The 51915-nt window shown below is 68.7% G+C and carries 53 protein-coding genes, 4 tRNA genes, 1 other RNA gene and 2 pseudogenes (1 of these 60 cut by a window edge); 20 read left to right on the plus strand and 40 right to left on the minus strand.

The features are described from left to right. Both PV396_RS39720 and PV396_RS39725 read left to right on the plus strand, forming a co-directional pair. Positions 1–108, plus strand: the 3' portion of a protein-coding gene (locus PV396_RS39720; RefSeq protein WP_319213194.1) for a Leu/Phe/Val dehydrogenase. It extends 987 nt beyond the left edge of the window; 108 of the gene's 1095 nt are visible here — the last part of the coding sequence; its start codon lies beyond the left edge, outside the window; it ends in the stop codon at positions 106–108. A gap of 299 nt (positions 109–407) precedes the next feature. Next, positions 408–674: a DUF3073 domain-containing protein gene (locus PV396_RS39725; protein ID WP_319213195.1), complete on the plus strand. Its 267-nt coding sequence runs from the start codon at positions 408–410 to the stop codon at positions 672–674. Positions 675–922: 248 nt separating this feature from the next. Here the strand turns inward: PV396_RS39725 and purM are convergent, their stop codons facing one another. The 6 genes from purM to PV396_RS39755 all read right to left on the minus strand — a co-directional run bounded on the left by purM (position 923) and on the right by PV396_RS39755 (position 6561). Continuing rightward, positions 923–2002 (minus strand): phosphoribosylformylglycinamidine cyclo-ligase, encoded by a 1080-nt coding sequence (gene purM, locus PV396_RS39730; RefSeq protein WP_319213196.1) that lies wholly within the window; start codon positions 2000–2002, stop codon positions 923–925. 53 nt (positions 2003–2055) lie between these two features. After that, positions 2056–3585, minus strand: a complete 1530-nt coding sequence (gene purF, locus PV396_RS39735; RefSeq protein WP_319213197.1) for an amidophosphoribosyltransferase — start codon at positions 3583–3585, stop codon at positions 2056–2058. Positions 3586–3679: 94 nt separating this feature from the next. After that, on the minus strand, positions 3680–4528 hold the full coding sequence (locus tag PV396_RS39740) for an META domain-containing protein (RefSeq protein ID WP_319213198.1): 849 nt from the start codon (positions 4526–4528) through the stop codon (positions 3680–3682). 84 nt (positions 4529–4612) lie between these two features. Further along, complete coding sequence (locus tag PV396_RS39745; protein ID WP_319213199.1) at positions 4613–5437, minus strand: maleylpyruvate isomerase family mycothiol-dependent enzyme; 825 nt, start codon at positions 5435–5437, stop codon at positions 4613–4615. 6 nt (positions 5438–5443) lie between these two features. Further along, complete coding sequence (locus tag PV396_RS39750) at positions 5444–5644, minus strand: DUF397 domain-containing protein (RefSeq protein ID WP_319213200.1); 201 nt, start codon at positions 5642–5644, stop codon at positions 5444–5446. Beyond that, positions 5641–6561 (minus strand): helix-turn-helix domain-containing protein, encoded by a 921-nt coding sequence (locus PV396_RS39755; protein WP_319213201.1) that lies wholly within the window; start codon positions 6559–6561, stop codon positions 5641–5643. The genes PV396_RS39750 and PV396_RS39755 overlap by 4 nt, the downstream gene beginning before the upstream one ends. A gap of 188 nt (positions 6562–6749) precedes the next feature. Here PV396_RS39755 and PV396_RS39760 point away from each other — a divergent pair, with 188 nt between their 5' ends. Together PV396_RS39760 and PV396_RS39765 are read left to right on the plus strand one after the other, a co-directional pair. Beyond that, positions 6750–7253: a hypothetical protein gene (locus tag PV396_RS39760; protein WP_319213202.1), complete on the plus strand. Its 504-nt coding sequence runs from the start codon at positions 6750–6752 to the stop codon at positions 7251–7253. Further along, positions 7250–7834 (plus strand): Uma2 family endonuclease, encoded by a 585-nt coding sequence (locus PV396_RS39765; RefSeq protein ID WP_319213203.1) that lies wholly within the window; start codon positions 7250–7252, stop codon positions 7832–7834. The genes PV396_RS39760 and PV396_RS39765 overlap by 4 nt, the downstream gene beginning before the upstream one ends. Before the next feature lie 28 nt (positions 7835–7862). Here PV396_RS39765 and PV396_RS39770 read toward each other — a convergent pair whose 3' ends face one another. Next, a complete protein-coding gene (locus tag PV396_RS39770; RefSeq protein WP_319213204.1) occupies positions 7863–8117 on the minus strand; it encodes a hypothetical protein in 255 nt (84 codons plus the stop codon). 113 nt (positions 8118–8230) lie between these two features. Further along, positions 8231–8449 (minus strand): annotated as a pseudogene (locus PV396_RS39775) (AIR synthase-related protein); the annotation flags it as partial. A gap of 144 nt (positions 8450–8593) precedes the next feature. Between PV396_RS39775 and PV396_RS39780 the strand changes: the two are divergent. Next, positions 8594–9151, plus strand: a complete 558-nt coding sequence (locus PV396_RS39780; protein ID WP_319213205.1) for a DUF4232 domain-containing protein — start codon at positions 8594–8596, stop codon at positions 9149–9151. A 76-nt stretch (positions 9152–9227) separates the two neighbouring features. Here PV396_RS39780 and purL read toward each other — a convergent pair whose 3' ends face one another. From purL to purS, 3 genes are read right to left on the minus strand one after another with little or no spacing between them, the layout of a single operon-like run. Next, positions 9228–11486: a phosphoribosylformylglycinamidine synthase subunit PurL gene (gene purL / locus PV396_RS39785; protein ID WP_319213206.1), complete on the minus strand. Its 2259-nt coding sequence runs from the start codon at positions 11484–11486 to the stop codon at positions 9228–9230. After that, entirely contained in the window at positions 11483–12187 is a 705-nt protein-coding gene (gene purQ / locus PV396_RS39790) for a phosphoribosylformylglycinamidine synthase subunit PurQ (RefSeq protein WP_319213207.1), read from the minus strand. Before purQ ends, purL begins: the two co-directional genes overlap by 4 nt. Beyond that, the gene (gene purS, locus PV396_RS39795) at positions 12184–12447 is read right to left on the minus strand and encodes a phosphoribosylformylglycinamidine synthase subunit PurS (RefSeq protein WP_006377276.1); all 264 of its coding nucleotides are present in this window, start codon (positions 12445–12447) and stop codon (positions 12184–12186) included. Before purS ends, purQ begins: the two co-directional genes overlap by 4 nt. A gap of 359 nt (positions 12448–12806) precedes the next feature. Here purS and PV396_RS39800 point away from each other — a divergent pair, with 359 nt between their 5' ends. The 8 genes from PV396_RS39800 to PV396_RS39835 all read left to right on the plus strand — a co-directional run bounded on the left by PV396_RS39800 (position 12807) and on the right by PV396_RS39835 (position 17549). Continuing rightward, a complete protein-coding gene (locus PV396_RS39800; RefSeq protein WP_319213208.1) occupies positions 12807–13124 on the plus strand; it encodes a histone-like nucleoid-structuring protein Lsr2 in 318 nt (105 codons plus the stop codon). A 142-nt stretch (positions 13125–13266) separates the two neighbouring features. Beyond that, a tRNA-Gly gene (locus PV396_RS39805) sits at positions 13267–13338 on the plus strand. Positions 13339–13418: 80 nt separating this feature from the next. Further along, positions 13419–13494, plus strand: a tRNA-Gly gene (locus tag PV396_RS39810). Between the two features lie 126 nt (positions 13495–13620). Then, positions 13621–14700, plus strand: coding sequence for an ABC transporter ATP-binding protein (locus PV396_RS39815; protein ID WP_319213209.1), 1080 nt, complete (start codon positions 13621–13623; stop codon positions 14698–14700). Positions 14701–14744: 44 nt separating this feature from the next. Beyond that, the gene (locus tag PV396_RS39820) at positions 14745–15488 is read left to right on the plus strand and encodes an ABC transporter permease (RefSeq protein ID WP_319213246.1); all 744 of its coding nucleotides are present in this window, start codon (positions 14745–14747) and stop codon (positions 15486–15488) included. A gap of 35 nt (positions 15489–15523) precedes the next feature. Beyond that, on the plus strand, positions 15524–16831 hold the full coding sequence (locus tag PV396_RS39825; protein WP_319213210.1) for a histidine kinase: 1308 nt from the start codon (positions 15524–15526) through the stop codon (positions 16829–16831). Next, positions 16828–17439, plus strand: coding sequence for a response regulator transcription factor (locus tag PV396_RS39830; RefSeq protein ID WP_319213211.1), 612 nt, complete (start codon positions 16828–16830; stop codon positions 17437–17439). The genes PV396_RS39825 and PV396_RS39830 overlap by 4 nt, the downstream gene beginning before the upstream one ends. A 34-nt stretch (positions 17440–17473) precedes the next feature. Continuing rightward, a tRNA-Gly gene (locus PV396_RS39835) sits at positions 17474–17549 on the plus strand. 66 nt (positions 17550–17615) lie between these two features. On the opposite strand, the gene PV396_RS39840 is transcribed toward PV396_RS39835, so the two are convergent. From PV396_RS39840 to ffs, 6 genes are all read right to left on the minus strand, one after another. Next, positions 17616–18527 (minus strand): phosphoribosylaminoimidazolesuccinocarboxamide synthase, encoded by a 912-nt coding sequence (locus PV396_RS39840; RefSeq protein WP_319213212.1) that lies wholly within the window; start codon positions 18525–18527, stop codon positions 17616–17618. A gap of 94 nt (positions 18528–18621) precedes the next feature. Continuing rightward, positions 18622–20148 (minus strand): N,N-dimethylformamidase beta subunit family domain-containing protein, encoded by a 1527-nt coding sequence (locus tag PV396_RS39845; protein ID WP_319213213.1) that lies wholly within the window; start codon positions 20146–20148, stop codon positions 18622–18624. A 256-nt stretch (positions 20149–20404) separates the two neighbouring features. Beyond that, positions 20405–22159 (minus strand): hypothetical protein, encoded by a 1755-nt coding sequence (locus PV396_RS39850; protein WP_319213247.1) that lies wholly within the window; start codon positions 22157–22159, stop codon positions 20405–20407. A 367-nt stretch (positions 22160–22526) separates the two neighbouring features. Then, complete coding sequence (gene purD, locus PV396_RS39855) at positions 22527–23789, minus strand: phosphoribosylamine--glycine ligase (RefSeq protein ID WP_319213214.1); 1263 nt, start codon at positions 23787–23789, stop codon at positions 22527–22529. A gap of 240 nt (positions 23790–24029) precedes the next feature. Beyond that, positions 24030–26432: a DNA polymerase III subunit gamma and tau gene (locus tag PV396_RS39860; RefSeq protein ID WP_319213215.1), complete on the minus strand. Its 2403-nt coding sequence runs from the start codon at positions 26430–26432 to the stop codon at positions 24030–24032. Between the two features lie 82 nt (positions 26433–26514). Continuing rightward, positions 26515–26611, minus strand: an RNA gene (gene ffs / locus PV396_RS39865) — signal recognition particle sRNA small type. A gap of 72 nt (positions 26612–26683) precedes the next feature. On the opposite strand from ffs, the gene PV396_RS39870 reads away from it, so the two are divergent. Continuing rightward, a tRNA-Ser gene (locus PV396_RS39870) sits at positions 26684–26771 on the plus strand. Positions 26772–26952: 181 nt separating this feature from the next. Here PV396_RS39870 and PV396_RS39875 read toward each other — a convergent pair. The 16 genes and pseudogenes from PV396_RS39875 to PV396_RS39950 all read right to left on the minus strand — a co-directional run bounded on the left by PV396_RS39875 (position 26953) and on the right by PV396_RS39950 (position 39268). Beyond that, positions 26953–28203 (minus strand): site-specific integrase, encoded by a 1251-nt coding sequence (locus PV396_RS39875; RefSeq protein WP_319213216.1) that lies wholly within the window; start codon positions 28201–28203, stop codon positions 26953–26955. A gap of 83 nt (positions 28204–28286) precedes the next feature. Then, positions 28287–28514 carry a helix-turn-helix domain-containing protein gene (locus PV396_RS39880; RefSeq protein WP_319213217.1) on the minus strand — a complete coding sequence of 76 codons (228 nt, stop codon included), beginning with the start codon at positions 28512–28514 and terminating at the stop codon, positions 28287–28289. Positions 28515–28854: 340 nt separating this feature from the next. After that, on the minus strand, positions 28855–30402 hold the full coding sequence (locus PV396_RS39885) for a YfjI family protein (protein ID WP_319213248.1): 1548 nt from the start codon (positions 30400–30402) through the stop codon (positions 28855–28857). Positions 30403–30413: 11 nt separating this feature from the next. Next, on the minus strand, positions 30414–30737 hold the full coding sequence (locus PV396_RS39890) for a hypothetical protein (protein ID WP_319213218.1): 324 nt from the start codon (positions 30735–30737) through the stop codon (positions 30414–30416). Then, positions 30734–31612: a bifunctional DNA primase/polymerase gene (locus tag PV396_RS39895; RefSeq protein ID WP_319213219.1), complete on the minus strand. Its 879-nt coding sequence runs from the start codon at positions 31610–31612 to the stop codon at positions 30734–30736. The genes PV396_RS39890 and PV396_RS39895 overlap by 4 nt, the downstream gene beginning before the upstream one ends. 185 nt (positions 31613–31797) lie before the next feature. Beyond that, positions 31798–32088 carry a hypothetical protein gene (locus tag PV396_RS39900; RefSeq protein ID WP_319213220.1) on the minus strand — a complete coding sequence of 97 codons (291 nt, stop codon included), beginning with the start codon at positions 32086–32088 and terminating at the stop codon, positions 31798–31800. Next, a complete protein-coding gene (locus PV396_RS39905) occupies positions 32085–32531 on the minus strand; it encodes a hypothetical protein (protein WP_319213221.1) in 447 nt (148 codons plus the stop codon). The genes PV396_RS39900 and PV396_RS39905 overlap by 4 nt, the downstream gene beginning before the upstream one ends. 11 nt (positions 32532–32542) lie before the next feature. Next, on the minus strand, positions 32543–33013 hold the full coding sequence (locus PV396_RS39910) for a hypothetical protein (protein WP_319213222.1): 471 nt from the start codon (positions 33011–33013) through the stop codon (positions 32543–32545). Between the two features lie 20 nt (positions 33014–33033). Then, the gene (locus PV396_RS39915; protein WP_319213223.1) at positions 33034–33228 is read right to left on the minus strand and encodes a hypothetical protein; all 195 of its coding nucleotides are present in this window, start codon (positions 33226–33228) and stop codon (positions 33034–33036) included. A gap of 19 nt (positions 33229–33247) precedes the next feature. After that, positions 33248–33499, minus strand: coding sequence for a hypothetical protein (locus tag PV396_RS39920; RefSeq protein ID WP_319213224.1), 252 nt, complete (start codon positions 33497–33499; stop codon positions 33248–33250). 142 nt (positions 33500–33641) lie between these two features. Beyond that, on the minus strand, positions 33642–35867 hold the full coding sequence (locus tag PV396_RS39925) for a cell division protein FtsK (protein ID WP_319213225.1): 2226 nt from the start codon (positions 35865–35867) through the stop codon (positions 33642–33644). 341 nt (positions 35868–36208) lie between these two features. After that, positions 36209–36583, minus strand: a pseudogene (locus PV396_RS39930) (RRQRL motif-containing zinc-binding protein); the annotation flags it as partial. Further along, a complete protein-coding gene (locus PV396_RS39935; RefSeq protein WP_319213226.1) occupies positions 36580–37719 on the minus strand; it encodes a conjugal transfer protein in 1140 nt (379 codons plus the stop codon). The gene PV396_RS39935 and the pseudogene PV396_RS39930, both read right to left, overlap by 4 nt. Further along, positions 37716–38006: a hypothetical protein gene (locus tag PV396_RS39940; RefSeq protein ID WP_319213249.1), complete on the minus strand. Its 291-nt coding sequence runs from the start codon at positions 38004–38006 to the stop codon at positions 37716–37718. Before PV396_RS39940 ends, PV396_RS39935 begins: the two co-directional genes overlap by 4 nt. A 127-nt stretch (positions 38007–38133) precedes the next feature. Next, the gene (locus PV396_RS39945; RefSeq protein ID WP_319213227.1) at positions 38134–38946 is read right to left on the minus strand and encodes a DUF4097 family beta strand repeat-containing protein; all 813 of its coding nucleotides are present in this window, start codon (positions 38944–38946) and stop codon (positions 38134–38136) included. Positions 38947–39121: 175 nt separating this feature from the next. Continuing rightward, positions 39122–39268, minus strand: coding sequence for a hypothetical protein (locus PV396_RS39950; protein WP_319213228.1), 147 nt, complete (start codon positions 39266–39268; stop codon positions 39122–39124). 414 nt (positions 39269–39682) lie between these two features. Between PV396_RS39950 and PV396_RS39955 the strand changes: the two genes are divergently transcribed. Both PV396_RS39955 and PV396_RS39960 read left to right on the plus strand, forming a co-directional pair. After that, positions 39683–40456, plus strand: coding sequence for a helix-turn-helix transcriptional regulator (locus PV396_RS39955; protein ID WP_319213229.1), 774 nt, complete (start codon positions 39683–39685; stop codon positions 40454–40456). 2 nt (positions 40457–40458) lie between these two features. After that, a complete protein-coding gene (locus tag PV396_RS39960; protein WP_319213230.1) occupies positions 40459–40932 on the plus strand; it encodes an NUDIX domain-containing protein in 474 nt (157 codons plus the stop codon). Here the strand turns inward: PV396_RS39960 and PV396_RS39965 are convergent. The 3 genes from PV396_RS39965 to PV396_RS39975 form a co-directional block, all read right to left on the minus strand. After that, positions 40920–41486, minus strand: a complete 567-nt coding sequence (locus PV396_RS39965; protein WP_319213231.1) for an HD domain-containing protein — start codon at positions 41484–41486, stop codon at positions 40920–40922. The genes PV396_RS39960 and PV396_RS39965 overlap by 13 nt on opposite strands. Continuing rightward, on the minus strand, positions 41483–41869 hold the full coding sequence (locus PV396_RS39970; RefSeq protein WP_319213250.1) for a GntR family transcriptional regulator: 387 nt from the start codon (positions 41867–41869) through the stop codon (positions 41483–41485). The genes PV396_RS39965 and PV396_RS39970 overlap by 4 nt, the downstream gene beginning before the upstream one ends. Before the next feature lie 242 nt (positions 41870–42111). Further along, a complete protein-coding gene (locus PV396_RS39975; protein ID WP_319213232.1) occupies positions 42112–43893 on the minus strand; it encodes an AAA family ATPase in 1782 nt (593 codons plus the stop codon). Positions 43894–44406: 513 nt separating this feature from the next. On the opposite strand from PV396_RS39975, the gene PV396_RS39980 reads away from it, so the two are divergent. From PV396_RS39980 to PV396_RS39990, 3 genes are all read left to right on the plus strand, one after another. Next, entirely contained in the window at positions 44407–44529 is a 123-nt protein-coding gene (locus tag PV396_RS39980) for a hypothetical protein (RefSeq protein ID WP_319213233.1), read from the plus strand. Further along, positions 44513–45085, plus strand: a complete 573-nt coding sequence (locus tag PV396_RS39985; protein WP_319213234.1) for a hypothetical protein — start codon at positions 44513–44515, stop codon at positions 45083–45085. The genes PV396_RS39980 and PV396_RS39985 overlap by 17 nt, the downstream gene beginning before the upstream one ends. A 147-nt stretch (positions 45086–45232) precedes the next feature. Continuing rightward, the gene (locus PV396_RS39990; protein WP_319213235.1) at positions 45233–45373 is read left to right on the plus strand and encodes a hypothetical protein; all 141 of its coding nucleotides are present in this window, start codon (positions 45233–45235) and stop codon (positions 45371–45373) included. A 75-nt stretch (positions 45374–45448) separates the two neighbouring features. Here the strand turns inward: PV396_RS39990 and PV396_RS39995 are convergent, their stop codons facing one another. From PV396_RS39995 to PV396_RS40010, 4 genes are all read right to left on the minus strand, one after another. Continuing rightward, positions 45449–46174 (minus strand): restriction endonuclease, encoded by a 726-nt coding sequence (locus PV396_RS39995; RefSeq protein ID WP_319213236.1) that lies wholly within the window; start codon positions 46172–46174, stop codon positions 45449–45451. A gap of 151 nt (positions 46175–46325) precedes the next feature. Then, positions 46326–47369: a hypothetical protein gene (locus PV396_RS40000; RefSeq protein ID WP_319213237.1), complete on the minus strand. Its 1044-nt coding sequence runs from the start codon at positions 47367–47369 to the stop codon at positions 46326–46328. A 40-nt stretch (positions 47370–47409) separates the two neighbouring features. Continuing rightward, positions 47410–49377, minus strand: coding sequence for a DNA/RNA non-specific endonuclease (locus tag PV396_RS40005; RefSeq protein ID WP_319213238.1), 1968 nt, complete (start codon positions 49375–49377; stop codon positions 47410–47412). 85 nt (positions 49378–49462) lie between these two features. Further along, positions 49463–51667: an ALF repeat-containing protein gene (locus PV396_RS40010; protein WP_319213251.1), complete on the minus strand. Its 2205-nt coding sequence runs from the start codon at positions 51665–51667 to the stop codon at positions 49463–49465. Between PV396_RS40010 and PV396_RS40015 the strand changes: the two genes are divergently transcribed. Further along, on the plus strand, positions 51666–51915 hold a 250-nt coding region (locus PV396_RS40015; protein WP_319213239.1), incomplete at its 3' end, for a DUF445 family protein. The two genes, PV396_RS40010 and PV396_RS40015, sit on opposite strands and share 2 nt — an antisense overlap.

Genomic DNA, 51915 nt, shown 5'->3' on the forward strand with positions numbered 1-51915 from the left:
ACCACGCTGGCCATCTTCGCACGTGCGAAGACGGACGGTATCCCGCCGGCCGCCGCGGCCGACCGGATCGCCGAGCAGCGGATGTCCGAGGCCCGCCGGAGCCGGTAGTCCGGGGCCCTCCTCGAGGGCCCGCGAGGTACCTGCCGACGGGGTGTTGGAGAGAACTCTCACTCCCGTCGGCGGGTCGGCCGCCAAGAAGTGGTTAAAATCGCGGTTGACCAGCGAGTACAGGGCACCTCGCGGGTTCTGGGCACCGCCACGTCCTGTGGGCGACGTACCGTATGTGCGTGGGCTCAGGTACCGTGGAAGCCCTACGGACCGGTCTCTCCACGGAGAGCCCGTTCCAGATCATGAACGCGTGTCAAGACTCTGGGGCCACCGAGCCCCGTATCCGAGGGGGTCGAGCCATGGGGCGCGGCCGGGCAAAGGCCAAGCAGACGAAGGTCGCCCGCCAGCTGAAGTACAGCAGCGGCGGGACTGACCTCTCGCGTCTGGCCAATGAGCTGGGCGCTTCGACTTCGAGCCAGCCGCCGAATGGCGAGCCGTTCGAGGACGACGACGAGGAAGAAGACGACCCGTACGCTCAGTACGCGGATCTCTACAACGACGACGATGAGGACGAGGACGACCAATCCTCAGGTCCCGCGTCGTCTCAGCAACGCCGTGGGGCTTGAGTGACGCCTGCGGCGCGCTGAGCAGGTTGTTCTCTTCCTGTTGGTTATCAGCCGCACCTCTCCCGGTTCGGGGCCTCGGGCCCTGGACCGGGTTTCGTGCGTTGCCGCTCCGCTGGGGTGGGCGGGGCGCCTTCTAGCTCGGGGGGTGCTGTGGATTGGCGACTGCGGGTGCGTTGGGGTTGGTCGCGCAGTTCCCCGCGCCCCTGGAGGGGGGCGGCTGCGCCAGCCCCCCTCCGGGCACCCCGGGGCTAGTTGGTTGCGTAGGTGCCGGTTAGGGCTGCGCCTGTGTTGTGGTCGCCTCGGGGGGTGATTTCGCCTGCTACCCAGGCTTCTACGCCTCGGTCTGCCAGGGTGGTCAGGGCCGCGTCTGTGGCGTCCTCGGGGACGATGGCGATCATGCCTACGCCCATGTTCAGGGTTTTTTCCAGCTCCAGGCGTTCCACCGAGCCCGTCTTGCCGACCAGGTCGAAGACCGGGGCCGGGGTCCAGGTGGAGCGGTCGACGATCGCGTGCAGGTCGTCCGGGATCACCCGGGCCAGGTTGGCCGCCAGGCCGCCGCCGGTGATGTGCGAGTAGGCGTGCACGTCCGTGGTGCGGGTGAGGGCCAGGCAGTCCAGGGAGTAGATCTTGGTGGGGACGAGGAGTTCCTCGCCGAGGGTGTGGCCGAACTCCTCGATGTGCGCGTCCAGGGAGAGGCCGGCCTGGTTCAGGAGGACGTGGCGGACGAGCGAGTACCCGTTCGAGTGAAGCCCGGAGGCCGCCATGGCGATCACCGCGTCACCCGTACGGATGCGGTCCGCGCCGAGCAGCCGGTCGGCCTCCACGACGCCCGTACCGGCGCCGGCGACGTCGAAGTCGTCCGGGCCGAGCAGACCCGGGTGTTCGGCGGTCTCGCCGCCGACCAGGGCGCAGCCGGCCAGTACGCAGCCCTCGGCGATGCCCTTGACGATCGCGGCGACGCGCTCGGGGTGGACCTTGCCGACGCAGATGTAGTCGGTCATGAACAGTGGTTCGGCGCCGCACACCACGATGTCGTCCATGACCATGGCGACCAGGTCGTGGCCGATCGTGTCGTACACGCCGAGCTGGCGGGCGATGTCGACCTTCGTGCCCACGCCGTCGGTCGCGGAGGCGAGCAGCGGGCGCTCGTAGCGCTTGAGGGCGGAGGCGTCGAAGAGGCCGGCGAAGCCGCCCAGGCCGCCGAGGACCTCGGGGCGCTGGGTCTTCTTCACCCACTCCTTCATCAGCTCGACGGCGCGGTCGCCTGCTTCGATGTCGACGCCGGCGGCTGCGTAGCTGGCACCAGTGGTCCCAGTGGTCTCAGACATGAGGGTGAGAACTTTCGTGTTCGTACGGCTCGTGAAGCAGGTTCTACGGCTGCTTACGGGCGGCGGATCGCGTCGGACGCGGCCGTGGCGGCGGGCCCTGCGGCCAGCTCGGTCTCCAGGAGCTGCTTGCCGAGCAGTTCGGGGTCCGGGAGGTCCATCGGGTACTCGCCGTCGAAGCAGGCGCGGCACAGGTTCGGCTTGGCGATGGTGGTCGCCTCGATCATGCCGTCGATGGAGATGTACGAGAGGGAGTCGGCGCCCAGCGAGGTGCCGATCTCGTCGATCGTCATGCCGTTGGCGATGAGCTCGGCGCGGGTGGCGAAGTCGATGCCGAAGAAGCAGGGCCACTTCACGGGGGGAGAGGAGATCCGGATGTGGACCTCCGCCGCGCCCGCCTCGCGGAGCATCCGCACGAGCGCCCGCTGGGTGTTGCCGCGCACGATCGAGTCGTCGACGACGACCAGGCGCTTGCCCTTGATGACTTCCTTCAGCGGGTTCAGCTTCAGCCGGATCCCGAGCTGCCGGATGGTCTGGGAGGGCTGGATGAACGTACGTCCGACATAGGCGTTCTTGACCAGGCCGGCCCCGAAGGGGATTCCGGAGGCCTCGGCGTAGCCGATCGCGGCCGGGGTGCCGGATTCCGGGGTCGCTATCACCAGGTCGGCCTCGACCGGAGCTTCTTTGGCCAGTTTCCGACCCATCTCCACGCGGGAGAGGTACACGTTCCGGCCGGCGATGTCGGTGTCCGGGCGGGCCAGGTACACGTACTCGAAGACACAGCCCTTGGGCTTCGCTTCCGCGAATCGGGAGGTGCGCAGACCGTTCTCGTCGATGGCGACGAACTCGCCCGGTTCTATCTCGCGGACGTAGGCCGCGCCGCAGATGTCCAGGGCGGCGGACTCGGACGCGACCACCCAGCCGCGCTCCAGCCGGCCCAGGACCAGGGGGCGGATGCCCTGCGGGTCGCGGGCGGCGTACAGCGTGTGCTCGTCCATGAAGACGAGGGAGAAGGCGCCCTTGACCTGCGGAAGGATCCGCGCGGACGCGTCCTCGATGGTCAGCGGGTTGCCGTCGTCGTCGGTCTGGGCGGCCAGCAGGGCCGTCAGCAGATCGGTGTCGTTGGTCGCCGCGACGCGCGGGGTGCGGCCGTCGTGCTGCTTGGGCAGGTCGGCGACCATCTCGGCGAGCTGCGCCGTGTTGACGAGGTTTCCGTTGTGGCCGAGCGCGATGGAGCCGTGGCCGGTCGCCCGGAAGGTGGGCTGGGCGTTCTCCCAGGTGGAGGCGCCAGTGGTCGAGTAGCGGGCGTGACCGACCGCGATATGCCCCTTGAGGGCGCCGAGCGAGGTCTCGTCGAAGACCTGGGAGACCAGTCCCATGTCCTTGAAAACGAGGATCTTCGAGCCGTTGCTTACCGCGATACCCGCGGATTCCTGGCCTCGATGCTGCAGGGCGTAGAGCCCGAAGTAAGTGAGCTTGGCGACCTCTTCACCGGGGGCCCAGACCCCGAAGACGCCGCAAGCGTCCTGGGGGCCTTTCTCGCCGGGGAGCAGATCATGACTGAGTCGACCGTCACCACGTGGCACGCCACCGAGTGTAGGCGAGATCGACCACTGGTCCGAATTTGGGAATGCGACTGTGACACACGGGCGCTGCGGGGGTGTGAACTGCGGTAGAGGGTCAGTCGGCGACGGTCGCGGCGACGGTCGTCCCGTTTTCGCTGGTCAGGGACAGGCTACGGTGATCGATCTTGTACGCGGCCTTGCCGTCGAAGAGTTTCAGGAAGGCCCTCTCGGCCTTCATGAGTGAGGCGTCGCACATCCTTCGGGTGGTCGCCGGGCTGCCGAAAGTGATAGCGCCGTCGCTGACCGTCGCCTCGGCAGAAACGTTGTTGCAACCAGCCTTGCCGCGGACGGTCCCCTTCTTCTGGTCGAACACGAGATAGGTGTCGGCGGCGGACGGAAGCGGGCTGACGCCGGAGTCGGCTCCGGCGTCACCGACCGTCGTGACCGTCCACTTGGTGCCGTAGAGGGAAGACGCCTTCTCCTCGGTGAGGTGGATGGTGGCGCCGGCCTTGGTGGTGAGGGTGAGCTGCTGCTCGCCGTCGCCCTTGACCTGGGCGGTGAGGGCGCCGCCGGTGAGGGCCTTGGAGAAGGCGCTCTCGAAGGTCATCCGATCGTTTCCGCAGGCCATGTCGGTCGAGCGGGCCGTTCCGAGAGCGATGTCGTCGCCGTCCACCTTGGCGGTGGCGCCGAAGCTGTTGCAGCCGTAGTTGCCGCTGACCTCGCCGTCCTTGCCGATCTGGAGGTAGGCGCTGGCGGGGGCAGCACTCTTCTTCCCGTCGACGGTCAGGTCCTCGACCCTCCAGTGGATGCCGGTGACATCGGGTGACCCCGATTTCGTCGTTCCGGTTCCCGACCCGACGGTCTGGCTGTCGCCGCTCTTCTCGCTGCCGCAGGCTGCGGCGAAGGGGAGTACGGCCAGGGTGAGGAGGCTGAGGCTGACGCTCGTCAGTCGCTGCGTGTTCATGCCGATGGGACGGAAGGGGTGGGTGGGCGGTTCCCGCCCGGCTGCTGTTGGGAGGGGGCTGCGGATTCTCCGTACGGAGTGCCGTCAGCCCATGAGGGGCAGCAGCTCTCCGAGGTCGGCGCGTTCGCCGCTCGCGCTGACCTGGGCTTTGTCGAGGGCGTCGGCCCACTGGACCCGGCCGGTGGCCAGGCGGATCCAGGTCAGCGGGTCGGTCTCGACGACGTTGGGCGGGGTGCCACGGGTGTGCCTCGGGCCCTCGACGCACTGCACCACGGCGTACGGCGGGATCCGGACCTCCGTCGAGCCGCCGGGCGCCTTCGCGGCGAGGGCGTCGGCGAGGAGGCGGGTGGAGGTGGCCAGGGCCTGGCGGTCGTACGGGATGTCGAGGCCGGGGACGGCGTCGTTCAGGTCGTCGGTGTGGACGACCAGCTCGACGGTACGGGTGACCAGGTAGTCGGCGAGGGTCATGGCGCCGGTACGGGTGGCGAGTCGGCGGGTGCCGGGGGCTTCGCCGATGGTGGCCAGGCGTTGGGTGAGGCGTTCTTCGGTGCGGGCGTAGAGGGCGTTGAGGGAGTCGGGGTCGGGGTGGGCTGCGGCCAGCTCTCGGGTGCCCTCGGCGATGTCGGCGGCTCGGGCGGCCGTGGCGAACGGCCAGTCGAGGAGCGTGAGGTCTGCCACCGGTGGCTCGTCCCGGTCCAGGTTTCGGCTGACGGTCTCCATGGCCATCGTGACGTGCGCGGCCAGGTCGTGGACGGTCCAGTCGCCGAGGCGGGTGGGGAGGGTGAGCTGGTCGGGGGTGAGAGTGCGGACGGCGGTACGGATGTTGTCGTACTGGGTGAGGATCGCTGCGCGGGTCTTGGCTGGGTCGTAGCTGCGGGTGCGGGACTTCGGCTTTTTGGCCGGGGGCATCGGGGGTCAGCTCCGGAGGTGGTCGAGCAGGGCGGTGAAGGCTTGGCGGGGGAGGAGGAGGGCGGGGCCTTGGGGGTGCTTGGAGTCTCGGAGGGCTATGTGGGCGGGGGTTGGGGTGGGATGGGCGACTTCTACGCAGTTGCCGCCCGAGTCGTTGCTGTACGTGGACTTCTGCCAGGTGGCTTCCGACGTGGGGTCAGTGGTCATGGTTGTTCCATCTCTCGTGCCAGTCGTTGCAGGAGGTCGGAGGTCTCCCGGGGGCTCGGCGCCCCGGCCCGCATGGCGTCGAACCGGCGCGAGAAGCGCCACAGTTCCGTGTCCTTGTCCGTCAGGTTGACGGTGTCCTGACCGTCCTTGCTGACCACAGTGGGCAGCGGTGGCTCGAACTCCATGAGGACGAAACTCTCGGGCGCCCGGTACACCGGTTGCGACAGCGGGAGGATCTGCACGGTCACATGATCCAACGCGCAGAGTTCCGCGAGGTGCGCGTACTGCTCGCGCATGACGTCCGGGCCGCCGTAGACGCGTCGCACAGCGGCCTCTTCGAGGATCGCGTGCACCTCCACCGGGCGGTCGGACCGGGTGATGATCTGCTTGCGCCTCATCCTGATCTCGATGTTCCGCTCGACGAACTCGGTCGTCCGTTCGTCGATGGGCTTGGCGATCTCGAACTGGGCCCGGGCGTACGCCTCGGTCTGGAACAGGCCGTACAGCACGCATGGTTCGTACACGCGGAGGATCTTGGCGTCGCCTTCGAGGCCGACGCTCATGCCGAATCCCGACGGCATCAGGCTCCGGTAGACCGACCACCATCCCCGGTTCAGTGAGTTCTTGTGGATCTCCAGGAGGAACTCCACGTCGTCGGAGTCCATGACCCCGTAGCGGTCCAGCAGTTCCTTGAGGTCCTGCACCTTGGGGAGGCTGGTCAAGCCGTTCTCGACTCGGTACAGCTTCGACTCGGTGAACCCCAGACCTCGTACCGCCTGAGCCAAGGTCAGCCCCTGACCGTCTCCGTCATCGCGAGCTGCTTGCTGTCGCAGCCTCCGCAGCTCCTGACCGAGTTGCATCCGCCGGATCGTCGGCCCCGTCTTCGTTGCCACCGTGCCCGCCCCTTCTGCGGTCATGCCCGCCAACAGTACGACTATGCCCGTCACTTGACGCCCTGTGCCCACCAAGTCACGGCCTGTGCATCGAGTGTGGCAGCCTGCGTCCACTTTGCGCAGCAGCATCCCAACCTTCCGGCATTTGCCAGTTCTCGTGGAATTTCTACGTTCGATTGTTTTGCCCTTGGAACGACGGAACCGTTGTCCCCATGACCACACCCCCTCCCCACCCCCAGCGCCTCCCCCTCACCGACGGCCCCTTCCTCGTTGGGGACCGGGTCCGCGGAACCACCTACGTCCCGCCCGCCCTCCGCAAGCGCGAGGCGTCCGAGCCAGTCGAGGGCGTCGTCGTGCAGGTCGGATCCGGTTACGAGAACGCCGACGCCGAGGACGGCGACCTTCTCTGGGTACGGATCGCCGACTGCACCGAGCGTCAGTGCCGCGTGGGTGACGTCGTCACCGCCGGCGTCGAAACTGAGCCGCTCTGCGACATCTGCAAGGTCGGCCGCGCCCCCTTCCTGCGCTACGGCACCCTGGAGAACACCGGCCGCATGTGCTCGGCGTGCCTGCACAGGACCCGTCTGTGCGCCATCTGCCAGCAGCCCACCAGCACGGCAATGGTCGCCCTACCCACGGTCGACCAGGGAACGGGGCCGGGCTGGACCTCGTACGCGTGCCTGGACTGCACGGAACGGAAGGGCATGGGAACGTGACCGACATGGCCGAGCGCGTATCTGAGATGTCGGTGGCGGAGTTCGAGACGCTCGCCTCCGCCGCCCCAGAAACCGTGACACTGGAGTTCCTCGGGGGACGCCTCGGCGTCAAGAGGGCACCGGACGGTGACCGCAGTACCGTCGTCGCCTGGCTGGCCCGGCGCTGTATGCAGTCCAGGCCCGAGCTGGACCTGTACCAGGGCACGGGGCTCCGGGTGGAGGCCCATCAAGAGGGCAGGGCGAAACCGGACGCGGTACTCGCACCCGAGGCCCACTTCGCGGGGTGCGGCGAATGGGCCGACCCGGCCGGGGCTCTGCTGGTCGTCGAGGTCACCTCGTACGACGCGGACACGGACCGGCGGAGCCGCCACGAGAAGCCGGCCGCGTACGGCCAGTCCGGCATCCCTCTGTACCTGCTCATCGACCGGGACTCGTGCACCCTCACCGTGCACAGCTCTCCGGACCGGGCGGTCGGCGGCTACCGCGCCATCCACACCGCGAAGTTCGGCGAGAAGGTGCTCCTCCCCGACCCGGTCGGCATCGAACTCGACACGGAGATCCTCAAGAACTACGTGCGTTGAACCCGTACGCGCGGCCCCAACTGCCCACTCACCGCTGGGACTTCACGGCGTAGCCCAGCGCGACCAGCCCGACGCCGACCGCGAAGAGTGACGGCGACCCGCCGTTGAACAACATCAGAAGGGCACCCGCTCCCCACAGCCTGGGCTGCCTCACTCGCCACGGCAGCCGCTTGCCCGGCACCCGGCCGAGGAGCAGGGCGTGCACCCCGACGACGACCCAGGCGACGGCAAGCCCCAGCACCACCAAGCCCAGCAGGATGAACCCGAAACCCCCATAACCCATATGTCCCCCTGACCAGCAAGCGACGAGGTCCCGCCCTACCCGGATGGGACGGACGGGACCTCAACCTCGTACAACCAAAGGCGACTACGCCAGCAGCGCCGGAATCGTCCCCTCGTGCGCGGAACAGCGACCACCGCGCGGCCGGCCGACTCCGAGAACAGGAGCGTGAACGCGTCGAGCCCGTCCGGTACGACGAGACGCGCGCCCTTTCCGCCCAGCAGCGCCGACTCCACGACCGCCTGGATCAGGCCGCCGTCCGGCAGATCGTGCGCGGAGTCAATCATGCCGTCACGGGACGCGGAGATCAGGACTTCCGCCAGGATGGCGGGCGCACGAAGCGGTGACATCGGTTACCCGACTGTCGAGAAAAGGATCGACGGCCCGCCCAACCTCCCCCGGACCCCGCACCTCTTCAGGTGCGTAGACGCGCACTGACCCCGCGCGCCGATCCGTACACGAGGGGAACCAGAGACTCCATGAACAACAAGCTCGCCGCCGTCGCCCTGGCCGCTGTCGTCGTCGGCGGCTACGCCGTCGCCACCGTCCCGGCCTCGGCCGCCACCACCTCCGGCGCCACCGCCAAGGCCGCTCCGACCCGCTGCCACACCGCCGACCTGAAGGCCGGTTTCGCCACGGGCGGCGACGCGGCGCCGGAGATGGGGCAGACCACGAAGCAGACGCAGGCGTACATCTGGTTCACCAACAAGAGCTCGCGCACCTGCACACTGTCCGGTTTCCCCGGTGTCGACATGGTCGGCGCCCAGTCGACCGACGGGACGTGGTCGCTGGCGCGCTCCTCCAAGAAGCCCGTGAAGATCACCCTGGAGAAGGGCGACACGGTGGACTTCAGCATCAACCTGCTCCCGGTGGCCAAGTCCACGCCGAAGACGGAGAAGTTCGTCCCGAAGCAGTTCCTGGTCACCCCGCCGAACGAGACGAAGCACTTCACCCTGACCTGGCCCTTCGGCGGCCAGATCCTCAAGCAGGACGGCGCCACCCACCCGGGCACTTACGCCAACCCGATCGGCTTCTGACCCCCCACGTCGACCGAACAGGGCCCCGCCTGCCAACCGGCAGACGGGGCCCTCACCGTCGTACAGCCAGAACCGACTACGCCAGCAGCGCCGGGATCGTCGCCTCGTGCGCCTCGCGCAGTTCCGTCAAGGGCAGGGTGAACTCACCCTGGAGTTCCACCGCGTCGCCGTCGACGACGCCGATTCGCGTCACCGGCAGACCCCGCGCACCGCACATGTCGTTGAAGCGGAGCTCCTCCGAGCGCGGGACCGCGACCACCGCGCGGCCCGCCGACTCCGAGAACAGGAGGGTGAACGCGTCCAGCCCGTCCGGTACGACGAGACGCGCGCCCTTTCCGCCAAGGAGAGCCGACTCCACGACCGCCTGGATCAGGCCGCCGTCCGACAGGTCGTGCGCGGAGTCGATCATGCCGTCACGGGAGGCGGAGATCAGGATCTCGGCCAGGAGACGCTCACGTTCCAGGTCGACCTTGGGCGGCAGGCCACCCAGGTGGTCGTGCACGACCTGCGACCACGCCGACCCACTGAGCTCCTCGCGCGTGTCGCCGAGGAGGTACAGCAGCTGGCCCTCCTCCTGGAAGGCGACCGGGGTGCGACGCGCTACGTCGTCGATGACGCCCAGGACCGCGACGACGGGCGTCGGGTGGATGGCCGCCTCGCCGGTCTGGTTGTAGAGCGAGACGTTGCCGCCGGTCACCGGGGTGCCCAACTGCAGGCAGGCGTCCGCGAGTCCACGTACCGCCTCCGCGAACTGCCACATCACTGCCGGGTCTTCGGGCGAGCCGAAGTTCAGGCAGTCGGAGACCGCGAGGGGCTTCGCGCCCGTTGTCGCCACGTTCCGGTAGGCCTCCGAGAGCGCCAACTGCGCGCCCGCGTACGGGTCGAGCTTCGCGAAGCGGCCGTTGCCGTCCGTCGCGATGGCGACGCCGAGGCCGGTCGTCTCGTCGATGCGGATCATCCCGGAGTCCTCGGGCTGGGCCAACACCGTGTTGCCCTGCACGAAGTGGTCGTACTGGGAGGTGATCCAGGACTTGGAGGCCTGGTTGGGGGACGAGACGAGTTGGAGGACTTGCGCCTTCAGCTCCTCCGAAGTCGCCGGGCGGGGAAGCTTGTTGGCGTCGTCCGCCTGGAGGGCGTCCTGCCAGTCCGGGCGGGCGTACGGGCGCTCGTAGACCGGGCCGTCGTGCGCGACCGTGCGCGGGTCGACGTCGACGATCTTGCCGCCGTGCCAGAAGATCTCGAGACGGTCGCCGTCGGTGACCTCACCGATCACTGTGGCGATGACGTCCCACTTGTCGCAGATGGCGAGGAACCGGTCGACCTTCTCCGGCTCGACCACCGCGCACATGCGTTCCTGCGACTCGCTCATGAGGATTTCCTCGGGAGAGAGCGTCGAGTCGCGGAGCGGGACGTCGTCGAGGGTGACGCGCATGCCGCCGGAGCCGTTGGACGCCAGCTCGGACGTGGCGCAGGACAGGCCCGCCGCGCCGAGGTCCTGGATGCCGACGACCAGCTTCTCCTTGAAGGCCTCCAGGGTGCACTCGATGAGGAGCTTCTCCTGGAAGGGGTCACCGACCTGGACTGCGGGGCGCTTCGACGGCTTCGCGTCGTCGAAGGTCTCCGAGGCGAGGATCGACGCGCCGCCGATGCCGTCGCCGCCCGTGCGGGCCCCGTACAGGATGACCTTGTTGCCCGTGCCCGACGCCTTCGCCAGGTGGATGTCCTCGTGCCGCATCACACCGATCGCACCGGCGTTGACCAGCGGGTTCCCCTGGTAGCAGGCGTCGAAGACGACCTCGCCGCCGATGTTGGGGAGCCCGAGGCAGTTGCCGTAGCCCCCGATGCCCGCCACCACACCCGGCAGCACGCGCTTGGTGTCGGGGTGGTCCGCCGCACCGAAACGCAGAGGGTCGACCACGGCGACCGGCCTGGCACCCATCGCGATGATGTCGCGCACGATTCCGCCGACGCCCGTGGCCGCGCCCTGGTAGGGCTCGACGTAGGACGGGTGGTTGTGCGACTCGACCTTGAAGGTGACCGCGTAGCCCTGGCCGACGTCGACGACCCCCGCGTTCTCGCCGATACCGACGAGCATCGCGTCGGAGTGCGGGGCCTTCTCGCCGAACTGGCGCAGGTGCACCTTCGACGACTTGTAGCTGCAGTGCTCGGACCACATGACCGAGTACATGGCCAGCTCGGCGCCGGTCGGCCGGCGGCCGAGGATCTCCACGACCCGCTCGTACTCGTCCTTCTTCAGGCCGAGTTCGGCCCAGGGCAGCTCGACGTCGGGGGTCTCGGCCGCGTGCTCGACCGTGTCCAGAGGCGTCCGGCTCATGCGTTGACCAGCTTCTTGAGGATCGAGGTGAAGAAGGGGAGGCCGTCCGTGCGGCCGGAGCCGATCAGCGGCTCCACGGCGTGCTCCGGGTGCGGCATGAGGCCTACGACGTTCCCGGCGGCGTTGGTGATGCCGGCGATGTCGCGGAGCGAGCCGTTCGGGTTGCCGTATCCATCAGTGGCTTCGCCACGGGCGAGATACCGGAAGACGACCCGGCCCTCCGCCTCCAGCTCGTCGAGCGTGCGCTCGTCGGCGACGTACCGGCCGTCCATGTTCTTCAGCGGGATGTGGATCTCCTGGCCGGCCGCGTAGTCGACGGTCCAGGCGGTGTCCGCGTTCTCCACCCGCAGCTTCTGGTCACGGCAGATGAAGTGCAGGTGGTCGTTGCCGAGCATCCCGCCCGGCAGAAGGTGCGCCTCGGTGAGGATCTGGAAGCCGTTGCAGATGCCGAGGACCGGCATGCCCGACTTCGCCTGCTCGATGACCGACTCCATCACCGGCGAGAAACGGGAGATGGCACCCGCGCGCAGATAGTCGCCGTACGAGAATCCGCCGGGCAGAACCACCGCGTCGACCTGCTTGAGGTCCTTGTCCTTGTGCCAGAGAGCTACCGGCTCGGCACCCGCGAGACGGATCGCACGCTGTGTGTCCCGGTCGTCCAGTGAACCCGGAAAGGTGACGACTCCAATACGAGCAGTCACTTCTCTTCCCCCACCATCTCCTCCACCTTCACGGTGAAGTCCTCGATCACGGTGTTGGCGAGGAAGGATTCGGCAAGATCATGGATGCGGGCGAGCGCGGCGTCGTCCACCGGCCCGTCAACTTCCAGTTCGAATCGCTTTCCCTGACGTACGTCGGAGACGCCCTCGAAACCGAGACGCGGCAGTGCACGCTGCACCGCCTGGCCCTGGGGGTCGAGGATCTCCGGCTTGAGCATGACGTCGACTACGACGCGTGCCACTGGCACTCCCGGTGTGTGGTGCTGAGCAGGTTCCTTCAGGATACCCGCACAAAATTTCTACGCGGGTAGATTCGTAGGAAACTACGGGAGCCGGGGAGTGTGGCATCACGATCCGGTATCGGAGCGGTGCCAACGCGAAAAATTCTGGGAAAGATCCGGGTTCACAACCAGGATGTCCATTGCGGGGAGACGCGCGGACAGATTTAGTCGGTCTTCCCATTGCAATGCCGGGCACTGTACAAAGGAAAAGGCATTAGCCGATACTTTGCCCAATAACTGTCGGACAACCGAGATCTCCCGACACCTCCCGACGTCCACGCATGTCGCGGTCAAGGTGTCGCACGAAGGGACCGATATTCGTGGCTCAGCGTGTCGTGGTCACACTCTCCGACGACATCGACGGCTCGGAAGCGGCGGAAACGATCGCCTTCGGACTCGACGGCAAGTCGTACGAGATCGACCTGAATCAAACCAATGCCGAGAAACTGCGTAAGGCACTGGAGCCGTACGTGGACGCCGGCCGCAAGCGGTCGCGTTCGGGCAAGACGTACAAGCAGACGGAGGTCGCCCCCGACCCCGCGGCGGTCCGGGCCTGGGCCCTCGCCAACAAGTTCGACGTACCGACCCGGGGCCGTATCCCGAAGAAGGTGTACGAGGCCTTCACCGCCGCGCAGTAGGCGGCCTTCAGCCATCCGGCAGCCGGGCCTCAGCGCCCCACCGCCCCCTCGGCACAACCGACTTGCGTTGACCCCCCGCTGATCAGCTAGAGTCTGGAACACGCCGAGGGGCAAGGCCGAAAGGCCCGGCTCACGGAGGCTTGCGGGTGTAGTTCAGTAGCAGAACATCCCCCTTCCAGGGGGAAGGCGCAGTGTGCAATTCCTGTCACCCGCTCTGCATCGCCGGTCCTGACCACTCTGTGGATCAGGTAGGCTGGTGCTCGCGCCAGTCGGTGAAAGCCGACTGGAGGCAATGCGGACGTAGCTCAGTTGGTAGAGCGCAACCTTGCCAAGGTTGAGGTCGCCAGTTCGAACCTGGTCGTCCGCTCCAGATCAAGACCCCGGTCCTCGTGACCGGGGTCTTTTTCGTGTTCCGTCTGTGGCAGCTGACATTTGTCATGTGCGGTGATGACACCACGCACTGCCTTCCAGTCCTTCCCGCCGGGATGCTGAAGACATGGAAACCAACGAACGCGAACACGTGATTGAGGTCACTGACCTGCGGCGTGTGTACGGGGGCGGGTTCGAGGCGGTGCGTGGGGTGTCCTTCTCCGTGGGCCGCGGGGAGGTCTTCGCCCTGCTGGGCACGAACGGCGCCGGCAAGACGTCGACCGTCGAGCTGCTGGAGGGGCTGGCGGCGCCCGCCGGAGGACGGGTGCGGGTGCTGGGCCATGATCCGTACACCGAGCGGGCCCTCGTACGGCCGCGTACCGGCGTGATGCTCCAGGAGGGCGGCTTCCCGTCCGAGCTGACCGTCGGCGAGACCGCGCGGATGTGGGCCGCCTGTACGACCGGGGCGCGGCCCGAGGCGGAGGCGCTCGCCCTCGTCGGTCTTGAGCGGCGCACCGACGTACGCGTGAAGCAGCTGTCCGGGGGTGAGCGGCGGCGCCTCGACCTCGCGCTCGCCCTCCTCGGCAACCCCGAGGTGCTGTTCCTCGACGAACCGACGACCGGCCTCGACGCCGAAGGGCGCCAGGCCACCTGGGAGTTGGTACGGGAACTGCGCGCCGGCGGTACGACCGTACTGCTCACCACGCATTACCTGGAGGAGGCCGAGGATCTCGCCGACCGGCTCGCCATCCTCCACGAGGGGCGCATCGCCGCCTCCGGTACGCCTGCCGAGGTGACCGCCTCGCAGCCGTCCCGGATCTCCTTCGAACTGCCCGCGGGCTACTTCGTGGGCGACCTGCCGCCGCTGGGCCCGCTCGGTGTGAGCGGGTACGAGGAGCAGGGGCGCGTCGTCCTGCTGCGAACCCATGAACTCCAGCGCGCGGCAACGCGGTTGCTGGTGTGGGCGGAGCAGGCCGGGGTCACGCTGCGGGGGCTGGACGTGCGGTCGGCCTCGCTGGAGGAGGCGTTCCTGCGGATCGCCCGGGAGGCTTCCGCGGGCGTGGGGGATTCCGGCGCCACTGTCGCCGCTGTCGGCGCTGTCGGCGCTGTCGGCGCTGTCGGCGCTGTCGGCGCTGTCGGCGCTGTCGGCGCTGTCGGCGCTGTCGGCGCTGTCGGCGCTGTTGCCAATGAGGAGAGTGTCGCGTGAGTACGGTCATCGGTGCGGGCGGTACGACCACTCCCGCCGGGCGGATGCGGGCCCTGGCTCGGGCCGAGTCGACGTTGTTCCTGCGCAACAAGGGGACCCTGGTGGCCGCCCTGTTCGTGCCGCTGGTGCTGCCGGTCAGTGTGCGGTCCGCCACGTCGGACAGCGACCTGAAAGAGGCCGGCCTCGACCTCGGGACGCTCATCCTGCCCGCCTCGGTCGGCTTCTCCCTCCTCTTCGCCGTGTACGCGGCCCTCGTCGGCGTCTACGTCGCCCGGCGCGAGGAACTCGTCCTCAAACGGCTGCGCACCGGGGAGTTGCGCGACGTCGAGATACTCACCGGCTCGGCGCTCCCCGCCGCCGCGACAGGCCTCGTACAGTGCCTGCTGCTGGCTGTCGGCTGCACCGTCCTGCTCGATATCGACGCGCCACCGGCGCCCCAACTCGCCGTCATCGGGCTTCTGTTGGGCCTGGTGACCAGTGTGGCGCTGGCCGCTCTCACCGCCACTTTCAGCCGGACCACCGAGAGCGCGCAGGTCACCTCGCTGCCGCTGATGCTCATCTCGTTCCTCGGCTCCGGGATCACCGTCCCGCTGGAAGTGCTGCCCGACCGGCTCGCGTCCTTCTGCGAGCTTCTCCCGCTGACGCCCGCGATCACCCTCGTACGCGGGGCCTGGACCGGTGACCTCTCGGCGTACGAGGCCCTGGGCGCCGTACTGACCGGTCTGGCCTGGACCGTGCTGTCGGTGTTTGCTGTACGACGGTGGTTCCGCTGGGAGCCCCGGCGATAGTGGAAGTCGAAGTGGACAGCGGGGGGCGCGGGGACATGGGCAGGCCGAGGCCGGGGAACTGGTGGGGGCGCAAGAGCACACCGGCGAAGGTGGAGACGTACACGCGCTGGTCGTTCCATCTCTTCCCCTTCGTCGAGATCACGGCGATCGCACTGCCCGTCCTCGGGGAGGTGGACGCGCGGCTCGCGCCCTGGCTGTTCGTGCTGGTGTGCACGCACGCGGTGCTCTGCGCGGTCCACGCGTCCCGGGCGCTGGACTGGATCCGCGGGACCCGGGAACAGCCGCTGCGGTTGTCGGCCGTACTCGGTGCGGTCACCGCGGCGATCGGGATCCTGGCGCTCGTCCTGGCCACCCACGGGCCGGGCGGCGAGGACACCGAGACCGTCGCCGGCAGCCTGTTCGCCGCGGTGTTCTCCTTCGGCACCGGGACCGTCACCCTCGGCATACGCAGCCGACTGCGGATGCTGTCGCTGGTGGCCGGGCTGGCCGTGGGCACGGTCGCCGTGGCCCTCACGCTGGGCCTCTCGATGGGCGCGGCCCTCGGCACGGGCCTGGCCGTACTGTTCGGCGCCGGATTCATGACCCTGACCTTCGTCTTCTCCGTGTGGCTGCTCACCGCCGTCTACGAACTCGACGAGGCCCGGGAGAACCGGGCCCGCCTCGCCGTCGCCGAGGAGCGGCTGCGGTTCGGGCGCGATCTGCACGACGTGATGGGACGGAACCTCGCGGTGATCGCCCTCAAGAGCGAGCTGGCGGTGCAGCTCGCCCGCCGCGAACGCCCCGAGGCCGTCGACCAGATGATCGAGGTGCAGCGGATCGCACGGGAGTCACAGCGGGAGGTACGGGATGTCGTACGGGGGTACCGCGAGGCCGACCTCGGTGCGGAACTCCTGGGCGCACAGGGGGTGTTGACCGCCGCCGGGATCTCGTGCGAGGTGAGCGGGGAAGCGGTGGGGCTGCCGGGTGAGGTGCAGTCGGCGCTCGGGTGGGTGGTCCGGGAAGCGGCCACCAATGTGCTGCGGCACGGGGATGCCGGGTGGTGCGGGGTTCGGGTTCGGGTGCGAGTGGGAGACGGGTGCGTGGTGCTGACCGTGGAGAACGACGGGGTCGCTCACAGGGGGGAGGCGCGCGAGGAGTCCGGGGTGGGGGCGGGGTCCGGGCTTGTCGGGTTGCGGGAGCGGTTGTCCGCCGTGGACGGGCGGCTGGAGGCGGGGGTCGTGGGAGAAGGTGAGGATCGGTTCCGGGTGGTCGCCACTGTGCCGTTGCCCGCCGGTACGGGGACGGGTTCGGGTTCGGGTTCGGGGACTGGTGCCGTGGTCGTTGTGAGTGAGGTCACGTCATGAGTGGTGTGCGGCTGCTGCTCGCCGACGACGAGCACCTCATCCGGGGTGCGCTGGCCGCTCTGCTCGGGCTCGAGGACGATCTCGTGGTCGTCGCCGAGGCCGCCACCGGACCCGAGGCGCTGGCCATGGCTCGGGCTCACCGGCCCGACGTGGCGGTGCTCGATCTTGAGATGCCGGGCGCGGACGGTGTGAAGGTCGCCACATCGCTGCGTACCGAACTGCCGGAGTGCCGGGTGCTGATCGTGACCAGTCATGGCCGGCCGGGGCATCTGAAGCGGGCGCTTGAGGCCGGTGTGCGCGGGTTCGTCCCCAAGACCGTCAGCGCCCAGCGACTCGCCGAGATCATCCGGACCGTGCACGCCGGAAACCGTTACGTCGACCCGGAGTTGGCGGCCGACGCGATCTCCGCCGGGGACTCGCCGCTGACCGCGCGCGAGGCCGAGGTGCTCGAACTCGCCGCCGACGGCGCACCTGTCGCGGAGATCGCGGAACGGGCCGCGCTGTCGCAGGGGACCGTACGGAACTATCTGTCCTCGGCCGTGTCGAAACTCGGGGCGGAGAACCGGCATGCGGCAGTACGGCTCGCACGGCTTCGGGGTTGGGTATAGTTGGCATCGCGCCACGGCACGTACGGGGCGCGATGCGGACGTAGCTCAGTTGGTAGAGCGCAACCTTGCCAAGGTTGAGGTCGCCAGTTCGAACCTGGTCGTCCGCTCCAGATCAAGCCCCCCGGCTTCGGCCGGGGGGCTTTGTCGTGCGCCGACGCCGTGCGCCGGCCCGTGCACTAGGCCCAGCTCAGGCCCGTCAGACGCTCGTACGCCTCGATGTACTTCGCCCGGGTCGCGTCCGTGACGTGCTGCGGGAGCGGCGGCGGGGGCTGCTCGCTGGCGCGGACCCAGCCGGACTCCGAGGACGTCAGCCAGTCCCGTACGAACTGCTTGTCGAACGAGGGCTGCGCGTGGCCCGGCTCCCACTGGTCGGCCGGCCAGAAGCGGGACGAGTCGGGGGTGAGGACCTCGTCGGCGAGAACCAGCTTCTCGCCTTCCTCGGTGCTCTCGTAGCCGAACTCGAACTTGGTGTCCGCCAGGATGATGCCCCGGTCGCGGGCGATGTCCCGGGCCCGGGAGTACACGGCGAGGGTCGCCTGACGGAGCTCGGCGGCGGTCTCCGCGCCGACCTGGCGGGCGACCTCCTCGTACGACACGTTCTCGTCGTGCTCGCCGACCGCGGCCTTCGTGGCCGGGGTGAAGATCGGGGCGGGCAGCTCGGAGCCGTCGGAGAGCCCCTCGGGCAGGGCCAGGCCGCAGACCGTACGGGACTGGTTGTACTCGGTGAGGCCGGAGCCGGTGAGGTAGCCGCGGGCCACACACTCCACCGGCATCATGCGCAGGGACTTGCAGACCAGGGTGCGGCCCGCCCAGTCGGCGGGCGCGCCCGGCGGAAGTTCGGTGCTCAGGACGTGGTTGGGGGCCAGGTCGGCGAGCTGGTCGAACCACCAGAGCGAGAGCTGGGTGAGGACGCGGCCCTTGTCGGGGATCTCCGTCTGCAGCACCCAGTCGAAGGCGGAGATGCGGTCGCTGGCGACCATCACGAGGTCGCCCGCCTCGTTCTGGTACAGGTCGCGCACCTTGCCGGTGTGCAGATGCACGAGACCCGGAACCTGAAGGGGCTCGGGCTTTTCTACGAATCCGGACACGGTTCCTCCCCGTGGTGATGACCAAGTGGCTCGGTGTGGCTCGATTCTCCCGTATGCGGAGCACACCTTTCGCCGGGGGGAGGCGGGAGACCGTTCAGTCTCGTTTGCAGATGCGGTCCAGGAGGTTCGCCGTGGCCCGCTGGACCCGGGGATCCACATGGCCTGGGCGGTCCAGGGCGGGGGACCACGCGAACGTTCCGGACGCGAAGACCAGGGCGCCTGACGGGGCCCGGTAGAGGGAGGTCTCCTGGTGGCGGAGGGCGCCCTCGCTGTCGGCGTACGGGGAGTGCGCGAGGAGGATGCGGTCCTCGTGCTCGGGGAGCTGGGTGCGCGGGAAGTAGCGGTCGGCCTCGCCTGCCACCATGCCCTCGATCTTGTCGCCGTCGTGCGCGCCGGTCGCCTCCCACATCCAGTGGTCGGCGTTGCGGACGACTAAGGGGGTCGGCTCCGGGACCCTCCCCGCGTACTGGATGCCGATCAACTGCTGCTCCGGACGGTCGATTTCACGCCACAGGGCCGGCTTTCCGGGGCCGCGGCGCTTTCGGCAGGTGAGGAGGCGATCCGGGACGCCCGACGGGGACGGGCCCAGCTCCACCTGCCAGTACATGGTGTTGGCGGAGAGGAAGACGAGGGAGGTGCCGTTCTCCCGGGCGAGTTCCGTGGTGCGGCGCATCGCCGAGGACCAGTACTCGTCGTGGCCCGGGAAGACCAGGCCCCGGTAGCGGGTGGGGTCGACGCGGCCGGCGTGCAGGTCGCGGGCGTCGGCGTACGCGACGTCGTAGCCGTAGCGCTCGGCGAAGCGGATGAAGTCGTAGGCGTGACCCACGTGGAGGGGGAGGCCCGCGCCGGCGTACGGACGGTCGAAGGAGACCGTCGTCGCGGCGTCGGCCTCGCCGAGGAGCCGGCCGTCCTCGTCCCACGCGTGGTAGAGGCTCGCGCCGGTCCGGCCGTCCTCCGGGTAGAGGTTGTACGCCTGCCAGGTGATGTCCGGCAGGAGGAGCAGCAGGTCCGCCGGGTGGTTGTCGCGGACCGTGAACGGGATGTGCGAGCGGTAGCCGTCGGCCGTGGTGAGCACGGCGACGTACGCCCCGATGTTCCAGTACGACGGGATCTGCAGCCGCCAGGACAGCCACCAGTGGTGGCAGGAGACGGTCCGGTCGGCGGTGAGCGGCGGGGGCTGGACGATGCCGGAGAGGCGGGGGCTCGTCGTGATCTTCGCCGCGCCGTCGCCGCCGTAGTGGCCGATGCGGTAGATGTCGACGGCGAACTCCTGCGGCGGGTCGACGGTGATGTGGAAGTCGATCGCCTCGCCGGGGGCGGCCGGGCCGGTGGAGGCGAACCCCTTGATCTGACGGTGCACGTCGTCGGCGGCGCGGGGGCCGCCGGTGGTGGAGGGCGTGGTGCGGGGAGCGGGGATCCTGGCGGTGCCGCTCCGGCGCGTGGGTGTGGGCGGGGGCGCTGTCGGGTCTAAGGGGTCCACGTACCAGGGCACGACCTGGCCGGTGTCGCTGAAGTACGTCTCGCTGCCGCGCAGCCAGGGGACGGGGCCCAGGCCGAAGGGGTCCGTGACGGCGTGCGCGAGTGCCCCTGACTCCCAGCGGCGGATCGGCTGCGACCCCATGTGCGTCCCTCCCTGGCTCCCCCGTCAGGCGTCTGTCTTATGTCCCGAGCGATTGCCATGTGCGCGTTCGGTCCCAGCACATCACATTACGCACGCGGTACGTCACCGTTCGTCGCGAATTGGCCGTAAGCGAAAGAAAGGGGTCCGACCGGTTTCTTCGTAACCGGTCGGTGGTGTCTGGGGGCTGCTGCCCCCAGGCCCCCGCTGTCGGCCCTGGACGGGCCTTGTCCTCAAACGCCGGACCGGCTGGAAAAGATCACACAAGCCGTACGGGTTTCTCCGGGCGTACTCCTGTTGTGCGGAGCCAGGTTTCCAGGGGGGTCGGGTCGCCCGTTTCTATCAGGGTCAGGATTTTGGGGCCCAGGTCTGCCGCTCGTTCGCCGTTCAGGAGGAGGGAGGGGCCGTCCAGCCAGTCCAGGCCCGGGGTCGCGCCCGCCGTGTCCATCGCCGCGCAGCACACCATCGCGGTGACGTGATCGGCGAGCAGTTCGCGTCCCGTGCGCGGGGGCTGGAGCGGGAACAGGGGCAGCGTTCCGTCGTCCCAGAGGGACGTGTCCGGGGCCTGTTGTCCGCCTGCCGGTGTCGCCGCCTCCTCTCGGGCGACCTCCGCGCTGAGCCCGGCGGCGAGCGCCTCGCCGCGTTCGCTTGCGACATCTTCGTACTCGTCGTGCTCGTGCTCGTCCCCAGCGAGGTCTGTCGCTGTCGCGGGGGGCTGGGGTGTCGTCAGGTGGGTCATCACCCGCGACAGGGTCGGGGCGTCGGGGGCCTGGGGCTCGGGGGTTGTCGGGGCGGACTCCAGGGTGTCCAGGACTCGGTGCAGGCGCGCCGCGTCCGTACGCCACTTGCGGTCGACCACCTCGTCCGGGTACTCCTGCCAGTCGACCGGGGCCCAGTCGGGGCCTGACTCTGCCGGGCCGCCGTGGAAGAGGCGGGCGGCGAGCAGGGAGGCCGCCTCGTCGACCAGGCCGGGTTCCTCGAGGAGGTCGCAGGCCGGGCGTTCGCCCAGGCGGGACGTGAAGCCCTCGGCCAGCCTGTCCCGGCGGGAGAGTTCCGTGAGCGCCGCGACGACGCCGGCGTCCAGCCGGGCGGGCCAGCGGCCCATCCGCCAGGCGGGGAGCGCGACCCGGGTCAGCAGCCGGTCCCAGCCCGCGTACGCCAGACCGACCTGCTCCTGTGCGACGATCCGCAGCCCGTAATCCACAGCCTGTGCACACTCGGCGGCGGTCGCCGCGACCCCGCGCTCCATCTCGGACGCGTGCACCCGGCAGCCGCGCAGCAGCACCCTCGCCACCCAGCCGACGCCCGCGAGCGCCGCACGGGACGCCGGGCCGCGCTGGGGAGCCCCGGCCACGGCGACCGCCGCGTCCAGGCCCCGTACGAAGCGCCGTGCCGCCGCGATGTCCGGGTGCGCCGAAGGCCCCGTACCCGCGACGACCGGGGCGAGGACCGCGCGCAGCTCGGCCACGCGCATCCACCACAGGAACGGCGAACCGATCACGAGGACGGGCGACGCGGGCACCGACGTACGCCGCCGCTGTCCCTGGAAGGCGGGACGCAGGCCGCGTACACCGGATATCTCGTCGCGGCCCTCCGGGGCCGGCGGGGCGTTGGCGGGGTGGGTGCGGTCCTCCAGCCAGCTGTCGCAGTCGGGGGTGAGCGCTATCGCGGAGGGCGCGGGGACGCCCAGGCGGTCGGCCAGGTCGCGCACCAGGTGATAGAGGTCCAGAGCCGATTCCTCGGCGATCGGGACCGTGGGGCTCATGGCCGGGCGGGCGCGGGCGACGACGAGGGCGATGCCGGTGGCGGCGAGGAGTACGACCAGTGCGGCGACGCTCGTGATCCAGCGGGCGAGGTGCCAGCCGCCGCCCACCAGGTGGCCGCTGGAACCCCCCGCCAGCAGCACGACGGCGACGGCCGCGGGCAGCAGGGCGACGGCCAGGGCCCTGCTGCGGATGCGCAGCACGGCGAGGGCCCGGGAACGCGCGACCTGCGCGCCCGCCTCCACACCCATACCGGTCACGACCGGATGTCACCCCCTACCTTTTCCGCACACACCTGACATTGCTCACTCCCCCACTGTGGCACCCACCACTGACATCGCAATGCCGGTGGGCCAAGTGCCGGAACGCTTGCGCCGCACCATAGTTGGGGGCCCGGTCCTCGTCAGCCGGATGGGGGATCGGTCACTCGATGGAATGGCTTTGGGGAGAGGTGGATGACACGCGGTGGCGGTGAAGTGGCAGCTGGGAGGGGGTAGGAGGGGACAGGGGGCGGTCTGGGACGGCCTGCGGACGCGGCAGAAACACTCTCGGGCCCCGCATCCTTAGACGGATTCGGGGCCCGAGAGGTTCATCGAGGGGTGCGGGAACTACAGGGCATTACTCCCCTGTTGCCGCCTTCGCCGCCTTTGCCGCGATGTCCGTGCGGTGCTGGGAGCCGTCCAGGCGGATGCGGCCGAGAGCGGTGTACGCGCGGTCACGGGCCTGGTTCAGGTCCTTGCCGGTCGCCGTCACGGAGAGCACCCGGCCGCCCGCGCTCACGATCGCGTCGCCGTCGCGCTTCGTACCCGCGTGCAGGACGTACGCGTGCGGGGCGTCCTCGGCGGCCACGTCGGCGAGGCCGGTGATCGGGTCGCCGGTGCGGGGGGTGCCGGGGTAGTTGTGCGAGGCGATGACCACGGTGACCGCCGCGTCGTCGCTCCAGCGCAGCGGTTCCAGGTCGGCGAGGGTGCCGTTCGCCGCCGCGAGCAGGATGCCCGCCAGCGGGGTCTTCAGACGGGCCAGGACGACCTGGGTCTCCGGGTCGCCGAAGCGGGCGTTGAACTCGATCACGCGGGTGCCGCGCGAGGTGATCGCGAGGCCCGCGTAGAGGAGGCCGGAGAAGGGGGTGCCGCGGCGGCGCAGCTCGTCGACCGTCGGCTGCAGGACCGTCTGGAGAACCTCGTCGACCAGCTTGGGGTCGGCCCACGGGAGCGGCGAGTAGGCGCCCATGCCGCCCGTGTTCGGGCCCTCGTCGTCGTCCAGCGCGCGCTTGAAGTCCTGGGCGGGCTGGAGCGGGAGGACCGTCTCGCCGTCGGTGATCGCGAAGAGGGAGACCTCGGGGCCGTCGAGGAACTCCTCGATGACGACGCGCTCGCAGGAGTTCGCGTGCGCGGCGGCCTCCTTGAGGTCGGCGGTGACCACGACGCCCTTGCCCGCCGCGAGTCCGTCGTCCTTCACGACGTACGGGGCTCCGAAGGCGTCGAGGGCCTCGTCGACCTCCTCGGGCGTCGTGCAGACGTACGAACGCGCTGTGGGGACGCCGGCTCCCGCCATGACGTCCTTCGCGAAGGCCTTGGAGCCCTCCAGCTGCGCGGCCTCCTTGGAGGGGCCGAAGACCGGGATGCCCGCCTCACGCACGGCGTCGGCGACCCCGGCGACGAGCGGCGCCTCCGGCCCTACGACGACCAGGTCGGCGTCCAGCTCCAGGGCGAGCGCCGCTACGGCCTTGCCGTCGAGGGGATCGACCTGGTGCAGCTCGGCGACCTCGGCGATGCCGGCGTTGCCGGGGGCGCAGTGGAGCGCGCTGACGTCGGGGTCGAGGGACAGGGAGCGGCACAGGGCGTGTTCGCGGGCGCCGTTACCGATGAGGAGGACCTTCACGGGGGTCAGCTTAGTGGGCGGGGTGAAGTGCTTGGGCGGAGTGGCCGGGGGTGAGGTGTTTGGCGGGCTTGGTGCGGGCCTCGCCTGGGGCTGTCGCCTCCGGGCCCCCGCTCCGGCCCTGAACGGGCCTTGTCCTCGATCGCCGGACGGGCTGGTGGGCGGGCCTTGGGTGGGCTTGACTGGCCTGGCCTGGCCTGGGCGGCTGGTTCCCCTGCTCGTTCGACAACCCGTCCTACTTGATTACTCGTTCGAGAACTCCTCGACCACCGTCGCGCCCAGCTCTCTCACGATCAGTTCGTGGCCGGAGAGGGCGGACTCGTCGAGGTCGGGGTCGTCGTCCTCGGGGGTGTCGTCCTCGGGGGCGATGGGTGGGGGTTCCGGGGCCGGGGGCTGCGAAACCGGGGGGGCGGAGGGCTGGGGGCGGGGGGCGCCGGATGCCTGGGGGGCGGACGGCGCGGGGGACGCGGGCGGGGGCTGCTGGTGGGGGGCGGGCGGTGCGGTCGGGGTGGCGGCGCTGTAACCGCCACCGCCACCGCCGTATCCACCACCTTGTCCACCGGCGCCGTAAGCGCCTGGGGCGCCGCCTCCGCCGTAGCCGCCGGGCGCGCCGGATGCGGGGGCCGCCTGACCGCCGCCCGTCGGGTCGACGATCGCCTCGATCCTCCACTGCACGTTGAACTGTTCCGACAGCGCCTGCTTCAGCACTTCCTCGCTGCCGCTGCTGGCGAAGTTGTCCCGCGCGCCCGCGTTCATGAAGCCGAGCTGGAGGGTGGTGCCGTCGAAGCCGCTGACCTGGGCATTCTGGCTGAGCAGGATCCAGGTGAACCGGCGGCGGTTCTTCACAGACTCCAGGATGTTCGGCCAGAGCATGCGGGGATCGAGGCCGCCGGGGACGGGGGCGCCGGCCTGCGCGGCGGCGGGGGCCGGGGCATGAGCCTGGGGCTGGGGTGAGGACTGGGCGTAGGTCGCTGGCGGGGTGGGTGCGGCAGGGGCCGGGGGCCGGCCGCCGCCCGCCGGTGTCGCGGTGGGCCAGCCTCCGGGGCGGCGGCCACTGCCTGCGGCGGTCGCGGTGGGCCAGGCGCCGGGGGCGGTCCGGGCGGGGGCCTGTGTAGGGGCTGGTGCTACCGGGGCCTGGGCTTGGGGCTGGGGTTGCGGTTGTGTTTGCGGTTGATGCTGGGGTTGCGGTTGATGCTGGGGTTGGAAGGGGGCCTGGGGCTGCGCGGCAGGCGCGCCACCGCCCGCGTCCGTAGTGACGGGCACGCCGCCCGTGTTCGGCGCCTCCGGCGACACACCGGGCATGACCGGCGCGCCCGGCGCCTCCGTTCCCCTCACCGCCGCCCGTGCCGCCGCGACCCCTCCGCCCGCCGGGATCGGTGCGCCCATGGGGCCGCCCGCCACCGCGCCCTCGTGGGCACCGGGTCCCGGCACGTACCCCATGGGAATACCGGCGCCGCCCATGCCCATCGCGGGACCGCCGGAGAAGTTGACTCCGCGCTCCAGTTTGTCGAGGCGGGCCATGATCGAGCGCTCGTCGCCGTACGCAGCGGGAAGCAGCACGCGCGCGCAGATGAGTTCCAGCTGGAGACGGGGCGAGGTCGCGCCCCGCATCTCCGTGAGGCCGTCGTTGACGAGGTCGGCGGCGCGGCTGAGTTCGGCGGCGCCGAAGACGCCGGCCTGGGCCTGCATGCGCTCGATGACGTCCACCGGAGCGTCGATCAGCCCCTTCTCCGCCGCGTCCGGGACAGCGGCGAGGATCACCAGGTCGCGCAGCCGTTCGAGCAGGTCGGCGACGAAGCGGCGCGGGTCGTTGCCACCCTCGATGATGCGGTCCACGACCTCGAAGGCCGCCGCTCCGTCCCCGGAGGCGAACGCCTCGACGACGGAATCCAGCAGCGATCCGTCGGTGTAGCCGAGCAGGGAGGTGGCCATGGCGTACGTCACGCCTTCGGCTCCGGCGCCGGCCAGCAGCTGGTCCATGACGGACATCGAGTCTCGTACGGAGCCGGCGCCGGACCGTACGACCAGAGGCAGCACGCCGTCGGCGACCGGGATGTTCTCGTGTCCGCAGACCTCGGCGAGGTACTCGCGGAGCGTGCCGGGCGGGACCAGCCGGAAGGGGTAGTGGTGGGTCCGGGAGCGGATCGTCCCGATGACCTTCTCGGGTTCCGTGGTCGCGAAGATGAACTTGAGGTGCTCCGGCGGCTCCTCGACGACCTTGAGCAGGGCGTTGAAACCGGCCGACGTGACCATGTGGGCCTCGTCGATGATGTAGATCTTGTAGCGGCTGCTCGCCGGTCCGAAGAAGGCCTTTTCACGCAGGTCACGGGCGTCGTCCACACCACCGTGCGACGCCGCGTCGATCTCGATGACGTCGATCGACCCCGGCCCGTTGCGGGCCAGGTCCTGGCAGGACTGGCATTCGCCGCAGGGTGTCGGCGTGGGCCCCTTCTCGCAGTTCAGGCAGCGCGCCAGGATGCGCGCACTGGTCGTCTTGCCGCAGCCGCGCGGCCCGCTGAACAGGTACGCGTGATTGACCCGGTTGTTCCGCAGCGCCTGCTGCAGCGGGTCGGTTACATGCTCCTGCCCGATGACCTCGGCGAACGACTCCGGGCGGTAGCGGCGGTACAGCGCAAGGGACGACACGCATACGACGATATCGGGCCCCACTGACAGTCGACCCCGCCCGCCCGGCTCACCCCGCAGGCCCGCCCCGCGACCTGGGCACACAGAAGACCCCCCACGCACCCGCCAGAGCCAACCTACCCTTGCTGCCTTCCGGCCCTGGGGGAGTTCAGTCAGATAGCGCCGCGTGAGGGGCTGAGGCCAGCGTACCTGATCGCAGGGGGTGCGAACGAGTTCGCAAGCACCACCCACCGTCATGTAATGTTCCCGTCGGAGGATTCGCCTAGTGGCCTAGGGCGCACGCTTGGAAAGCGTGTTGGGGGCAACCCCTCACGAGTTCGAATCTCGTATCCTCCGCCATTGCTCTCACCGGGCAATACGAAGAAGGCTCTGACCGGTTTCGACTGGTCAGAGCCTTCTTCGCGTTCCGCTCCGAGTCGCTGGCAGTCCGGCCGGTTGGGCATCACGGGCGGCGACCCGGCGGGCCCCTCGTGATCTTCCGTCTCAGTTTCCGTCTCACTTGGGGTGCGCGGGCCCCTGTTCAGTCCCCCGGGTCGTCCTCGGCCAGCTCCGGCCACAGCTCGGCCGCAACCTGCTGCGCGACGTCCTTGAGCATGGAAACGGACGTGTGCTGATACCGGCTGCGCATTCGCGCGGACCCGCCCGGCTCCCACCCCATGATGGAGTCGACCACCACATCAGGGACCTTGAGAATCAGCAGGACAGTGGCGGCGGTGTGACGTGCGTCGTGCAACCGCCCGTCACGTACCCCCGCGTCCGTCAGCAACTGCTTCCAACGGTGGTAGTCGGTGTTCGGGATGAGCGGTCCGCCCGTCGGCTGCGCGAAGACGTACCCCTTGTCCTCCCACAGCTCTCCCGCCTCCTTCCGCTCCCGCTTCTGCTCTTCCTCGTGCTTGCGCAGAAGCTTGATGAGCGGGTCCGGAAGACCGATGGTGCGACGGCCGGCGCGGGACTTGGTGCTCTTGTGCTCCCGGCGAATCTGCCGACGGTCCCGGCAGTATCCGGCTTTCCGTCCGCAGGTGTCGCCGCAACCGTGCTCGTACTTCGGCCTCAGCCGGTTCTTCCGGATGCGGATGTATCCGGCGTCCAGGTAGACGTCTTCCCACATGAGTCCGAGCGCCTCGCCCTGCCGCAAGCCGAGCGCCAGGGCGAGCACCCAACGCGCACTGTTGCGGAGCTTCGACGCCTCCAACAGGAGACTCTGAATCTCTACGATCGTGTACGGCTCTACTTCGTCTTCTTCGAGCTGGGGCGCTTTGGCGATCTCCGCAACATTCCTCGCGAGGGACGTACGCCGCATCGCCTCATTCAGCGCGGCCCGGATCGTCCGGTGCACGTGGTGAGCGGTACCGGCAGCGCTGCCGTTCTTCTGCATCCGCTCGTAGAACCCTTCCAGGTGCTCCGGCTCCAACTTCTCCAACTTGTGGGCCCCGAGACCAGGCACCAAGTGAACCCTGACGTCCACCTCGTAACCGTCGTACGTGTTCTCACTGACGTACTTCTTGGCGATGTTGTAGACCCAGTGCTCAAGCCATGCCTTGACGGTCCACTGTTCGCCGACCTTACGAACGGTCCCTTCCTCGCGCTTGCGCTCCAACTCCCTTACGGCTGAGGTGACTTCGGGCCGCGTCTTCCGCTCGACATGGCGGCGGTCCGGGGTGCCGTCGTCGCGTACGCCGACAGTGACACGGCCGTGCCACTTGCCGTCTTTGCCGAGATAGATGGATGACGCGCCGTTCGGCTGTCGGGTGCGCTTCTTCTTCTCTGCCACAGGCAGACTCCTGTTTCTGAATGTCGGGATGGAGACCGGGGCGGCGGGCTGTCCTGTCCGGGAGTGCTGCCGCCCCGGGGTGGTCAAGCGGCTCGTTTGGCCGCGCGTCGGCGAGCGAGGTATTCGGCGGGCGCGTCCGCCGGGACGCGGCGGAGATGACCGATGTCGATGGATTCCAGTTCGCCGGTGCGGATGAGTGCGAAGCACGTGGTGCGGCCGATGCGGAGTCGGCGGGCGGCCTCTTCGACCGTGAGGAGAACCAGGGTTGTGTCGTCGTCGGCGGGAGTGGCGAGGGTGCCGTGTTCGTCCATGTGTCGCTCCGGTGGGGCTGAGTTCATGGGCAGGTGCCGCCGCACAAACCGCAAAATCCGCAGAAAAGCCGGGGACGGCCATTGACCTGCGGTGTTGCGGTGTGCGGGTGGTGGTGAGGGGTGCTCCGCAAAAATCCGCGATATTCCGCAAAAATCAGGGGTGGCCGGTGACCGGCCCCGGGCGGTGGGGTGGTGCTCGGTTTTTTGCGGAATATCGCGGGATTGTGCGGCGGGCCCCCGGCCGGGATGGGGCGGGGGCCGCGTCGCAGGTCAGCGGGGCATCCGGGGGTTATTGCGGATTTTGCGGTTTGTGCGGGAGGGGTTGTGCGCGCGGTCGGGGTTACCGGCCGCTCTGCCTCAGGGCGGGGTGGGCGAGTAGGCGGGGTGCCGGGGGGCGTCCGCGCTTGCCGGTGCGTTCGGGTTGGTAGGAGCGCAGGTATCCGTGGTCTTCCAGCAACGCGAGGGCGGGTTCCAGGTCGGCGACGGTGGGGACCTCGCTGCGGGACAGGGCGGTGAAGACGTCCCGCCGGCTGACGTCCTGCCATCCGTTGTCTCTCAGGGCGTCCAAGACACTGCGGGCGCGGCCCATGACCGGGTCGGCGCCCATGGCGTCGAATACGGCGAGGGCGTGGGCGGTGTAGTACTCCCCCAGCTCGATGGCCGCGTTCATGGTGTCTTCGGTGACGGGGTGCGCATAACCGTTGCCGCCGTGTTCGGCGAGGTGCAGCAGCGCGGCCATGCGGGCGGTCGCCCCGACGAGTTTTCCGGCCCAGTCGGTGATGTGGCCCAGCTTTCCGCCGCGCTCCTTGAGCCATGGTTCGACTCGTTCCTGATAGGCGATCAGGGCCGCGCCTGCGTCGGGGGTGAGCTGGATGACGGCCGGGTCGGTCCAGTCGGCGAGGGACAGGGTGAGGTCGATGACCCGGGCGGTGTAGGTGGTGGCCGTCTGTTCGGGGACCGGGTCGGTGATGACTTTCCGCTCGCCGACCGTCGACACCGGCAGCGAGTACAGGAAGCGGCCCAGCAGACCGCGACCCTTGCCGCCCTTGATCTTCCCCATGTCCAAGAGCACGTCGGGCTGTACGGCCAGTCCCATGGTCAGGGCGGGGGCGTCGACGTACTCGCGGCGGGTCTGCCGATTCACCCTCAGGCGACCCCCGGCATGGCCTTTGAGGAAGACTTCCATGTTCGGACTGCCCGAGTAGCGACCGGCGATGATGTCGAAGATTCCCCCTTCATCGCTCATCACCGACAGTCGGCCGCCCTGTTCGGCGATGAGCGAGGTGACCGTCTCGGGGGTGCAGTCGTCCGCCAGCAACAGGGGTTCGGCCGGCACGGTGAGCGTGTCGGCGGTCTGCGCGAGACCGACGGCGGTCTTCACCATCTCGTCTCGCTTGTCACCGTCGGCGGACGCGGCCTTGACGGTGGCCTTGTCCGCCGCTTCCTTCGCCAACCTCGCGGTCAGCTCCGCTTCGACGATCCGGGGCTTCATCGCCGCCTGTAGCTGTTTCTCCGCCTCGTACAGCGGGTCGGTCAGCAGTCCGAAAACGGCGGACTTGCGGTTGCCGGGCGGGAGCGCCACCACGGTGTAGAGGTTGGTCGGCTCACGCCAGTGGCCACGTACGTGGACCACCGACCGGCCGCCGGCCGCCGTGGCGAGCACGGCGAGGGCGACCGAACCGGCGAGGTCGACCGGGGTCTGTGTCTCTTCCCCGACGGCCGCCACGAACTCCCCCAACCAGGTGGGGAAGACGTGGGCGGGGAACGCCGGTCGCTCACGGCGGCCGGTGAGAGGAATGGGGTCCTCCCACACGTCCGGCACCGTCTCGTCCTCGCCGGGCGGGTCTTCCAGGGTGGGCAGTCCGGCCCACAGGTCGGGACTGTCCACAGGTTGTGGAGTCATGAGACCGCCCTCCCTTCGGCGGTGGTGGTGTGGGGGCAGACGCCGACGCTCACGCGGGCGGTCAGCCTGATGACGGCGGCACGGCCCCGGGCGCGTTCGTGATGCCCACAGGCACAGAGCCAGTCCGCGACCGGTACGCCCTCGCACTGGATCTGAAGTCCCGGGGTGATGCCGGTGACGGTGACCGTCTGCGCGTCAGAACCAACGGCAGAAAGGACGCCCTTGCGGGCGGCGACCTTCGGTTCGCCCACGGACGGCCGTAGCGGGCCCCGTACGGCGCCCTGAGGGCTGTTCGTGGGGGTTCGGGATGCTTTGTTCATGCCGCGCGCTCCACAGCCGTCTCAAGGCCGTTGGCGACCGCGCGGCGGGCGTAGGTCTCCGGGACGCCCACCCCGACGGCGGCCGTCACGATCTCCTCGCCGATGGCCGCGAGTCCGCACGGTCCGGGACATGCGGTGTGCTGTGCGGCGAGGAACCGTGCGACGCCGAACGCTTGTGATCCGGCGCCGGATTCGGTGCGGGCCCGTACGAGGGTGAGGCCGCGTTCCAGACCGGTGCGGACGTAGCGCTCGGTGTGGCGGCACCCGGTGGCCACCTCCCGGCCCCATATGGCGCGGGCGGGAAGAGAAGAGTCCACCTCCCCCGGGGCGGGGGTGGTGTCTTCCTTCACCAACAGGGCGCGCACGGCCGCCGGGAGAACGGCCATACGGCCGGCCCCCGGTCCAAGCCAACGGGCGTACTGCATCGTGGACTTGATGTCGACACCCGGCCGGACCGCGTTCGACGACCGCATGGTGCCCTGGTAGATCCAGTGCTCGCCGCGCGTCGTCGGCACGGTCCGGGTCGGGGGCAGGGTCGCGCGGGCCCATGCGACGGCCGCCGCGTTGTCCAGGTCGACGACCGTCAGCCCGGCTCCGCCGGGGTGGTAGGCGACCGCCGCCGCCTCATGCCACACGGCCGCCCACAGAGGCGAGGTGAGGACATGCGGGTCAGCGGTCGCTGCGGCCCACCCGTGGCACGGTGCCGGGCATTGGCAGGGGCCCGCCGCTTTCATGTTGGGTCGGTCGCCGCAGGAGCTGTCCTTGCAGGAACGGCAGTTGCCGAACGGGAGCTTGCCCGCCCGCAGGGGCAGGACCGGGACACCGGCCGCCGCGAGGGCGAGGGCGACGTGCAGGGGGTTCGTGGCGGCGTTCACGAGATCAGATCCAGCGGACGCGGCCGGGACGGGGCGCGCCCCGTTCGAGTGGCAAGGGCCGAGAAGCCCTCGCCGGACACACGCAGTTGAGTCATGCTGTAGGTCTCCTGTTCTGCAACGTCGGGATCGGAGACCGTGGGCGGCGGGCTGTCCTTGTCCGGGAGTGCCGCCGCCCACGGGCAGAGCTAGAAGGGCGGTTCGTTGCTGTAGCCGCCGGGACCCCACGGGTCACGGTCGTTGTGGCGGCGACGCAGCCACCGGGGCCGGTGCGGCAGGGGCATCAGGAACCAGCGGCGGGTCTCGTTCCAGCAGCCGCAGGGCTCCCACTCGTCACCGGCGTACTCGCCGTTCTCGTCGCCGTAGGGGTGCTCGATGCCGCCCAGTCCCTCGCAGTTGAAGCAGTCGGGGCGGGGCGTGTCGGTCAGAACCAGGGACCGGCGGGGCCAGTGGGCGACCTGGATACGCAGTCGGATCACGGGTGTCCGCCTTCCTGAGCCCGCCACACGGCGTACTGCTGGCGGACGTAGTCGCGGGGGTTGTCCGTCTCGCCCTCGCCGTCCAGAGCGAGCAGGGCACGGGCGACGTAGACGGCCTGTTCGTCGGGGTGGAAGCGGTCGGCGAGGGCCGCGCGGCGCAGCCACCATTCCCGGTCGCACCTGCCGTCGTTGGTCTGGGCGATCAGCCAGTCCGTCTCGGTCTGTTGGTCAGGGGCGCCGGTGTACGCCTCGTGGTTGCGTGCCCGCATGTGTTCAGCGAAGTCGGGGCTGAGGCCGCGACGGTCTGCGGTGGCGTACAGCCGGACGCGCTGACCATCGCGGGTGGGGTAGCGGCGGACGGCGCCAAGAGTGAACGCCCTGTTCAGCTCCGCCGTGACGGTGTCGGTGTCGTCGGGGTCGCAGATGACACGGATTTCGAACACAGTTGCCCCTGTCAGCCGTGGAAGTGGTTACGCTTGATGACGGCCTTGCGGATGTTGACCGTCGTCCCTCCCCGGTGGCCGCCCGCGCTGAACACCTGCACGGCGATCCAGCCGCCGAAGATGACGGCGGCGAGGATGACGAGTTGGGTCACCAGGGCGGTCAGGGCGGCGATGAACGTCGTGAGCAGCAGCAGTCCGCCGCACACGGCGAGGAACCCGACGCCCCTGAGGGCGACGTTCACGGCCGCGCGGGAGACGGCCGGTTTGGCGGTGACGACCGGGTCGGGGTGGACGGGGTTGAGGGTGTAGCCGGTGACGACGCGGCCGTCGGGCAGGACGACGCTCGTCACGGCCGGGATGGTGCCCGGCTGCATGGGCATGAGCGGCGCGGTGTGGGCGGGGGCGAGCGGGGTGGGGATGTGGACTTCCACAGCCGCCCTCTCGTGTCCGGCCGGACGGCCGTACGCGGTGGGTTCGTTCATGGTGCTGGACTCCTTTCGGATCAGCGGCCGACGCCGGGGACGGCGTCGGTGAACGCGGTGACGAGGTCGTTGATGGTGTCGGCCGCGCCGGTGTTGGCGAGGTAGAAGCCGAAGAGCGCGACGGCGACGACCGCGCCGGCGCCGACGGCCTTGAAGCGCAGTAGCAGCGCGACGACGACGGCGAGCAGCAGTACGAGCGGGATGGTGATGACCACGAGTTGTCTCCCGGCGGGGTCAGCGGGTGCCGGCGCGGTAGGTGCGCGCGGCGCGGTTGTAGATCCAGCGGCCCACGCGTATGCGCTTGCCGGTGGCGTCGCAGCGTCGGCAGTCCTTGCCGCGCTTGGTGTTGCCTTTGCGGTCGGTCTTGAAGCCGTGACCCATGCCCTCGCACTTGCGGCAGTCGCCGAACGGGCTCAGCCAGCACTTGACGACGTAACCGAGGGTGACGAACAGCAGGAATGCGGTAGCGAGCACTGCAAGGCTCATCAGGGGCCTCTCAGAGGGGTTGGAGGGGGTTTCCGCAGGTCGGCCGCTACGTGCTAGCAGCCTGATCAGGGGCAGTTTGGGTCGCTAGCAGGGTTGCTACCGGTAGCGACGTGTGCCACTACCGGTAGCAGGCTGCGGGGACCTATCCGGCGTCCCGCTTCTTGTTGCGCTCCGTAATCACGGTGGCGATGTCGTCGCGCTTGATGCCGCGCTTGTTGACCTGTTCGCCGTCGATGCGCCGGCTGATCTGCACGGTGCCAATGCCGAACGGCTTGAGCGCGGCGGTGAGCGCTTCCGCCTTCGGCTTGGCCTCCATCTCGGCCCACGGGCCGTAGACGTCGGGGCGCAGGTCGGCGAGTCGGTCAACGACCGTTTCGGACCACACCTTCGTCTCTCCCTTGCCGAGTACCTGGGCGACGTCGTCCAGGATCGTGGCGGACGTCTCGGGTGCCGGTGCTTCGCCGACCGCGTCGCCGGACAGGGTCCCCTCGGCCTCACGCAGCGCGGCGGCACGGGTCAGGATGCGTTCCGCGTCCCGGCCGTCGGCGAGGTAGGTCCGCACGATCCCCGAGTCGTCCGACATGCCCTTGAGTAGACCCACGCCCTTGTGGGACTTGAGCAGCTTGGACGCGTCCAAGCCCTCCGAGTACGAACCGGCACCGAGGATCGTGTCCGACACCTGGTAGGCGCCGACCCGCAGCGCGAACCGGGCCTGGTGCTGGTCACGCAGCTCCGAGGGGCACGCCTTGTCGTCCGGCTTCTGCGTCGCGGTCATGACCGAGACACCGACGGCCGGGGCGACCCGGGCGAGGTAGACCATCAGAGACAGGATCTCTTTGCCGTGCTCAGGGTGGGTCAGGTACTCCTGCACCTCATCCACGACGAACAGGGTCAGGGGCATGTTCAGCTTCTTGTCCCGGCTGATCTCCGGGGTGAGCTTGCCCTCGGGGCAGACGTGCAGCGGCAGTTCGGACAGCCGGTGGTACCGGTCCTCGACGTCCGCCTTGAGTTCCCGCAGCGAGGTCAGCAGGTGCTGAACGGGGTCAACCCCGTTCTTAGGCACGATGCCGAACCCGATCCGGTGGGCGACCTTCGCGAACGTGCGCCAGTCCGGCGACGCCTTCCCGTCGAACAGGTAGAGCCGCACGTACGGGTCCAGCGCGGCGGCGAGGGCGATGGTGCGCGCGGAGAACGTCTTGCCCTGACGCGGGACGGCGCCGACCAGCAGCGACAGCCACAGCATCGTGGCCATGACCGGGTTGCCGCGCTCGTCGACACCCCACGGGAAGGGCTTCCAGAAGTCCACCCTCGTTGCCCCCAGCAGCGGGGACTTGCCCGACGGGACGGCGAGCGGGTCACGGTCGGCGATCCAGTACGACACCCGACGACCGCTCGTCTCGTCCTTGTCCAGGAACAGTTGGGTCGGGGCGATGTCCATGCCGGACGCGAGACGTGCGTGCGCCTTGAGCGCGTCCTCGAACGTCTTGCCGTACGGCAGGTCGACGACGACCCTCCAGCCGTCGCCGTCCCGGCCGATCGGCCGGGGGAACGAGATCGACTGATCCTTGGCTGTCAGGCCGGCCGCCTCGTGCGCGCGGATGACGATGTCGGAGGACAGCTTGCGCTTGCGGAACGTCACCTTGGCCATGTCGACCAACGGCCGGTCCGCCGGCGCCCCCGCCACACCCAAGGTGGTGGTGAACGCGGCGATGACCAGCATGAGCAGCCACGACGGCGCCATGACGTACAGGGTCAGCGCGGCGGCCAGACCGACGAACCCGCCGACCGTCGCCACGATCCCCCTCAGCCGGACACGGTCGTTGCGCTGCCGCGACAGCTTCAAGTACTCCGCCGCGTCCTCGTTCGCCACCGACGCGATACGCAGCGACTTGCCCTCCGCGTCGAACACCCACCGGCCGACCGCGGTTGACCAGCGCCACGCTCCGCGCGGCGAGTACATGCAGATCTTCGGCGTGTAGACGAGCGGCAGACGCACGGCGTGGTAGCCGGCCACAGCCGAGTAGTGGCGAACCGCCCACTTGCGAACGGCCGTTCGCTGGTCAGGGAGCTTCACCCAGTCCGGCAGCACCGGCATACGGGCCTTGTCCCGCGCCTCCATCCACTCACTGACGGACGGCGGGTAGACCTCACGCGGCGGGTCGACCGGGGCACCCTCGGTCAGTCCCTCCGTCTCGGGGTCGTCGGCGTCGGGGAGTTCGGCCTGCCACTCCCCGGGCTTGACCGCGCCCTCGCCGGTCGGCGCGGCCGGGTCGGTCTTCTTTTTCAGCGGGAACGGCACGATCTCGGCCGTCGGCTGTTCGGTGCCCTCCGGGTCCCCGGGGGGCGTGAAGGTGGTGGTTTCCGTCACGATGTACGCACTCCTTCGGGAGTCTCAGGGTCCGGCCGGCTTGCTGTGGAAGGTCGGGCGGCCGGACCCGGGTTGTGGTCGGTTCAAGCGGCGCGCTGTTCCTTGGGGAACGGACCTGTTGAGCGGCCAAGTGGGCCGCTAAGGTCCTGCTCATGGGGGCTCATCTGGGGGAAGACGGCAGGTACTACGGCGAACTGGAATGCCGGTGGTGCGAGACGCGCATCAACCAGGCAGGACGTCGGAAGCCGCGTCTTTACTGCCGCACGTCACATCGCTGGAAGACCTACGGCGCGTGGGCGGTTGGCCTGGTCACGAATCTCTTCTGAGCTGCACCAGACCGCAGCCTCTTCGTTGACGGCGATGCACCTACCGCAGATGCCGTGAGAGCGCGGGATGCAGTAGCCAACGTCCATTCGGCACTGAGGGCAGGTGCGGCGGGCGGTGTCGGCCTTGGCCAACGCTCGCCACTTGGCCGGGGTCATCGGCCGCACCGGACGGGCGAGGTCGACCCGGTAGAGGTACGCGGTCAGCGGTTCGCGCCGGCGACGCGGCCTCAGGAGCTGGGCCGCGATGTCCTGACCACCCGGCCGTAGTCCACGGATGCGGAGTTGGCGGCGGGTGGCCAAGCCGTCGGGGGCGCAGCGCCACGGATAGGTGGGGATGCCGAAGCGTTCGCCGTTCGGGTCGAAGCAGTCGGCGAGGGTCAGCCGCTTCACGCGGCCTTACCGCCACCGGTTGCGCGTTCGGCGAGGATCGTGTCCCGCAGCGTCCGCGCGTTCGCCGGCGAGGTGTGGAGTTCGCGGCGGATACCCTCCGCCGTGACCCGGCTGTCCGGCCAATCGGCGGTCGCGGTGCGGGCCTCAGCGAGCAACTGATCCGTCGTGCGCTTCGGCCGGGGCGATCGGGCCACGGAGGGAACCCGGCCGGTCGCCCGGCGGGATCGGGGGGAGTCGGCCGCTACCGTCCGCCGCCCCGTCGACCCGGTCGGCGTCCGGTCGGTCTTCACCGGCACGATCGGCGAGGTGATCGCCGCAACCGGCTTGAGGGGCAGCGTCGGCTTTACGCAGTCGACCGCCACCGGATCGGGCACCGAGAATCGAGTCAGCACCACCGTCGGCGCCGGGGTCGATTCCCGCAGGTCAGCCGTAGACCGTTTCCTGATGGTCTCGGTAGATTCCTCCGCATTCGTGACGAGGGCGGGGACCGGGTCAGTTCCGCCGAACATCGACGCGAGGGCGGCATCCGCACCGGCGGTGATCCGGTCGCGCTGTACGTCCAGCAGCCTTGATCCGAGCGCTGCGTCCCCGACCCCGACCTTGCGGGCCAGACGCCATGACGCCCGCTCCGACCGCTTCCTGACCCGGTCGGCTGGATGCTGAGCGGCGCGTGCGCGGTGGTAGGCGAGGGCTTGGACGGTGTCGGCGGTGCGCCGCTCGTTCTCCGCGTCGCGGCCGTCGGTGTGGACGACGATCCGCCGCGCGAGGAACGCCATGCCCTCCGCCGATACGGACATGCCCATGGGGGTCAGGGCGTAGATCACGGTGCGTCCCGGGTCCGGCGCGGCCATGGCGCCCATGACGGCGGCGGCGGCCGGCAGTGCCCACAGTCCGATCCGTACGACGCGCGGGGAGGACTGGCCCAGCATGGTCAGACCGAGCAGCACCAGGGCGAGGACGGCGGTCGCACCCTCGCCGGCGGCGAGGGCACCGAGAGCGGTTCCCTTGCCGTAGGCGTGCCCGATGTTGCTGTAGGTGCCGATGCCGCCGATCACGCCCGTGGCGAGCATGGGCACGAACGCGGCTGTCAGCACGCCGATCTGAACCCTTGTCAGGGGCTTGCGCGTCTCGCTCATGCCGCTTCCCCCGTCCCCGAGCGCAGGGCGCGAGCGGAACGCAGGAAGGGGACCGTGCGGGTCAGCGCGTCGGCGTACAGGGCGTCCCAACCGGCGATCTCGTCACCGGCCTCACCCATCGCGGCCAGGTCGGCGAGGACGTCACGGGCCGCGTCCTCGCGGGCCGCGCGGTCGTCGTCCGTCTCGGACTCCAGCGGGCCCCGGAACAGGTCGACGTCGATACCGAGCGCCAGTTCCGCGAACTCCAGGTCGCCGAACGCTTCCTGACCGGCAATGAAAGTGCGCATACGCATGGTGGATCTCTCCATTCAAGTACGTCGGGATGGCACGGGGCGGTCGGCTGTCCTGTCCGGGAGTGCGACCGCCCCGCGAAGAACGGGGGTCAGACGGTGGTGCTGATGAGCGCGACGCGTGCTAGCCGATCTGCACGTAGCCGCTGGTCACCCGGCGGCGAACGTTCAGGTGACCAGCGCCGGTGATGCGGGCGCTGCCAGAGGTGGCGTTCACGGACAGACGGCCGGTGGCCTGCGGGGTCGCGGCCATGCGGACGTTGCCGGAAGTGAGGTTCAACCGGGCGTTGTGGCCGCTGTAGGCGCCGACATTGACGTTTCCGGACGTGAGGTTGATATCCAGCGGACCGGTCACCTCGCCGACGACGACGCTGCCGCTGGTGACCGTGGCGTCCAGGTCACCGGTCCGCTCAGCGGTCAGCGTGCCGGACGTGCCGACGTACTCCAGCCGCGCCAAAGTGCCGGTGACAACGGTGTTCGCGCTGTACGTGCTGATCGTGACCACCGACCGCGCGGGCAGGTGGACAACGGCCGTGATCGGCGTCGCCGCGTCCCCGGCCGGGCCGGTGGCGGTGACCTCGCGGCCGTTGACGAAGACCTTGCCGCCGCCGTGGCCGGTGATGTGGACATTGCCGTTCACGATCTGCACGCCGTTGCCACCGGAGAACGTCATGGTGCCGCCACCCATGCGGATGGTGGTGCTGCCGTTCATGCCGCCGGCGACGTCCGGGACGCGAACCCGGAGGTTCTGCCCGTTGAGGCTGACGGTGGTGTCGCGGATCGCGTCGGCCGACGGGCCGGACGTGGCGTCCGTCGTCAGCACCATGCGCGCCTGCTTCAACGCTGGGTCGACGACGACCCGGATGCTGCCGGTGCCCATCGTCAGATCCAGGGCGATCGGGCCGACGACGTCCACGGGGATGATTCGCTCGGTCATGGGCTACTGCTCCTGACTACGCCGGGATAGGAAGATCCGGCGCGGCGGGCTGTCCTGTCCGGGAGTGCCGCCGCACCGGATACGCAGGCCAAGCCGCAGCAAGCGGCGGGCCAAGTGCCCCGACCGGGAGTCGAACCCGGCCCGAAGACCATCGGGGCTGTAGTGCTGGGAGAGGTCAGCCGTTGCGGCCGTAGGCCTCGTTCAGTTCCTTCTCGACGTCCGTGCACTGACCGGACGCGATGCGGTCGTAGACCTCCTGACCGCGCTGCACGGACTCCGGGGAGGTCAGGTCGGACGACTGCTGCGACTGCACGCCGAACATGTGGACTCCTGAGTTGTCGTAGGTGGTGGGCCCGCGCCGAACGGATCGGCGGGCCGCGCGCCCCTGCCTGCTTCGCTGCGTACGCCCGTGATGGCCGGGCAGGGGCTGAGGTTTCGTCGTTCTCGAATCACGCTGTTCAGTTCTCAAGCAACTGCCGATCACGGACGCTCGCGGCGAGCGGCCGAGGCCGCCTTCCTACGAGCTGTTCCGTGCCGGTGATGCAGTACCTGTTTTACAGGTACTGCATAGGGGTCCGTCAAGTACAGCGACGGGACTTCCTGGCTTCGCACCAAGACTTCTTGGTGCACCATCAGAATCGGTGCAGGTCAGGGGAGTTGGTCACCCCATGCGTGGACACCTCAGGGACTTCTGGCTACCGTCAAGAGGTCCCTAGAAGTCCCACCGGGAGAGCAGATGTCCAACGAACGTTTGCGATCAGCCCTGTTGGCCCGTGGCATGACCGTTCAGGGGTTGGCCGAGGAAATCGACGTCAACCCGAAGACCGTGGAACGGTGGATCACTCAGGGGAAGGTGCCGTACCGGCGACACCAGTACGCCACAGCGTCCGCGCTCAGGGTGGACGTCACGACCCTGTGGGACGACACCCGGGCTGTGGACAGCGCTGCGGATCTCAGCAAGGCGGAGATCGTCACTGTCTATCCGCATCGCCACCTGGTCCCGTCCGGCCTCTGGCGGGAGATATACGAGCGCGCTGAGAGGTACCTCGATGTCCTCGTGTACTCGGGATTGTTCCTGTCCGAAGACCCCCAGTTCCTCGGTCTCCTCAGGAAGAAGGTGGAGTTGGGAGGACACATGGGGCAGACGCAGGTGCGCATCCTGCTCGGAGATCCCAAGTGTGCGGCGGTGAAGCAGCGCGGCATCGATGAGGGTCACGGGATCATGGACGGCAAGATTCGCAACGCCCTGGTCAACTACCGCCCGCTGTTCGAGAGCCACCCGGAAATACGGTTCCGACTGCACGAAGCCACGCTGTACAACTCCCTGTTCCGCGCGGATGACGAGATCCTGGTCAACACCCATGTCTACGGCGTCGCCGCGTACATGGCTCCCGTCCTCCACCTGCGGCGAATGCCCGGCGGCGGTTTGTTCGACACCTACGCCAATAGCATCGAACAAACCTGGGGAGGAGCACGCCAGGCCACGGAAGCTGACTTCAAGGGAGCCTGACCATGGGACGCATTGACCACTTCCACAACCCCGACGCCCCGCCGGCGAACTCGGTCGTTCCGTCCGTGGTGGCGTTCGTACAGAATTCCGCAGGACAGGTGCTCCTGATCAAGCGTTCCGACAACGGCCGGTGGGCGCTGCCGGGCGGGGGCCATGACGCCGGCGAGTTCATCAGCGACACCGTGGTGCGGGAGGTCTGGGAAGAGACCGGCATCAAGGTGGAAGTCCTCGAACTGTCCGGGGTCTATACCGACCCCGCGCACGTGCTCCAGTACGACGACGGCGAGGTCCGGCAGCAGTTCAGCATGTGCTTCCGCGCGCGGCCGGTGGGCGGCGATGTCCGTACGAGCAACGAAACGACGCAGGTCCGTTGGGTCGACCCAACGGACCTGTCTCAGTACGACATTCACCCCACCATGCAACTCAGGATTGAGCACGCGATGGATCAAACGCGGACAGTGCCCTACATCGGCTGACGCTTGACGGCGGCGACCTGTTCGAGCACGCGTGACGTGCTCGCAAGGATCTCTGGCTCAGCTCGGCGGATGAACGTGCCGATCAGGCTGTCCGGCCCGTAGCGTCCGGTGATCTCATTGATCCGGTCCACGGGGTTCGTGGGCGTGCCGTCCGGCGTCGTGTTCATGTCGCAGTAGCACAGCGCGTCGTTCAGCCCGGCGGGTTCGCGGGAAAACTCGCCCTCAAGTTCCTCGCGCAGGCCCCGGGCGTCCGCCTCCATCCACGCACAGGAATGGTGCGCGACCAGGTTCACGACCCGTTCGTCCGCCCGCGCGATGTCCCGGAGGTAGCGCGCACCATCGAGTGGGTGGAACCCCGTTTTGGCGAGGTCAGGCGCGTAACCGATGTCATGCAGTACCGCAGCCGCTTCCAAGAGCTCCGCGTCCTCGCCGACGACGGCAGCGATGGTGCGTGCCCTCTCAGCAACTCCGAGCGAGTGCTTCCAGCGACGCGGCAGCGGCTCAGACAGCAGCGATTCCGCGAGCGGGTACGCCCACTCAGTCAGTCCCGTCAAAGTGACGAACGCTCCTCTCGATTCGGCAGGGCCCGCACAGTTCGTAGCCTGCCCTGCCCCCCTTCAGACAGCCATCCCGCAGCTTCCAGCTTCTCCAGTGCCTTCGTCACCGTCGGGCGCGAAACACTGAACCGCTCGCATAGAGCGGAAGCACTCGGAAAGGTTGCCCCTACTTCCAGTCCATCATCCGCGATGACGTCAGCGAGCCGTTCCGCGAGGGTTCGACGGTCGGTCCGCTGACCGTCCCGGATGACGCGCCACCGGCCGCCAGGAACCGGCTCTGCCATGCCGTCCTTCCGGAGCGCTGCGAACGCCCGGAGCACTACGCCACGCGAGACCCCGTGATCGCGCACAAGCTCAGCGGCTGGCGGCAGTTCAGCCATCTCCGCGTCCGCCTCGATTCGGGCCTTGAGCACATCCGCGATCTTCTGAAAGGTCCCGCGCGGGCTCACCTGCTGCGGCACTCGCCCTCCCCACTCCGTCTCGGGTCGTCACGGTCAAGCGTGCCACCATGCGCCCTTCGACCTGCGGCCAGGTTCCTTGAGCATCCAAATTTCCTTCTCTCCGAAGTGCAGAACACGGATCCCATGTGGCATATCCAGAACATTCCCTAACCAGATATCTTCTAGAAATGGTTCGCCTTACGGATTCGATCAACAAGGATCAGCACACGTTCTTTTAGATCGAACACATCCCACAAAGAATCAGACTCACGTACGGCGGCACGAGCAATTTCCACCTTATCTGGCGTTACAACACCGGGATCGCCTTCCTTTTTTCGCTTCACGCCGGAAAATTTGTCATCAAATTCGCTCGTCGGCTTAACGGGAGTCGCACTCGGGTGCACCTGTTGCGCCGCCGACTCGAATACCTCCTGCGGCACATAATTCTCGATCTCCCGTCCGGAAGTAACCCATGCGAAGCCACCATAATCAGAGAATTCCTTCAGAATTCTAACCTTCGTCTCCCTGATTTCATCCGCAGCCGACTTGCGATCAGAATCAATAATGATCGCCATGTTTCGATTGATCTTCAACAATAGAATAAAGTCTTCCACCGCCCCTGCCGGCGCGAGCCATTCGGCGCCACTGAGATGCGAAAGAAGCTTCCCACCGTAAAACATCACACTGTAGTGAATTCCCTCGATTAGCGAGGCATCATTGAGACGAATCCAGTGGTTGACGTAAATCCGATCCGACGGCCCTTCAACCCAAACGATGAAGTTTGACTGCAAAATATCTGATGCTCGATACCCTAGACTCCGAGAGATCCGCGCACGATTATGTTCAGTGACTGCTGTTCGAATCCTGGTGCCGTTCTCGTACGTATGAGAGATGTCGACAACCGTCACTTGGGGATTATCCATAAGGCTCGTTGAATGAGTACTCAGGAGGTATCGATTGTCCGTCTCCGCCATCAGGTATCGGGCAAGCTTGCGAAGGAGAATCGGGTGAAGATGCACTTCAGGTTCCTCGATGCACACAAGGGCACCTGAATGCCAGGTCGCAGCCGCCGCCAACATCACTACCTGCGAAACTCCAGCGCCGAGGCTCTCAATAGGAAGCACTCGGCCTCCTACGCTTACATGGACCGTTGTACTGTTGTAAGGAATTGCGATCTGCGCATCCTCTTCTTCAAGTACACTCTTCAAGAAATCGTTGATTCTTTGAAATTTCTTCGAATCCTCACGATATCGCTCAGCCGAGGGCGAGTGCAGCGCGTGCAGAAACCCGGGAAGTCCCCGACCATCCAAACGGGTCAGATTAGGAGTCGGCGAGCCGTCAGAAACGATTTCCCGAAAAGCTGGAATCATAACAACTTTCGGGTAAATCAATGGTTGAGCGAGATGCTCTACGATTTTATGAATATTGATCTCCATGCCCGATGCGCTGCCCATGAGGTCGTTAGCAAGGTCAGCAAAGGCTCGATCCATTCCTTTCATGTCCGCGAAAATCGTCTGCAGCCAATCGCGACGGAGGGTGGCATTTCCGTCAGAATTGCGTTCAAATCGAAACCAAAAAGCCTTATCCTCCTCACTGTAGAGCATCGGGTGTTTAGCAAGTTCTTCCAAAGTTCGACCGGATCTAGAGTCAATTCGTGAGCGATATTGAAAAATTGCATCCACGTGATCGAAAGGACTATCGACCGACAACGAGATGCCGAATCCAAACGGAGGAACCTTCACACCGTCAGGGAGAATAGGAACGTCCAAAGCGTCTAGATCTGAAATTGCCCTTCCACCTCCAGCCAGCGGAGAAATGAACTTCTCCGCAAATCTGAAGATGTTACTCTTACCGCTGTTATTCGGTCCGGCAATTACAGTCATCTTACCTAGCGGGAAGACTCTCTGCGGTTCCGTGTAGAAGCTTCGAAAACCCTGGATCTCGAAACCAGAGATCTCACTCATGTTTACTCCCGGAAGAAGATACGGCGACACTGAGGACCATTGTGATATAGAGGGGCGTCGATCATGATGAGAATCCCAAACTTCAGCCGCAGCTTCGACGCCACACCAGGACTCAACGCAAGCGCTCTGCCTAGAGATCTCAGCTCCCCTACTCGTTGAGCAGGGTGCACAGGAGACCAGACCGTCCTCACCCAAGAGGTCGCTCCGTCTCAGTTTCCGTCTCGTTCATGGCCGTGCGCGGGCGTTCAGAGCCGTACGGACTGCGGTTTTCTCCGGCACCACGTACGGCTGTGAACGGGCCCGAACGGCCACGAACACCCTCTGACCTGGACCAACAGACTTGGAAAGCGTGTTGGGGGCAACCCCTCACGAGTTCGAATCTCGTATCCTCCGCCAGTGCCTCACCGGGCACGATGTCGAAGGGCCCCACCGCGAGGTGGGGCCCTTCGACGTTGTTCTCAGACCCCGTTGTCCTGGTTTTTGTCCACAGTGGGTGTCTCCGGGGGTCCCCAGATGGCTTCGGCGATCTTCCGGCAGGGACTCCTCGCCGTGGTCGGGGAGCCCCTACCCAGCGCGGTTACCGTCGATGTCGGCCTGATCCAGGACCCCGGCACCAGTCATGAGCGCTGGCCGTGATGGAGGCCAACACGGCCTGGTTCTCTCACAGTTACGCGGCCCTGGCCGACACCGTGTTGGACGTCGTTCTGCGCGCAGCAGGTCCTCGTGGCCAGGTTTCCCCCGTCGCCGCTTCACCAGCAACGTCCTCGGCCCCCACTTCGAACAGGTCTGCCGCGACTGGACCCTCCACCACGCCGACCCCGACCTGCTCGGCGGCCTCCCGGCCCGAGTCGGCCACGGCGTCGTCCATGACCCCAAAGCCCGCACCGGCCACGAGACCGATGTGGCGGTCGTCGGCATCGCGGACGGAGCCAAGCCGCCGCTGCTGGCCATCGGAGAAGCCAAGTGGAACGACACCATGGGCATCTCGCACATCGATCGCCTCCGGCACATCCGCGACCTCATCACCCAGGCCGGACGCTACGACACCACCCGTACTCAGCTCATCTGCTTCAGCGGGGCGGGCTTCAACGACAAGGCCCGCGTCGCCGCCACCACCCCCGGCGTCCCTGATCGATCTGGCAGCCCTGTACGGCCAGGCGTAACACCGGCGCTGAGTGAGCTGCTGCCTTGATGCCGATCGGCCTCGGCGAGAATGTCATGATCCGGACCTGAAAGAGCGGGAATCAGTCGAATACGCGCGCAGGTAGAGCGGCTCGCACCGCCCGCCGGTGACGATGGTCCTGACATGGCACGCCTCCGACCGGACAGAGGAGGACGAATGGGCAAACAGGTCAAGTGCGGGTCGACCCATACCAAGACCGGCAAGCGGTGCCAGAAACCGGCGATGATCGGTTACTCCCGCTGTCAGTTGCACCGCGGCGAGTGGAACCCGCCGCAGAAGAAGACCAAGAAGCGCTAGCCGCAAGCTGTGGTGCGGTTCTCTGACGGGGAGTTCGGGGGCCTCGTGACGATTCTCAGGCCCCTCCTCATGCAGCTACGCACCTCGACGACGGGCTGCGGGTCTGGGCGACGTGCCGTATGTCCTCTTCCAGCGGGCTCGGTGCCGTTGGTCGCCCTGGCCGGAGCCGTTGACGCTGAACAGGGACTGCAAGGTGGCTCCGTTGTTCCACAGTCCGAGGTGGTCGCGATGGATGGCGAGGATGCCGTTCTGCAGGGCGAAGGTTTCGGAGGGGCGGCTGAATCGGGTGGTGGTGACGAAGACTGCCAGGTCGGCGCCGAAGTGGGCTTTCGCGCCGAGGAGGTCACGCAGCTCCCGGCTGGCAATGGTGCTGGTGGTGGTGTAGCGCTTGCACTGAATGATCATTGTGCGGCCGTCCGGGAGACGGCCGGTGACGTCAGCGCCGTTGTCTCCGGAGCCGCCGACGCGGCGGACGTCGGTGCAGCCGTCGCGCCGGCAGAGAGCCGCGACCAGGTCTTCGAATTCGGTGCCGGACATCTTGTCGACGTCGGCCAGTGTCCGATGGCCGACCCGAATCGCGTCCTGCCCGCGCCAGCGCCGGTCCCCGCCGCGAAGGAGCCGGTCCGTACGCAAAAGCCACCAGGCTCCGGTGGCAAGGCCGCCGAGCACGACAGCTCCGACGAGGTACGGCCAGATCGCTGACCAGAACACCACCAGCGTGACCAGCAGCAGGGCGCCACCGCTGAGGATCACCTTCCACTGGCTGCGTGCGGATGATCGTCGCCCGCGCTTCCTGGCCATGACTCCCCCTCCGTCGGCTGTCTGCCGAGCAGTGTGGACAGCCGTGCGGTGGCGCAGGTAGACCGCCTCTTGGCCAATGGCTCGAATCCGGCCGCCGACCTGGGTGAAACGCGGGCAGCTGGTCGCCGCCGGCCGGCTTCCGGTACGCCGGTTACGGGACCAGTGCGATGTGGGGGTGGGACGGGTCGGCCCGGCAGGCGTAGAGCTGTAGTTTGTTGGCGCCCGCGATGTCGAGCAGGGTGAAGTTGCCGCCCCGGGCGCCCAGGGGAGGCGGGGTCTGGTTCGCCGGGTTCTCCTCGGGGATCCAGGACTTGCTGATGGCGTCCCATTCCGAGGAGGCGATCGTCAGGAGCGGGACCGTCTCGGTGCCGCACTTGGCGCAGGGGCGGTCGTCGGGGTCGGTGACGTCCCAGCTGGTCCAACCGCCGGTCTTCCAGCCCGGGGCGGTGGAGAGGGTGCCCAGGTACAGCTCGCCCAGATCGGTCGAGTACGGGGTGTACCGCGCGGGGTCGATCGTCTCCCAGCGGCTCACGTCGGCCAACTGGTCCCGGACCTCGTCCTCCAGGTCCCTTGGGTGGGGGAATTCGGTGACCGGCTCCGGGGAGAGCAGGCAGGGCTCCGGGAGGTAGTAGTCGAGCTGGACGATCGGCGGCTCGGGCGGTGCGTCCAGGACGTCGGTGACGGTGGCGGAGTCCCGCCAGAAGAGGGCGGTCCTGGGGTGGGCGTACTCCTCGTGGTCGAAGGGGCACCACAGCACCTGGAGGAGGTCCGTGCCGGACGGGCGCGGAAAGAGGCTGTCGCGACCGTAGAGCTGGGCGACGGGGAGGAGGGGGATCGGGCCGTCGAACCACGGGCGGCCTGCCTTGATCCGCTCCAGGGTCTCCTTTTCCTCGGGGGTCCACTGGGCCGCCTCGGGGTCGAGGCGCAGCCGCTCGGCCGATGCGGCGCGGATGCGGCGGTGGAGCCGGACGTCGTCCGGTGAGAGGACCACCGGTGCCGCGTGGCTGTCGTGCGGCTCGTCGCAGTACAGCCACGGTTCGTCGGCGGGCCACAGGAGCGGCCCGCCGACGGAACTGTCGCGCACGGTCGGCGACCCGGGGCGTGGGTGCAGCCGGGTCGCCGTACGCGCCAGCGGGGCCAGTTGAGGGAAGACCGCGGTGATGTCGATAGGCCGCGGTGGGGTGGTGAAACTCATGCCCGGCTCCCGTTGGCGCGAACTGGTATGGCTGTGCTGATCAGTTGCCGAGGTTGAGCGTCCCGGTGTTCTGCAGGGTGTTGGTCACGTAGACGCTGGGGAACAGCTCCTCGGTGGCCCCGCTCGCCCGTTCGATGTTAGCGCTCATCGTGACGCCCACCGGAATGGTGCTCTTCGCGTCCTTGTAGACGGGTGTCACCTCGTAGAAGATCGCGTCGCTCGCCCCGAGACTGGAGCTGGAGTCCTTGATCATGTTCTGCGCGATGGTCTCGTAGGTCCGCATGCTCGGCGTGCCCGTGTTCATCCCCGACTGCCAGCAGGGAACGAGGTTGGACCGAGTCTCCGCTGTCGTGCCCATTCCGCCGAGGACCTTCGCGATGAGGTGGCACCGGGCCAGGCCGTTGCTGACTCCGCTCGCCTTCTTGAACTCTTCCGCGTCCTTCCATCCGGTGATGGGGTCGCTGGTTCCGCTTCCGTCCGTGATTTTCCTGCCCAGGCATGCCTGCGCCCGGGTGGGCCGCTGTCCGGGCCCGCTCGTCGGGACGGTCTGGTTGACGAGAGGCACCGCCTCGGTGGTGTTCATGAACCAGCCGTCGCCGTTGGGGAGCGAGCCGATCGGTGAGGGGTCGTTGAGGCAGCTGGCGTGCGGTCCAGTGTCCGGCGTCGAGACGGGCAGTTCGAACTCGTCGGCGTCGATCACCCGCTGGTCCTTGAAACCGTCGGCGAGCTGTGTGTCGGCGAACTGCTTCTCGGCGGGCGTGACATGGGCCTGCACGCAGGGTGACGCGGGGTCGACCACACGGGCGTCGTTCAGGACGTACGTGTCCCACTCGCCGTTGCCGAGGTTGGGGATCACCTCCACGCACCGGGCGCCGGCGGCACCGCCCTCCTTCGCCTCACCGAAGGGGAAGTCGCCGCAACTGTCCGCGTCGACGAGTTCCGGCTGCGCCGTGAAGCCCCCGCACGTGCTGGCGGTACGGCCGGCCACGCCGCTGGTCGACCGGGTCAGCGGGCTGCCCTTCTTGCCCCAGGCGCCGTTGAGGTTCTTCTGCGCCCAGCCGTAGGCGGCCACGGCGCCGCCCGCGTCCGCGCTCGTCGCCTTCATCGGTACGACGGCCATGACGGAGGGGACGGCACAGCCCGCCACCGAGGTGCCGCCGACCGCGTCGTCACACCTGAGCTGACGCGAGTTCTTCCACGACGCGTTCGGGTCGGTCGCCGTCGCGCCCGGGGACGTCACGTACATCGCGTAGGCCGTGTAGAAGGAGGCGGAGGAGCCCGCCGTCTGCGCCGAGGAGAAGGTGACGTTGCCGGTGAGGGTCTGGTTGAGGGTGATGGCGCCGCCGAACCAGGGGGCGGTCTTGGTGGCCGTGCATCCGGCGTCGCACGAGGCGCGGAGCTTGGCGTTCAGGGACGTGACGTCGCCGGTGGCCAGGGTCATGGTGACGGAGACCTGCTCGCTCCAGGTCGTGGCCGTCGGGGAGAGGTCACCGCCGGTGGAGACCTCCAGAACGCCGCGTCCGATCTCCACGCCCCTGCTGTCGCGGAGGATGTAGGTGATGTTGATGCCCGTCACGCAGTACGAGAAGCGCGTGTAGGTGTAGTTGCCGGGGCTGGTGATGTCGCAGCTTCCGGCGGCTGCTGCTGCGGTGGCTGCTGCTGCGGAGGCGGCAGGAGCGGCGGCGGTCGCGCGGCTCTTCGCCTTCGCGGGGGCGGGGGTGACCGTCACACAGGACTCGACGGCACCCGCGCGGCGCTCTTGCGAGCCCGGCGCGGTGGCGGTGCAGTCCTCACCGGATCCGGCCGCGAACCTGCTGGTCTCGGTCTCGGTGGTCTTCGCGTCGGGCGCCGCGGACTTGGTGGCGGACGAGGCCTTCGCCGTCGCGGGCGGCTCGGCCGCCCGGCTCGTCGCGGCCGTCGTGATGACGAGGGTCAGGGCGGTGAGGACGGTCAGGGCCGTCGAGCGGGCGCGTCTCCTTGTGACACGCCCGCCAGGTATTCCATGCATGGGGGCAGGAACTTTCCGTAGGGGGAGGGGGGAGAGGGGGGCGCCGCCTGATTGACGCCGCCCCCGGGAAAGAGAACGGGCGGGATCAGGACGCGAGGGTCCAGATGTCGCTGAGGCCCTTCGTGATGCCGGAGACCAGGTCCTCGCCGGTGTCTGTGATCTTGCCGACGACGGGCTTGACGAGGCCGCCGCCGAGCGCCTTGTCGGCGGCGCCGACCCACTTGTAGGCGCCGAAGGAGACCAGGCTCAGGCCGGTGCCGGCGGCGGACTCCCAGAAGGCACCGCTGGTGAAGCCGTGCTCGATGCCCGTGAAGAGGGTGCCGAGGGCGCCCGCGCCCGCGGAGACTCCGGCGAAGAAGCCGGCCGCGGCGAGGGCCGGCGGGAAGACGGTGGCCGCGAGGGCGCAGCCGGCCGCCAGGAACCCGGCGCCGATGCTCACCACGTTGGCGGCGTCCGCGTAGAACTGGGCGTCGTTCCACCACTCGTCGGCGTCGCCGTCCGCGGTGCCGTTCGGGTTGACCTGGTTGTTCTTGTCGTTGTTTGCCGGGTCCCGCTTGGCGTCGCGCTCCTCCTGGGCCTTGCGCGCGGCCTCCTTGGCCTTCGCGATCACCTCGGCCCGCTTCTTGTCGGCGACGATCTGCTTGGCCTGGGCGTACGCGGCGGCGGCGGCCTTCGCGTCGGCGGAGGCGGCGAGTTCGGAGGCGCGGGCCGCGGCGGCGGAGCGCTGGGCCTCGGCGGACGAGGCGAGGGCCGCGCGCGCCGAGTCGACGGCCTTGTTGGCCGAGTAGTTGGCGGAGCGGGCGGCGCCGCGGGCGGTGGCGGCGGCGTTCTTCGCCTTGGTGGCGGAGGCCTGGGCGTCGGCGGCCGACTTGTCGGCGGCGTCGGCGTTGTCCCGCGCCTGCTGGGAGTAGTCCTTGGCCTTGGCGGCGGAGTCGAGCGCCTTCTGCGCCCACTTCTGAGCCTCGGCGGCGGCATTGCGGGCGTCGGCGGCGGCCTTCGAGGCCACGGCCGCGTCCTCCTGAGCCTTCTCAGCGATCTTGGCGGCGGCGGCGATGGCCCCGCGGACGGCGGCGACGTGGGTGGCGGTGTCGAAGTCGAGCTGCGCCGTGCGGAACTGGACCACCGTGATGAAGTGGCGCAGCATCCACGCCGGTCCTTCGAGCGCGACCTCCGCGTAGGCCTTGGTGAAGGCGCCCGCGATGTTGATCAACTCGACGGCCCGGACCTTGTCGTCCTCATTGACGGCCAGCGGGTAGTCATGGTCGAAGAAGCGGTTGAGGGAGTCGCTGGTGTTCTCGTCGAGCGCCTTGTTACCGGCATCCTTGACGGCCTTGCCGGTACCGCTGTCGCCGAGGATCTTGTTGATGGCGACACGCAGGTCCTCGTCCGAGGCACGCTTCATGCCGCCGGTGAGGAAGTCGCCGACGGCCTTGGAGCTGGTGCTCTCCAGCGCGGCCGCGGCGGCCGCGGCGACCTTCGGACCGCCGACCGTCGCCACGTGGAGGGTGGTCTCGCGGTCGTCCTCCCCCTGGGCGAGGACCCGGTCGAGGTCGATCCAGGCCCAGACGTCGTCGTCGGAGCCGGCGAGGGCGTGCTGGGCGGCCTGCCGGGTGTTGGCCCCGCGGGCGTCGATCAGGGCGACCGCGGCCTGCCTGCCCAGGGTCGCGGCGACCGACATGTCGCCGGAGTACAGGGCCTCTTCAGCCTTGGAGATGAGGTCCTTGGTCGCTTGGGTGGTGCGCTCCGCCATCAGCCGCTTCTCGCGGACGTCGGAGAGTTCGGCCTGCTCGATGGCGGCAAGCTGCCGGGCCTCCTCGATGGCCTGCTGCTTGTCCTGCTCCAGGGTCTGCGCCTCGGCGGCGCGGGCGTTCTTCTCCACGTCGATGGCGTCGCTGACGGCCTGGGTGGCGAGGTTGGCGGCCTTCACGGCCTCCCCGGCGTGGGCGGTCGACCTGTTGGCGTAGTCGACGGCCTGACCCGCGAACTTCACGGCCTCCTCGGCGGCGTCCGCTGCCTTGTCGGCGTGGTTGGCGGCGGAGTTGGCGGCGTCGCGGGCGGTGCGGGCCGCCTTGGCGGAGGCGGTCGCCAGTGCCTGGGCGGCGGAGGCGGCGTTGGTGGCGCGGTTGGCGGCGCTCGTGGCGATGGCGGCCTGACGCTTGGCCTCGTTGGCCTCCGCCTGGGCTGCACCGGCGGAGGCGGCGGCCTGGGCTGCGGCGGTCGCGGCGGCGGCGCTGTTGCGGGCGGCGGAGGCGGCGGCCGGTGCCCGGTCGCCCGCCTCGCACCGCACCATGACCACGTTCAGCGCCGCCGACGAGGAGAAACAGCGGGGCGTGCGGCAGATGAAGCTCATCGCCGCCGGGCTGCTGCTCTTCGTGGCCGTGGTGTACGTGCTGGCCAAGTGGGCCTCGCACGAGGGCGCGGGCGCCTGGGCCGGCTATGTCGCCGCGGCCGCCGAGGCGGGCATGGTGGGTGCGCTGGCGGACTGGTTCGCCGTGACCGCGCTGTTCCGGCACCCCCTCGGACTGCCCATCCCGCACA

It is taken from the genome of Streptomyces sp. ME02-8801-2C (assembly GCF_033793965.1).
Classification (GTDB): domain Bacteria; phylum Actinomycetota; class Actinomycetes; order Streptomycetales; family Streptomycetaceae; genus Streptomyces.

Bases quoted from the DNA above. Each gene is read 5' to 3' on its own strand.
- PV396_RS39725 (WP_319213195.1), top strand. From the start codon at position 408: ATGGGGCGCGGCCGGGCAAAGGCCAAGCAGACGAAGGTCGCCCGCCAG.
- purM (WP_319213196.1), bottom strand. From the start codon at position 2,002: ATGTCTGAGACCACTGGGACCACTGGTGCCAGCTACGCAGCCGCCGGC.
- PV396_RS39740 (WP_319213198.1), bottom strand. From the start codon at position 4,528: ATGAACACGCAGCGACTGACGAGCGTCAGCCTCAGCCTCCTCACCCTG.
- PV396_RS39745 (WP_319213199.1), bottom strand. From the start codon at position 5,437: ATGCCCCCGGCCAAAAAGCCGAAGTCCCGCACCCGCAGCTACGACCCA.
- PV396_RS39750 (WP_319213200.1), bottom strand. From the start codon at position 5,644: ATGACCACTGACCCCACGTCGGAAGCCACCTGGCAGAAGTCCACGTAC.
- PV396_RS39755 (WP_319213201.1), bottom strand. From the start codon at position 6,561: ATGACCGCAGAAGGGGCGGGCACGGTGGCAACGAAGACGGGGCCGACG.
- PV396_RS39760 (WP_319213202.1), top strand. From the start codon at position 6,750: ATGACCACACCCCCTCCCCACCCCCAGCGCCTCCCCCTCACCGACGGC.
- PV396_RS39770 (WP_319213204.1), bottom strand. From the start codon at position 8,117: ATGGGTTATGGGGGTTTCGGGTTCATCCTGCTGGGCTTGGTGGTGCTG.
- PV396_RS39780 (WP_319213205.1), top strand. From the start codon at position 8,594: ATGAACAACAAGCTCGCCGCCGTCGCCCTGGCCGCTGTCGTCGTCGGC.
- purL (WP_319213206.1), bottom strand. From the start codon at position 11,486: ATGAGCCGGACGCCTCTGGACACGGTCGAGCACGCGGCCGAGACCCCC.
- PV396_RS39815 (WP_319213209.1), top strand. From the start codon at position 13,621: ATGGAAACCAACGAACGCGAACACGTGATTGAGGTCACTGACCTGCGG.
- PV396_RS39820 (WP_319213246.1), top strand. From the start codon at position 14,745: ATGCGGGCCCTGGCTCGGGCCGAGTCGACGTTGTTCCTGCGCAACAAG.
- PV396_RS39825 (WP_319213210.1), top strand. From the start codon at position 15,524: ATGGGCAGGCCGAGGCCGGGGAACTGGTGGGGGCGCAAGAGCACACCG.
- PV396_RS39830 (WP_319213211.1), top strand. From the start codon at position 16,828: ATGAGTGGTGTGCGGCTGCTGCTCGCCGACGACGAGCACCTCATCCGG.
- PV396_RS39845 (WP_319213213.1), bottom strand. From the start codon at position 20,148: ATGGGGTCGCAGCCGATCCGCCGCTGGGAGTCAGGGGCACTCGCGCAC.
- PV396_RS39850 (WP_319213247.1), bottom strand. From the start codon at position 22,159: ATGGGTGTGGAGGCGGGCGCGCAGGTCGCGCGTTCCCGGGCCCTCGCC.
- PV396_RS39880 (WP_319213217.1), bottom strand. From the start codon at position 28,514: ATGGACGAACACGGCACCCTCGCCACTCCCGCCGACGACGACACAACC.
- PV396_RS39890 (WP_319213218.1), bottom strand. From the start codon at position 30,737: ATGAACAAAGCATCCCGAACCCCCACGAACAGCCCTCAGGGCGCCGTA.
- PV396_RS39910 (WP_319213222.1), bottom strand. From the start codon at position 33,013: ATGAACGAACCCACCGCGTACGGCCGTCCGGCCGGACACGAGAGGGCG.
- PV396_RS39920 (WP_319213224.1), bottom strand. From the start codon at position 33,499: ATGAGCCTTGCAGTGCTCGCTACCGCATTCCTGCTGTTCGTCACCCTC.
- PV396_RS39935 (WP_319213226.1), bottom strand. From the start codon at position 37,719: ATGAGCGAGACGCGCAAGCCCCTGACAAGGGTTCAGATCGGCGTGCTG.
- PV396_RS39940 (WP_319213249.1), bottom strand. From the start codon at position 38,006: ATGCGCACTTTCATTGCCGGTCAGGAAGCGTTCGGCGACCTGGAGTTC.
- PV396_RS39945 (WP_319213227.1), bottom strand. From the start codon at position 38,946: ATGACCGAGCGAATCATCCCCGTGGACGTCGTCGGCCCGATCGCCCTG.
- PV396_RS39950 (WP_319213228.1), bottom strand. From the start codon at position 39,268: ATGTTCGGCGTGCAGTCGCAGCAGTCGTCCGACCTGACCTCCCCGGAG.
- PV396_RS39955 (WP_319213229.1), top strand. From the start codon at position 39,683: ATGTCCAACGAACGTTTGCGATCAGCCCTGTTGGCCCGTGGCATGACC.
- PV396_RS39960 (WP_319213230.1), top strand. From the start codon at position 40,459: ATGGGACGCATTGACCACTTCCACAACCCCGACGCCCCGCCGGCGAAC.
- PV396_RS39970 (WP_319213250.1), bottom strand. From the start codon at position 41,869: ATGGCTGAACTGCCGCCAGCCGCTGAGCTTGTGCGCGATCACGGGGTC.
- PV396_RS39975 (WP_319213232.1), bottom strand. From the start codon at position 43,893: ATGAGTGAGATCTCTGGTTTCGAGATCCAGGGTTTTCGAAGCTTCTAC.
- PV396_RS39980 (WP_319213233.1), top strand. From the start codon at position 44,407: ATGGCTTCGGCGATCTTCCGGCAGGGACTCCTCGCCGTGGTCGGGGAG.
- PV396_RS39985 (WP_319213234.1), top strand. From the start codon at position 44,513: ATGAGCGCTGGCCGTGATGGAGGCCAACACGGCCTGGTTCTCTCACAG.
- PV396_RS39990 (WP_319213235.1), top strand. From the start codon at position 45,233: ATGGGCAAACAGGTCAAGTGCGGGTCGACCCATACCAAGACCGGCAAG.
- PV396_RS39995 (WP_319213236.1), bottom strand. From the start codon at position 46,174: ATGGCCAGGAAGCGCGGGCGACGATCATCCGCACGCAGCCAGTGGAAG.
- PV396_RS40000 (WP_319213237.1), bottom strand. From the start codon at position 47,369: ATGAGTTTCACCACCCCACCGCGGCCTATCGACATCACCGCGGTCTTC.
- PV396_RS40005 (WP_319213238.1), bottom strand. From the start codon at position 49,377: ATGCATGGAATACCTGGCGGGCGTGTCACAAGGAGACGCGCCCGCTCG.
- PV396_RS40010 (WP_319213251.1), bottom strand. From the start codon at position 51,667: ATGGTGCGGTGCGAGGCGGGCGACCGGGCACCGGCCGCCGCCTCCGCC.